Annotated in this window: 48 protein-coding genes and 3 tRNA genes; 21 read left to right on the top strand and 30 right to left on the bottom strand. The window is 59.3% G+C overall.

The window, feature by feature from the left end:
- Positions 1-170: 170 nt before the first annotated feature.
- Complete coding sequence (locus ACQR35_RS08945) at positions 171-818, bottom strand: TrmH family RNA methyltransferase (RefSeq protein ID WP_430267540.1); 648 nt, start codon at positions 816-818, stop codon at positions 171-173.
- A gap of 51 nt (positions 819-869) precedes the next feature.
- Positions 870-1916 (bottom strand): hypothetical protein, encoded by a 1047-nt coding sequence (locus ACQR35_RS08940; protein ID WP_430269824.1) that lies wholly within the window; start codon positions 1914-1916, stop codon positions 870-872.
- Between the two features lie 139 nt (positions 1917-2055).
- Between ACQR35_RS08940 and ACQR35_RS08935 the strand changes: the two genes are divergently transcribed.
- Positions 2056-2895, top strand: a complete 840-nt coding sequence (locus ACQR35_RS08935) for an HAD-IIA family hydrolase (protein WP_430267369.1) — start codon at positions 2056-2058, stop codon at positions 2893-2895.
- Positions 2896-2902: 7 nt separating this feature from the next.
- On the opposite strand, the gene ACQR35_RS08930 is transcribed toward ACQR35_RS08935, so the two are convergent.
- The 4 genes from ACQR35_RS08930 to ACQR35_RS08915 form a co-directional block, all read right to left on the bottom strand.
- Positions 2903-3946, bottom strand: coding sequence for an alpha/beta fold hydrolase (locus ACQR35_RS08930; RefSeq protein WP_430269823.1), 1044 nt, complete (start codon positions 3944-3946; stop codon positions 2903-2905).
- Positions 3947-3979: 33 nt separating this feature from the next.
- On the bottom strand, positions 3980-4552 hold the full coding sequence (gene pyrE / locus ACQR35_RS08925) for an orotate phosphoribosyltransferase (RefSeq protein WP_430267367.1): 573 nt from the start codon (positions 4550-4552) through the stop codon (positions 3980-3982).
- A 63-nt stretch (positions 4553-4615) separates the two neighbouring features.
- Positions 4616-5869, bottom strand: coding sequence for an FAD-dependent oxidoreductase (locus tag ACQR35_RS08920; protein ID WP_430269822.1), 1254 nt, complete (start codon positions 5867-5869; stop codon positions 4616-4618).
- Positions 5862-7199 carry an MFS transporter gene (locus ACQR35_RS08915; RefSeq protein WP_430267365.1) on the bottom strand — a complete coding sequence of 446 codons (1338 nt, stop codon included), beginning with the start codon at positions 7197-7199 and terminating at the stop codon, positions 5862-5864. The genes ACQR35_RS08920 and ACQR35_RS08915 overlap by 8 nt, the downstream gene beginning before the upstream one ends.
- Positions 7200-7301: 102 nt before the next feature.
- Here ACQR35_RS08915 and ACQR35_RS08910 point away from each other — a divergent pair, with 102 nt between their 5' ends.
- The 7 genes from ACQR35_RS08910 to ACQR35_RS08880 all read left to right on the top strand — a co-directional run bounded on the left by ACQR35_RS08910 (position 7302) and on the right by ACQR35_RS08880 (position 13534).
- Positions 7302-8084, top strand: coding sequence for an IclR family transcriptional regulator (locus ACQR35_RS08910; RefSeq protein WP_430267539.1), 783 nt, complete (start codon positions 7302-7304; stop codon positions 8082-8084).
- A gap of 123 nt (positions 8085-8207) precedes the next feature.
- The gene (locus tag ACQR35_RS08905; protein ID WP_430269821.1) at positions 8208-9341 is read left to right on the top strand and encodes a cupin domain-containing protein; all 1134 of its coding nucleotides are present in this window, start codon (positions 8208-8210) and stop codon (positions 9339-9341) included.
- On the top strand, positions 9338-10168 hold the full coding sequence (locus tag ACQR35_RS08900; RefSeq protein ID WP_430269820.1) for a fumarylacetoacetate hydrolase family protein: 831 nt from the start codon (positions 9338-9340) through the stop codon (positions 10166-10168). The genes ACQR35_RS08905 and ACQR35_RS08900 overlap by 4 nt, the downstream gene beginning before the upstream one ends.
- Complete coding sequence (locus tag ACQR35_RS08895) at positions 10168-10929, top strand: maleylpyruvate isomerase family mycothiol-dependent enzyme (protein WP_430267362.1); 762 nt, start codon at positions 10168-10170, stop codon at positions 10927-10929. Before ACQR35_RS08900 ends, ACQR35_RS08895 begins: the two co-directional genes overlap by 1 nt.
- A 128-nt stretch (positions 10930-11057) precedes the next feature.
- Positions 11058-11879 carry an ammonia-dependent NAD(+) synthetase gene (nadE, locus tag ACQR35_RS08890; RefSeq protein WP_430269819.1) on the top strand — a complete coding sequence of 274 codons (822 nt, stop codon included), beginning with the start codon at positions 11058-11060 and terminating at the stop codon, positions 11877-11879.
- Positions 11880-12470, top strand: a complete 591-nt coding sequence (locus ACQR35_RS08885; RefSeq protein ID WP_430267355.1) for a DinB family protein — start codon at positions 11880-11882, stop codon at positions 12468-12470.
- Positions 12471-12478: 8 nt separating this feature from the next.
- Positions 12479-13534 (top strand): zinc-dependent alcohol dehydrogenase family protein, encoded by a 1056-nt coding sequence (locus ACQR35_RS08880; protein ID WP_430269818.1) that lies wholly within the window; start codon positions 12479-12481, stop codon positions 13532-13534.
- Here the strand turns inward: ACQR35_RS08880 and ACQR35_RS08875 are convergent.
- Positions 13512-14915: an alpha-L-fucosidase gene (locus ACQR35_RS08875; protein ID WP_430269817.1), complete on the bottom strand. Its 1404-nt coding sequence runs from the start codon at positions 14913-14915 to the stop codon at positions 13512-13514. The two genes, ACQR35_RS08880 and ACQR35_RS08875, sit on opposite strands and share 23 nt — an antisense overlap.
- Before the next feature lie 61 nt (positions 14916-14976).
- The gene (locus ACQR35_RS08870) at positions 14977-16152 is read right to left on the bottom strand and encodes an acyl-CoA dehydrogenase family protein (RefSeq protein ID WP_430267352.1); all 1176 of its coding nucleotides are present in this window, start codon (positions 16150-16152) and stop codon (positions 14977-14979) included.
- 90 nt (positions 16153-16242) lie between these two features.
- On the opposite strand from ACQR35_RS08870, the gene ACQR35_RS08865 reads away from it, so the two are divergent.
- Together ACQR35_RS08865 and ACQR35_RS08860 are read left to right on the top strand one after the other, a co-directional pair.
- Positions 16243-18000 carry an AMP-binding protein gene (locus ACQR35_RS08865; protein WP_430269816.1) on the top strand — a complete coding sequence of 586 codons (1758 nt, stop codon included), beginning with the start codon at positions 16243-16245 and terminating at the stop codon, positions 17998-18000.
- A 2-nt stretch (positions 18001-18002) separates the two neighbouring features.
- Positions 18003-18509 carry a MarR family winged helix-turn-helix transcriptional regulator gene (locus ACQR35_RS08860; RefSeq protein ID WP_430269815.1) on the top strand — a complete coding sequence of 169 codons (507 nt, stop codon included), beginning with the start codon at positions 18003-18005 and terminating at the stop codon, positions 18507-18509.
- Positions 18510-18647: 138 nt separating this feature from the next.
- Here ACQR35_RS08860 and ACQR35_RS08855 read toward each other — a convergent pair whose 3' ends face one another.
- The 5 genes from ACQR35_RS08855 to ACQR35_RS08835 all read right to left on the bottom strand — a co-directional run bounded on the left by ACQR35_RS08855 (position 18648) and on the right by ACQR35_RS08835 (position 24305).
- Positions 18648-19427, bottom strand: a complete 780-nt coding sequence (locus ACQR35_RS08855; protein ID WP_430269814.1) for an enoyl-CoA hydratase — start codon at positions 19425-19427, stop codon at positions 18648-18650.
- A gap of 58 nt (positions 19428-19485) precedes the next feature.
- A complete protein-coding gene (mmsB, locus tag ACQR35_RS08850) occupies positions 19486-20409 on the bottom strand; it encodes a 3-hydroxyisobutyrate dehydrogenase (RefSeq protein WP_430269813.1) in 924 nt (307 codons plus the stop codon).
- On the bottom strand, positions 20402-21511 hold the full coding sequence (locus ACQR35_RS08845) for an enoyl-CoA hydratase/isomerase family protein (protein WP_430267347.1): 1110 nt from the start codon (positions 21509-21511) through the stop codon (positions 20402-20404). Before ACQR35_RS08845 ends, mmsB begins: the two co-directional genes overlap by 8 nt.
- The gene (locus tag ACQR35_RS08840; protein ID WP_430269812.1) at positions 21511-23022 is read right to left on the bottom strand and encodes a CoA-acylating methylmalonate-semialdehyde dehydrogenase; all 1512 of its coding nucleotides are present in this window, start codon (positions 23020-23022) and stop codon (positions 21511-21513) included. The genes ACQR35_RS08845 and ACQR35_RS08840 overlap by 1 nt, the downstream gene beginning before the upstream one ends.
- Positions 23023-23168: 146 nt before the next feature.
- Positions 23169-24305 carry an NADH:flavin oxidoreductase/NADH oxidase gene (locus tag ACQR35_RS08835; protein WP_430269811.1) on the bottom strand — a complete coding sequence of 379 codons (1137 nt, stop codon included), beginning with the start codon at positions 24303-24305 and terminating at the stop codon, positions 23169-23171.
- 120 nt (positions 24306-24425) lie between these two features.
- Here ACQR35_RS08835 and ACQR35_RS08830 point away from each other — a divergent pair, with 120 nt between their 5' ends.
- Together ACQR35_RS08830 and ACQR35_RS08825 are read left to right on the top strand one after the other, a co-directional pair.
- A complete protein-coding gene (locus ACQR35_RS08830) occupies positions 24426-25232 on the top strand; it encodes an exodeoxyribonuclease III (RefSeq protein WP_430267344.1) in 807 nt (268 codons plus the stop codon).
- Between the two features lie 29 nt (positions 25233-25261).
- Positions 25262-26122 carry a hypothetical protein gene (locus ACQR35_RS08825; RefSeq protein WP_430269810.1) on the top strand — a complete coding sequence of 287 codons (861 nt, stop codon included), beginning with the start codon at positions 25262-25264 and terminating at the stop codon, positions 26120-26122.
- Between the two features lie 40 nt (positions 26123-26162).
- Here the strand turns inward: ACQR35_RS08825 and ACQR35_RS08820 are convergent, their stop codons facing one another.
- The 4 genes from ACQR35_RS08820 to ACQR35_RS08805 form a co-directional block, all read right to left on the bottom strand.
- The gene (locus ACQR35_RS08820) at positions 26163-27173 is read right to left on the bottom strand and encodes a LacI family DNA-binding transcriptional regulator (protein ID WP_430267342.1); all 1011 of its coding nucleotides are present in this window, start codon (positions 27171-27173) and stop codon (positions 26163-26165) included.
- A gap of 6 nt (positions 27174-27179) precedes the next feature.
- On the bottom strand, positions 27180-28085 hold the full coding sequence (locus tag ACQR35_RS08815) for a carbohydrate ABC transporter permease (RefSeq protein ID WP_430267341.1): 906 nt from the start codon (positions 28083-28085) through the stop codon (positions 27180-27182).
- A complete protein-coding gene (locus ACQR35_RS08810) occupies positions 28082-29047 on the bottom strand; it encodes a carbohydrate ABC transporter permease (RefSeq protein WP_430267340.1) in 966 nt (321 codons plus the stop codon). The genes ACQR35_RS08815 and ACQR35_RS08810 overlap by 4 nt, the downstream gene beginning before the upstream one ends.
- A gap of 71 nt (positions 29048-29118) precedes the next feature.
- Positions 29119-30471, bottom strand: coding sequence for an ABC transporter substrate-binding protein (locus ACQR35_RS08805; RefSeq protein ID WP_430269809.1), 1353 nt, complete (start codon positions 30469-30471; stop codon positions 29119-29121).
- 254 nt (positions 30472-30725) lie between these two features.
- On the opposite strand from ACQR35_RS08805, the gene ACQR35_RS08800 reads away from it, so the two are divergent.
- The 3 genes from ACQR35_RS08800 (at position 30726) to ACQR35_RS08790 (ending at position 35188) form a co-directional block, all read left to right on the top strand.
- On the top strand, positions 30726-31049 hold the full coding sequence (locus ACQR35_RS08800) for a hypothetical protein (protein ID WP_430269808.1): 324 nt from the start codon (positions 30726-30728) through the stop codon (positions 31047-31049).
- Positions 31049-33301 (top strand): hypothetical protein, encoded by a 2253-nt coding sequence (locus tag ACQR35_RS08795; RefSeq protein ID WP_430269807.1) that lies wholly within the window; start codon positions 31049-31051, stop codon positions 33299-33301. The genes ACQR35_RS08800 and ACQR35_RS08795 overlap by 1 nt, the downstream gene beginning before the upstream one ends.
- A gap of 105 nt (positions 33302-33406) precedes the next feature.
- Positions 33407-35188, top strand: a complete 1782-nt coding sequence (locus ACQR35_RS08790; protein ID WP_430269806.1) for a glycoside hydrolase family 13 protein — start codon at positions 33407-33409, stop codon at positions 35186-35188.
- 94 nt (positions 35189-35282) lie between these two features.
- Here the strand turns inward: ACQR35_RS08790 and ACQR35_RS08785 are convergent, their stop codons facing one another.
- The 11 genes from ACQR35_RS08785 to ACQR35_RS08735 form a co-directional block, all read right to left on the bottom strand.
- Positions 35283-35522: a CsbD family protein gene (locus tag ACQR35_RS08785; RefSeq protein ID WP_430267335.1), complete on the bottom strand. Its 240-nt coding sequence runs from the start codon at positions 35520-35522 to the stop codon at positions 35283-35285.
- A gap of 193 nt (positions 35523-35715) precedes the next feature.
- On the bottom strand, positions 35716-36327 hold the full coding sequence (locus tag ACQR35_RS08780; protein WP_430267334.1) for a hypothetical protein: 612 nt from the start codon (positions 36325-36327) through the stop codon (positions 35716-35718).
- Positions 36324-36911: a DUF6286 domain-containing protein gene (locus ACQR35_RS08775; protein ID WP_430267333.1), complete on the bottom strand. Its 588-nt coding sequence runs from the start codon at positions 36909-36911 to the stop codon at positions 36324-36326. Before ACQR35_RS08775 ends, ACQR35_RS08780 begins: the two co-directional genes overlap by 4 nt.
- Positions 36908-37303 carry a hypothetical protein gene (locus tag ACQR35_RS08770; RefSeq protein WP_430267332.1) on the bottom strand — a complete coding sequence of 132 codons (396 nt, stop codon included), beginning with the start codon at positions 37301-37303 and terminating at the stop codon, positions 36908-36910. The genes ACQR35_RS08775 and ACQR35_RS08770 overlap by 4 nt, the downstream gene beginning before the upstream one ends.
- Entirely contained in the window at positions 37300-37491 is a 192-nt protein-coding gene (locus tag ACQR35_RS08765; protein ID WP_430267331.1) for a hypothetical protein, read from the bottom strand. The genes ACQR35_RS08770 and ACQR35_RS08765 overlap by 4 nt, the downstream gene beginning before the upstream one ends.
- A complete protein-coding gene (locus ACQR35_RS08760; RefSeq protein WP_430269805.1) occupies positions 37488-37961 on the bottom strand; it encodes an Asp23/Gls24 family envelope stress response protein in 474 nt (157 codons plus the stop codon). The genes ACQR35_RS08765 and ACQR35_RS08760 overlap by 4 nt, the downstream gene beginning before the upstream one ends.
- A 76-nt stretch (positions 37962-38037) precedes the next feature.
- Positions 38038-38892 carry an NAD-dependent epimerase/dehydratase family protein gene (locus ACQR35_RS08755; protein ID WP_430267329.1) on the bottom strand — a complete coding sequence of 285 codons (855 nt, stop codon included), beginning with the start codon at positions 38890-38892 and terminating at the stop codon, positions 38038-38040.
- A gap of 18 nt (positions 38893-38910) precedes the next feature.
- Positions 38911-39894 carry an aldo/keto reductase gene (locus tag ACQR35_RS08750; RefSeq protein WP_430267328.1) on the bottom strand — a complete coding sequence of 328 codons (984 nt, stop codon included), beginning with the start codon at positions 39892-39894 and terminating at the stop codon, positions 38911-38913.
- A gap of 98 nt (positions 39895-39992) precedes the next feature.
- A tRNA-Phe gene (locus ACQR35_RS08745) sits at positions 39993-40068 on the bottom strand.
- A gap of 48 nt (positions 40069-40116) precedes the next feature.
- A tRNA-Asp gene (locus ACQR35_RS08740) sits at positions 40117-40190 on the bottom strand.
- A gap of 92 nt (positions 40191-40282) precedes the next feature.
- A tRNA-Glu gene (locus ACQR35_RS08735) sits at positions 40283-40355 on the bottom strand.
- A gap of 66 nt (positions 40356-40421) precedes the next feature.
- Here ACQR35_RS08735 and ACQR35_RS08730 point away from each other — a divergent pair.
- The 3 genes from ACQR35_RS08730 (at position 40422) to ACQR35_RS08720 (ending at position 43699) form a co-directional block, all read left to right on the top strand.
- Positions 40422-40973 carry a DMT family transporter gene (locus ACQR35_RS08730; RefSeq protein WP_430267327.1) on the top strand — a complete coding sequence of 184 codons (552 nt, stop codon included), beginning with the start codon at positions 40422-40424 and terminating at the stop codon, positions 40971-40973.
- Between the two features lie 9 nt (positions 40974-40982).
- A complete protein-coding gene (locus tag ACQR35_RS08725) occupies positions 40983-41903 on the top strand; it encodes a cation diffusion facilitator family transporter (RefSeq protein ID WP_430267326.1) in 921 nt (306 codons plus the stop codon).
- A gap of 266 nt (positions 41904-42169) precedes the next feature.
- Complete coding sequence (locus ACQR35_RS08720; RefSeq protein WP_430267325.1) at positions 42170-43699, top strand: C40 family peptidase; 1530 nt, start codon at positions 42170-42172, stop codon at positions 43697-43699.
- Between the two features lie 127 nt (positions 43700-43826).
- On the opposite strand, the gene ACQR35_RS08715 is transcribed toward ACQR35_RS08720, so the two are convergent.
- Complete coding sequence (locus tag ACQR35_RS08715) at positions 43827-44795, bottom strand: universal stress protein (protein ID WP_430269856.1); 969 nt, start codon at positions 44793-44795, stop codon at positions 43827-43829.
- 314 nt (positions 44796-45109) lie between these two features.
- On the opposite strand from ACQR35_RS08715, the gene ACQR35_RS08710 reads away from it, so the two are divergent.
- Together ACQR35_RS08710 and ACQR35_RS08705 are read left to right on the top strand one after the other, a co-directional pair.
- Positions 45110-46483, top strand: a complete 1374-nt coding sequence (locus ACQR35_RS08710; RefSeq protein WP_430267324.1) for a D-arabinono-1,4-lactone oxidase — start codon at positions 45110-45112, stop codon at positions 46481-46483.
- Between the two features lie 60 nt (positions 46484-46543).
- Complete coding sequence (locus tag ACQR35_RS08705; RefSeq protein WP_430267323.1) at positions 46544-47254, top strand: FAD-binding protein; 711 nt, start codon at positions 46544-46546, stop codon at positions 47252-47254.
- Positions 47255-47326: 72 nt separating this feature from the next.
- On the opposite strand, the gene ACQR35_RS08700 is transcribed toward ACQR35_RS08705, so the two are convergent.
- Positions 47327-48049, bottom strand: a complete 723-nt coding sequence (locus ACQR35_RS08700; protein ID WP_430267322.1) for a copper resistance CopC family protein — start codon at positions 48047-48049, stop codon at positions 47327-47329.
- Positions 48050-48172: 123 nt separating this feature from the next.
- On the opposite strand from ACQR35_RS08700, the gene ACQR35_RS08695 reads away from it, so the two are divergent.
- Positions 48173-49615 (top strand): NCS2 family permease, encoded by a 1443-nt coding sequence (locus tag ACQR35_RS08695; protein WP_430269804.1) that lies wholly within the window; start codon positions 48173-48175, stop codon positions 49613-49615.
- The last annotated feature ends 78 nt before the right edge of the window (positions 49616-49693 follow it).

The following is a 49693-nucleotide window of genomic DNA, read 5'->3' as shown; positions in this document are numbered from 1 at the left end:
CCCGTTGTATTCTCCCCCCCCCCGCTGGTTTGCCGCTCCACTCCCCTTCCCCCGCGAAACACCCGCGCGAAGTGCCAACTCGGCGGGAGAAAACAGGCACGCTCGAGAACGGGAGCGGGAGAAGGTGCGAGGGCGGGAGGAAACAGGGCGGGAGGAAACAGGTCGGGGGGTTAGATACTCTGACCGAAGTGGTGTTGGCGGATCCAGGCGTGCATCGCAATGGCCGCGGCCGAGGCTGCATTGATGGAGCGGGTAGAACCAAACTGCTCAATGGAGAGCGTTGCCTCCGCGGCTGCGTGAACTTCCGGGCTCAGACCAGGGCCCTCTTGGCCAAAGACCAGTACACAATCCCGAGGCAAAGTGTACGTTTCCAACGGCACCGAGTCCGGAAAAATGTCGATGCCAATCACGGCCAAGCCTTCGCCGTGTGCCCACTCAACAAACTCTTCAACCGTGGCGTGATGACGAACATGCTGGTAGCGGTCGGTGACCATGGCGCCGCGGCGGTTCCACCGGCGTCGTCCAATAATGTGTACTTCTTTGGCCAAAAAAGCGTTAGCAGTGCGCACCACCGTGCCAATGTTCAGATCGTGCTGCCAGTTTTCAATGGCCACATGAAAATTGTGACGGTGCTGGTCCAAGTCAGCAACGATCGACTCGTGCAACCAGTAACGGTACTTGTCCACCACATTCCGGCGGTCCCCATTGGCCAGCAGCTCGTGATCCCAGTGATCACCTTCCGGCCATTCACCCTCCCACGGGCCAAGACCAACCTGATGAGCGGGGATTTGGTGCTCTGAAGTTGAATCCGCTGTTATTGGTTCGACAGCGGGGGCCGGGGATTCTGGGTACTCAGTCACCCCTCAACATTAGCCTTGCTTCCACTTGTTGATGCGGTAGCTGTTGCCCAATTGCTGCATCAGGCCCGGGTGGGCATCCCAATAGTCTTTATGCCCTGAAACGCCCACACGTTGTGGAGTCCCCCAGGGTGTGATGGCAAAAATGTTCACACCCTGGATCTGGTCCCCAGCACCCGTTTTGCATTCGAACATCACCACAACTCCGATGCCCCGGCGGAACTCGCGCAGTTGAGGCTTGGATGAACGGAAGTCGCTGGCACATTTGTGGCCCACCAAGGTCTTGGGCAGATCAGCGGCTGGGAGCGCAACAAGTTTGGCTTCCAACTGCTTCAGAGCCGCCTGAACTTTGGGTACCTCGGCGGTGTGCTTGCCTTCCTGGGACTCAGCGAAGAACGCGAAAGCCGTGGAAATGCCGTCAGCGTCCTTAGTTTCCGTACCGTAGGCCTGCTGCTGCATGGCGGTTCCTGTCAGAGGATCCCGGCTCACACCAAAGGTTGAATCGTTGCTCCACTCTTTCAAATACTGGAAGGAGGATTCCCCGGTGACAAACTTTCCAAACTTGGGGTCGCCGTCGGCAGGAACGTTGCTAGGGCCAGCCAAAGCGGCCCAAACCGCCGGAAGTGGTGTTGCCCCGGCCGGGATTGAGGAGGGCTGCGCTTCCGGGGTGGCGCTGGTGGTTGCGGCAGTGGTGGTTGGCGCAGGAGACTCGGCAACCGGCACTGTTTTGGCCGGTGCTGGCGTGTACAGAGCGTTCATCGCCGGCACTACCCACACAAAAATGGCCACGATGACTAGTGCCAGCACGGCCGTGGCGCTTCCAAGAATGATCGCGAGGTTTTTGCCGCTCCTAGTTCGCGGCGAGACCGCTTCCGGAACACCTTGGTTCACCGGTTCGGGTTGGTAACGCAGCACTGTCTGATCTGCTGCGTCATCCGGGTGAGCGCTAAAAGGCGGCGCTGCTCCATAAGGCGGCATTACCGGCTGAGGCGGTGTCCCGCCGTCGTACGGCACGGGCTGTTGGTTTGGCGGTGGTGGCGGGCCAAAATTGTTGCTCACGTGGATTCCCCCTGGATTGTGACGCTCGGCGCGGATTCGCAGCCAAGTTGCCTCCCCCAGCCTAAAACAGGGGCTCGCAGCTTGAGTCAAAATTCGATGGGTAGCTGTATCCATCGCCGAAGAATGAAAGACTGTAAGCATGACTGAGAACAGCTCCGACTCGAACCCCACTTTCCAGACCAGCAAGTACCGTAGTGGCCAAGAAATCGAATGCTGGCTTACGGATATGGACGGTGTGCTGGTTCACGAAAACCACGCCATCCCTGGAGCAGCGGAACTCATTCAGCGCTGGGTTGATACGTCGAAGCGCTTTTTGGTGCTGACTAACAACTCCATTTACACCCCGCGTGATCTTGCCGCTCGTTTGCGCTCTTCCGGCTTGGAAGTGCCAGAAGAGAACATCTGGACCTCCGCGCTGGCCACTGCCCAGTTTTTGAAGGAGCAGGTGAGCGGTTCAGGCAGCGGAAACCGCGCCTACACCATTGGTGAGGCAGGACTTACGACGGCGCTCCACGAGGCCGGTTTTATCCTCACCGACCAGAACCCAGACTTTGTGGTGCTCGGCGAAACTCGCACTTACTCTTTTGAAGCGATCACTACCGCGATCCGGTTGATTCTGGACGGCGCCCGGTTTATCTCCACCAATCCCGACGCCACGGGCCCGTCCAAGGACGGCCCCATGCCGGCAACTGGCGCGATTGCCGCAATGATCACCAAGGCCACCGAGCGCGAACCTTACGTGGTGGGCAAACCGAACCCCATGATGTTTCGCTCAGCCATGAACCAGATCGATGCACACTCGGAGACCACGGCCATGATCGGTGACCGCATGGACACGGACATCATCGCTGGCATGGAAGCTGGACTGCACACCGTATTGGTTCTCAGCGGCATCACCCAGCCTGAGGACATCGCAGCCTACCCGTTCCGGCCCAACCAGGTCCTGAACTCCGTGGCCGATCTGATGAAGCAGATTTAGCTACTGGTTAACGCTGGGTAGGCCAATCGCGAGGGTCAATATTCCGCTCCATCGAGGGCAGCGGGTCATATTTGTCCAGCAGCTCTGTGATGAGCGGGCGGTACACGAGTGCACTCCACTGCGGGCTCGCGTGTGCCGGGGCTGCGCCCTTAGTCTGCTGATCCGCCGAGACCATATTGGACCTGTAGTTGTTGCGCCAACGCTCCCGTGCTGAAAAATAGTCAACCGTTCGGTCGGCCGGACTCCCGATGTAGATCATCTTGGTGTCGCTGATCAGCCCGTGATAGTCGGCGACTTCAAAGTGATAGATGTACGCCGATTCGGTTTGAACCAAAAGACTCGACGGCGCCAACGGTGAAAGCTCAGCCATGGACTGCTCAAAGACTTGCTTCCAACTACGCTCGTTCTTGTTGGCCACCCGCTCACCAAGTTCATAGCCTCCACGCAGCAGGCTCGGAATCCGCACACCGCGTTCATACAGGAACACCACATCGTCAAACCAACTACCGTCCAAGACGTCTTGACGGCTCGCAGGGCTCGAATCCAAAAGAATCAGCCGCACCCGAATGTTGTAGAGCCTGCGCAAGATTGCCGCCACTTGGGTGGCTAACATCCCACCAAAACTGTGGCCATAAAAGTACAGGGTTTTCAGCCGGCGACTCTGCACAAAATCTAGGACGGCGGCCACCACGTCTTCAACGCGCAAACCCAAATTTGAGTATCCGACGGCGGCCAGCTGGCCTCGCTGGTTCAAAGCATCACGCAGGGCCAAGAGGATGACCTGAGATTCCTCCCAACCCGTTTTGAACCCGGGAAAAAGAATCCACGCAGCATCCGGGAAATACGCTTCCGCGTAGCTGTCCTTCACGGTCAAAATTTGGGTCCGTCGTCGCTGCTCCGCCACGGCACGAGTGAAGGCCATGTCCGCGGCCAATATGGACGCTGAACCGGCGCCAATCACAAAGGCACGCCGAGAAAACCGGTGCATCCCGGTGGCGGTTTTAAGCGCGCTGGCCCACTCCGCCGTCGTAGTGTTCTGACCCCGGTTCATCTCCTCCCCCGCGGAGGTTTCAGGCAAGGGGACCTAGTTCAGACCCAGCTCGTCCTTGCCAAAAGCGAAGAGGTACGGGACACCGGTTTCGGCCTCAATTTTTTCCTTGGCGCCAGTGTCGCGGTCCACAATCACTGCCACTGCAACCACGTTTCCGCCGGCCTTACGCACACCCTCAACAGCAGTCAGCGCGGAGCCGCCTGTGGTGGATGTGTCCTCAAGAACCACCACATTGCGGCCCTCAACCGAGGGGCCTTCAACCTGACGGCCCATACCGTAAGACTTCTGCGCCTTGCGCACCACAAACGCATCTACGGGCCGGCCCGCATCCACAGCAGCATGCATGACGGCGGTGCCCACAGGATCGGCACCCATGGTCAGACCGCCGGCGCACTCATATTCGATTCCCGCAGCATCAATGAGCTCCAGCATCACCTGGCCCACCAACTTGGATGCCTCGTGGTGCAAGGTGATGCGGCGCAGATCAATGTAGTAATCAGCCTCGGCACCACTGGACAGGATCACCTTGCCACGCACCACCGCCAATTCCTTGATGAGCTCAAGCAGGCGAGCGCGGGCAGTTGCAGTGTCAACCGTGGAAGTCATGGTTCCTATTCTACGTAAGACTTCCACGCCACTGCGTTACCCGCGCCCTGAAACAGCTGACCCTTAGACAACCTGCGCGGACGCGAGCGACCGCGCAGTGGAGCGGGCCGGCACGCCGTCGTTATCTTGGCCGTACAACCAATCGTTGTGCTGGAAATTGCCGTCGGCGCGGCTCTTGAACAACAAGTTGCGGAGCGTACGTGCCAGTCCGGACACGTGCCAAGACTCACCCCAGACGCGAGCCGTACGTTGAACCCGAGCAGTCCGCTCGGCGCGGAGCGAGTTGAATTCCCGCATCGCCGCGTCCCAAGCCTCAGGGTTGGCGCCGTCGTCAGTAAAAACCGTTCCTTCACAGACATCTTGCAGAACTGCGGCATCTTCCAGCGCTTGGCAGGCTCCTTGCGCAAGGTACTGCAACATGGGGTGGGCGGCGTCGCCCATCAACACCATCCGGCCAGCAACCCAGTTTTGGATCGGGTCACGGTCATACATCGGCCAGCGCATCGCGGTACCCAGGTTTTTCAAGGCCTCTTGCACAGCGGGAACACAATCCTTGTAGGCCGCCTCCAGCTCATCTACACCGCCGTACTGTTCTTCACCACGTTCAAACGAGGGAGATTTGAATACTGCAACAGTATTCAGCAGCTCGCCCTTCCGAAGCGGGTACTGCACCAAGTGGCAGTTCGGCCCAAGATAGACGATGACGTCTTCAAGATCTGCTTGAGGTGTTTCCTCCGTGATCGGAACCGTGCCACGGTAAGCCACATAAGCCGAAGAGACGGGCTCATCGTTAGCGACTAGAGGCCGCAAGGTGGACTTCAAACCATCCGCACCAATGACAACGTCCGCCTCATAATCCACGCCCGCAACAGTGTGCGCAATCCCGCGCCCATTGATCGTCTCAACGCTCTGGACTGTTACATCGTTGACGAGCGTGACGCCTGCGGCTTGGCAACCCTCCAACAAGACTCGGTGGAGGTCGCTACGGTGAATCACCACATAGGGCGCACCATAACGCTCTTCGAACTCACCGCCGAGGGTCTGCCGAGTTAGCTCCTCGCCCGTGATGGCGTCGCGGAAGACCAGATGCTTAGGCTGAACACCAATCTCAAGCGCCTTCTCCAGCAAGCCCCAACGCTTGAGTACCCGTGAAGCGTTGGGCGCCATCTGCAGACCCGCTCCTACTTCGCCAAACTCCGGTGCACGTTCAACCAAGGTGACATTCGCACCGCTCTCACGCAGAGCGAGCGCGCCAGCCAAACCGGCCATTCCTCCGCCAATTACTAGAACATCAGTAGTGGATTTCACATCAGACATGGCTGACTCCTTGAGAGACTTTGAGTGTGGATTTGTTCTTGAGGGAAATGGCCCCCAGGAGCACTGCAGCAACGGCCGCCGCGCCTGCAAAAGCCAAGAAGTTTGAGTTGACGCCCAGCCCGGCAGCCAGCAATAGGCCACCTACCTGGGGAGCGACTACGGCGCCAATGCGCCCGACGCCGAGTGCCCAACCAAGAGCTGTCCCGCGCAAATGCGCCGGGTAGTGGTTAGCAACTGCCGCAATAATCAGGCACTGTGTGCCATGCGTTCCGACGCCTGCCAACACGAGCATCAGATAAACGACGCCGACCGAAGGCCCGGACACAAGCACTACGAGAGCCACTGCTGCGACGCCCGCGGCCGCGATAGCCGTCGGGATGGGTCCAAAGCGGGTCCCTGCCCATGCCGTAATTACCGAGCCAGCTACTGCACCCAAGTTCAGCGCAAGCGCAAAGGTAAGAGCCGAACCGAGGTTATAGCCAGCAAGCTGCATCAGGTTAGGCAGCCACGTTCCAAGCCCGTACCACGCAAAGAGAGTGGCTAACGTAGCAACGGCGTAAAGCACACTGAGCCCCAGAAACGGTGCCCTGAGCAAGGCGCCAAAGCCGGGACGCTGACGCGGTTCGCCGCCTAAAGAAACAGCATCGCCTTGGTGCACACCGTTCCCGCGCTGCCCCAACGTTTCAGGCAAATAGCGCAAGCCCAACGGGATAACAATCATCAAGGCAAGAACTGCCACCAAGAACATGGCTTGCCAGCCAAAAGCTGGAATCAGCGGAATACCCACCACCGCCGCCAAGGAACCACCAATCGGAACACCCGACATCATGAGCGTTGCAATAGTGGACCGCCACTTCGCCGGCACCAGCTCAGCCACGAGTGCGTTGGCCGAGGGAACCAGCCCGCCAAGGCCAATACCAGCAAGCAGACGCAGCCCACCAAACACGATCGCATTAGGTGAGAGTGCGCACAGAATAGTGAAGACGGAAAAGACTATGGCACAACCGATGATGGTGCGCCGGCGGCCCCAGGTATCTGACATACGGCCAGCGAATACTGCACCGATCATCATGCCAAGGAACGCCATCGATCCAACGGTTCCAGCGGTCGCCTTGGTCAGGCCCCATCCTGTTCCGTTGATAAGGGACGACTGGACTGTCCCGTAGACAATGAGGTCGTATCCATCAAAAACCACCAAAAGCCAACAAACTAGGACGGCCATGGCGGACGCTTTGGAGAAACTTTGTGCGGCGGGTTCGTCACCGGCGGCACGGCTGCGCTTTGGCAGTGGAGACTGCTGCGACGCTGCAGCAGGTTGCATGTGATTCATGCCACTACTGTCGTGGTGGAGCAACGTGATCTGCAATACAATTCTGATGTGCAGAATAAATTCGACTCGATCTCGCCGCCACCAACCTCTCTGCGGAAGCCGATGCAGAAGCGGCCCACTTACTCCATCGACGCCGTGGACAACGCTTTGCAGTTGCTGCAGTTACTGCGCGACGGTGGCGCGCTGCGTCTCAAGGATGCCGCCACGGAGCTCGGCGTCGCACCCTCTACGGCCCACCGGCTATTAGCGATGCTTATCTACCGGGGATTTGCCGTACAAGACGAACATCGGCGCTACGTTCCAGGTCCAGCCATGGGCATAGGGCCGGCCGGCCTCGCGTGGACTCGACTGCTCCGCAGTGTCGCCCAGCCACACATGGAGCTCTTGTCAGCGCGACTCAACGAAACGGTGAATCTGATGGTCCGCGTTGGTACCAAAGTGCGGTTCCTGTCGACCGTCGAAGGCGGTAACGTGCTGCGGATTGGCGACCGTCAAGGCGTTGTGCTGCCAGCCAATAAAACGTCAGGCGGCAAGGCGTTGCTCGCCGAGTTGGAGCCCGCCATGCTCGAGCAACTCTTTCGAAGCAACAACGCCGAGATTGGTGGAGACAACATTTCCGACGCCGAATATCCAGCATTTTTGCGTGAACTGGAAACCATTCGAGACAACGGCTTCGCTGCGAACTTCGAGGGCACTGAGGAAGGCGTCAGCGCCATGGGCGCAGTCTTACACAATAGGCATGGGAACGCCGTTGGGGCGCTCAGTGTGGCCACGCCCGCAACAAGGTTCCGGCGCTTGTTCGACGACGGACTGGTCACCGCCCTCCGGGAAACGTGCCGCCAGCTGGAGATCGACATCGCCGCCAACCCGGCAGGGCCGGAATAGGTTCCGAAATCAGTGAAATAACTCGAGAAAATTCTGCTTGACAGAATATGGTGGAGATCACATATGGTCCTCCGTAGGGTCGAACTACACAACAAGAGTTCTTCACCCCTCTAGGAGGTTTCCGTGTCCATCAGCGCCGAGAACACGACCCACGAATCAGTAGCGGCGGAACACGCTGCGCCTGAGCCAACGCCTGAAGAGGCCGCTGCGTTGGAGGAGCTTTACCGGGATTTTGAGAAAGAAAATCTGATCCCACTGTGGACCGAGATTGCCGACTTGATGCCGATGGTTCCATCCCCTAAGGCCGAGGCTCACGTATGGCGGTGGAGCGACCTCTATCCGCTTGCCGCCCGTGCCGGCGATTTGGTTCCCGTTGGCCGCGGCGGTGAGCGCCGCGCTATTGCCCTAGCCAACCCCGGCCTGGGCGGCACACCCTACGCAACCCCTACCCTCTGGGCCGCAATCCAGTACCTCGGTGGCCGTGAGACCGCCCCCGAACACCGCCATTCACAGAACGCTTTCCGTTTTGTCGTTGAGGGTGAAGGCGTGTGGACAGTGGTTAATGGCGATCCGGTTCGTATGTCTCGTGGTGACTTTTTACTGACGCCGGGCTGGAATTTTCACGGCCACCACAATGACACTGACGAACCCATGGCATGGATCGACGGCCTAGACATTCCGTTCGTTCACTACGCGGATGCAGGGTTCTTCGAATTTGGCACTGAACGTGTCACTGACGAGGCCACGCCCGACATCTCCCGCTCCGAACGCCTCTGGGCACACCCTGGACTTCGTCCGCTCTCCGGGCTCGAGGACACCACCAGCTCTCCTATCGCGGCCTACCGCTGGGAATACACGGACCGCGCACTAAGAGAACAACTACTCCTTGAAGATGAGGGTCACCCGGCCACTGTTTCCCAAGGCCATGCTGCCGTCCGCTACACCAACCCCACCACCGGCGGGGACGTTATGCCTACCATCCGCGCCGAGTTCCACCGTTTGCGCGCTGGCGCCCAGACGGAGCCGCTCCACGAAGTCGGTTCGAGCGTGTGGCAAGTTTTTGAGGGTTCCGGCTCTGTCATTCTGAACGGCGAAACCCGCACCCTGGCTAAGGGCGATCTCTTTGTGGTTCCTTCTTGGGCTTCTTGGTCGCTCCACGCCGACACCGAGTTTGATTTGTTCCGCTTCAGCGACGCCCCCATTTTTGAACGCCTGCACTTCAACCGCAGCTACTCCGAAGGACGCAAAAACGCATGAGACTACTCACCCTCCGCCTCGAAAACGGTACCGGCACGACGGCGGTACGCCAGGATGGCGACACCCTCACCCAGATCGACGGGTTCCCCGACGTCGGCGCCCTTCTGAAGGATGCCCATTGGGCGACCATCGCCCAGGCGGCTAGCGGCGCAACGTACCCTGCAGAGGGCGCCGATCTTGCCGCCGTCGTACCTTCACCGGGCAAAATCATTTGCGTTGGCCACAACTACCGCAACCACATCAAAGAAATGGGCCGGGAAGTCCCCAGCCATCCCACACTGTTTGCCAAATATCAGGAGTCTTTGATCGGCCCCAACGATGATTTGGCGCTGCCGCAAGAATCCGACACCGTGGACTGGGAAGCCGAATTGGCTGTTGTTATTGGGAAAACCGGGCGCCGTATCCCTGAAGGGCAAGCGGCAGAGCACATTGCAGGCTATGCGGTGCTGAATGACGTTTCTATGCGTGACTACCAGTTCCGCACCATCCAATGGCTTCAGGGCAAGACCTGGGAAAAGTCCACACCGTTCGGTCCTGCGCTGGTTACTCAGGATGAATTCACGCCCGGCCCGCTGATGACTTCAGCAGTGGACGGCGAGGTTCAACAGTCCACGCCCACCTCAGACCTCGTGTTCACGCCGGAATTCCTGGTCTCCTATATTTCGACCATCATCACGCTGAACCCGGGTGACGTGATCGCTACCGGAACCCCCGGCGGTGTGGGCCATGCCCAGGACCCCAAGCGTTACCTCCAAGAAGGACAGGTCTTGGTCACCACCATTGAGGGACTGGGGCAACTGACCAACCGCGTGGTCAAGGAAGCTTGATGGTTGCCCGTCACGATCAGACGACGGATGCGGCGCTGCTGGACGGGCTTCTCCAAGCCCGTCGCGGCACGGCATTCTTCGCACGAAAACTCAACGAACTCACCGATTCAGACCTCGACGGCGACTCGCTATTGCCGGGGTGGACGCGACGCCACGTTGTGGCCCATGTGGGCTACAACGCGCGGGCTATTGCGCGGCTTATAGAGTGGGCAGCCACCGGGGTCGAAACAGCTATGTACTCCTCCCCCGGGGCGAGGAATCATGAGATTGACTTCGGCGCCACCTTGCCTCCGATCGCTCTAAGGCACCTATTCGACCACTCGGCCGTCCACCTAAACGTCGAGTGGCGGGATCTTCGTGAGGACGCATGGCGCCATGAGGTCAAAACAGCACAAGGCCGGACGGTGCCGGCCTCGGAAACTGTTTGGATGCGTACCCGCGAAGTGTGGATCCATGCCATTGACCTAGACAACGGCGCAACGTTTGGGGACGTCCCCCAGCCGGTCCTGGCGAGGCTCCTTGCGGATATTACTGGGGCTTGGCACGCCCGCGGGACTGACGCTGGACTCGTGGTGAAAGTGGACGGTGGCTTGACCGTGGGCGACACAACTGCCAGCCACCCAACCGTGCTCTCCGGCCCCCTAGCCGCCGTCACCCAATGGGCGGCCGGCCGGGGTAGCGCTGGCGTAACTATAGAGCAGAAAGGGGCGACTTTCGGGGTGACAGAGGGCGAATTACCCGCTGCACCGAAGTGGATCTAAGCCCAAAAAGTGTCATGCCGATTACATCGCCGCGGGGGTCCATTGTCAACGGACTTCTTCGCTCCGAATCACGCCACTCGAGCTTGAAGGAAAGGTCACGGAGGAACAGCAACTAGTACTCTGGGAACATGCGAGAACTTCAGGCCACAATTATTGAAGAAATGGGCGTTAAGCCCTCCATCGATCCAGCCGCTGAGGTACGAGCGCGCGTGGACTTCTTGTGCGAATACCTCAAGGCAACACGCACCAAGGGATTTGTTCTGGGCATCTCTGGTGGCCTTGATTCCTCCTTGGCTGGGCGCCTAGCGCAGCTGGCTGTAGAGCAGCTCGCTACCGAGGGCATCGACGCCAACTTTGTGGCTGTTCGTCTGCCGTTCAACGTCCAAAAGGATGAAGAAGACGCACAGGCTGCTTTGGACTTCATCAAGGCCAAAACCGAGTGGACCTTCAATATCGCCCCCGCGGTCAACGGTTTTGAAGAAGAGTTCAAAGCCACCACTGGCGCACCGATCTCAGACTTCAACAGGGGCAACGTCAAAGCGCGCGCCCGAATGGTGGCCCAGTACGCTCTGGCTGGCGAACACAACTACCTGGTGATTGGCACCGACCACGGCGCCGAGTCAGTCACCGGGTTCTTCACCAAGTTCGGCGACGGCGGCGCAGATATCCTCCCACTCTTTGGCCTGAACAAGGGTCAGAACCGGGCGTTGTTGGCTGAACTTGGCGCCCCCGAGCGTGTGTGGAAGAAGGTCCCCACCGCGGATCTGTTGGACGGCAAGCCTGGCCGCACGGATGAAGACGAACTCGGCCTGAGCTACGACCAGATTGACGCCTACCTTGAGGGCCACGAGGTTCCGGACGAGGTAGCCGAATCCATCGAACAGAAGTACCTCCGCACCCGCCACAAGCGCACCGTCCCGGTCACCATTTTTGATACGTGGTGGAAATAGATGGACACGAAGGTAGCCCTCCACAGCTACTTCCAAAAACGCCGGGCAGAGTTACTCGGCAAACTGGACGGCCTTGACGAGTACCACATGCGCCGGCCCATGACCGGCACGGGGACTAACCTTTTGGGCCTGGTTAAACACGTCGCCAGCGTTGAGCTGGGCTATTTTGGCGAGACCTTCAACCGCCCCAGTGGCCGCGAACTGCCTTGGTATAACGAGGACGCCGCCCCGGACGCGGACATGTGGGTGCCGGCTGAGCAATCCTCACAAGAGATCATCGAGCTGCACCACTTTGCAGCTGAGTACGCTGACCAAACCATCAACGCACTCGAGTTGGACGCACCCGGCGAAGTGCCGTGGTGGGGGCCGGAAAAGCGGAACGTGACTCTCGGCCAGATTCTGGTCCACATGCTCTCCGAGGTTGCCCAGCACCTTGGTCACGCGGACATTATTCGTGAAAACATGGATGGGGTTGTGGGGCAAGGCCCTGGAGATCCCAACGTGTCCTTCTACAACCAAGAGCAGTTCAGTGAGCTCGCGGCCCGGATTGAATCCGCCGCCCGCGAAGCCCAGCAGTCACCAAAAATTTAGGAGCCACTATGCGCGCCACCATCATCCATGCGCCCGGCGATATTCGGGTTGAAGACCGCGACTACCCCACGGTCCAGCACCCCACCGATGTGGTGGTCAAGGTAACTGCCGCGTGTGTGTGCGGCTCGGATTTGTGGCCGTACCGCGGTGTAAAACCCGTGCACAAGCCATCCGCGATTGGCCACGAATTTATTGGTGTGGTGGAGAGTGTTGGCACCGAAGTCACTACCCTGACGGCTGGCGATTTTGTGATTGCACCCTTTGTGATCAGCTGCGGCAAGTGCCCGCCGTGCCTTGATGGTGTGACGGTGGCCTGTGAGCTTTTGGCCGGTTGGGGCGGCAAGGACAGCACCGGCTTGCCAGTGGACGGCGGCCAGGGCCAGGCTGTTCGTGTGCCTTTGGCGGACTCCACACTGGTCAAGGTTCCCGGCGTCACAGAGCCGGATTCCGCGCTCCGCAAATCACTGCTGACCCTCTCGGATGTGATGGCCACGGGCCACCACGCCGCCTTGAGCGCCGGCGTCACCGCTGGGAAAACCGTGGTGGTAGTGGGCGACGGCGCTGTGGGCCTTTGCGGTGTTTTGGCAGCTAAGCGTTTGGGCGCCGGCCGAATCATTGCCATGTCTCGACACGAGGACCGCCAAAAGGTTGCCACCGAATTCGGCGCCACGGACATTGTGTCCGAACGCGGCGAAGAAGGTGTGGCCAAGGTTCGTGAACTTTTGGGCGGAGTTCTGGCCGACTCGGTGCTGGAATGCGTGGGAACCAAAGAATCCATGGAACAGGCACTGCACTCGGTCCGGCCCGGCGGCTCACTCGGGTTTGTTGGTGTTCCCACCGGCGGCGCCGAGATCCCTTTGCGCTACCTCTTCGACTCCAACATTCACGTAGCTGGCGGAATGGCACCGGCCCGCACGTACATCCCCGAACTACTCGAGGACGTCCTCTCCGGCGCCATCAACCCGGGATTGGTCTTTGACGTGGAGATGCCGCTTGAGGAAGCTGCCGAGGCTTACAAAGCCATGGACGAACGCCGCGCCATCAAGGTGTTACTGGTTCCGTAGCCAGTTCCAAGGCGAGCACTAGTGCCAGGTGGGCGGTAGTGCGCGGAACCGCAACCGTGATCTCGCCGTCGTTGTTTTCCACGGGAATCACGACGTCGGTGCCCAGCACGCGCGCGCTGCGGACCGGCGTTGTGCTGCTGACAGTGAGGTCAAAGCCGGCGGTGCCGTCGGCGTCGCCAATTAAGGCGAGCGCAAAAATGGTGGAATCCGTCCGGGTGAAGTGCCACTCGTAGCCGGACCCGCCGTCGTCGAGCAGGTCTGCGTCTTTGCCGCCGGGAACGGTGCCGTAGATCGCCTCGCCGTTAACGTCCATCCACCCACCCACCTGCTCCAAGGTGGTCACGATGTTGCGGGAGATGGCGCCCGTTGCGTCCGGGCCGATGCCCAGCAGGTAGTTGCCGCCGCGGCTGACGATCCTGGCTAGCGTGGCGATCACCTCATGGGCTGGGCGCGTGGCATCGTCCGGGCGCATGCTGCACCACCCCGGGGTGAGGGTGATGCACGATTCCCAGGGGTAGTCCAGGGTCTCCGAGGGGATTTCCTGTTCGGGGGTGCGGTAGTTTTCGTTGGGCCCGTGGACCTCACGGTCCACCACCAGAATGTTCGGCTGAAGCTCCCGTGCCCGCTGGGCAATGTGGTCAATGCCAATTGGCTCATCCGGTTCGTTCACCCAGCCGGCGTCTAGCCACAGGACGCTGATGTCGCCGTAATTGGTGAGGAGTTCCTCGATCTGGCGCTGGGTGAACTGAACAAAACCGTCCCACGCTTGCGGGTCCTCGTCGATGTTGTAGTTGTGCAGACGGTTCACTGTGTTCCCGCCAGGCTTCCAATACCCCGTGTGGGCCCAGTCCGCCTTGGAGAAATACACCCCGGTTTCAAGCCCCTCGGCACGGAACGCGTCAAAAGTTTCGCGCAGGATGTCCCGGCCCAATGGAACGTCTGCGGCCGTGACCTTGTAGTCCGATTCCGCGGTATTATACATGGCGAATCCGTCATGGTGCTTGCTGGTAAAAACCAGGTACTTCATCCCGGCCTTGGCACACATGGCCGCCCACTCTTCCGGCCGGTAATCCTCACCCGTGAAGTTCTTGCGCAGCTCCTTGTAGAAGGCCTCGTATTCTTCCTCAGTTCCGGACCAACTGGCGGGCGGTTCCATAAAGGCGCCAATGTTCTCCCGGCACAAGGACCAACTGCCGTCCTGTCCAATGGTCGCGTACAAACCCCAGTGCATAATCACGCCGAACTTCAGCGAACGCCAGTGCTCCAGAGCCGTGAGGGTGCGCGGGTCCGTGGGCCACTCGTACCCTCGATCCTCCGCATACCCCAAACGACCAGCAGCTGCGAGGTTGTCAGGTGTGAAGTCCGGCTGGAAGTCAGTCATGTGTGCGGGTACCTCGCGTCCTAGCCGGGAGTATGTCCCTCGATTATCTGCGCAGGGTGCCTTAGACGAACGCGGACACTCCGGTGACGGCGCGGGCCACAATCAACGAATTGATCTCGTAGCTGCCCTCATAGGTGTACAGGATCTCGGCGTCGCAAAAAAGCTTGGCCATCTCAAAGTCCGTGGTGACTCCATTGCCGCCCAAGAGAGCCCGCCCCATTGCTACGGATTGCCTAGCGAGCCTGGTGGTGGTGGACTTCGCCAGAGCGGCTTGGACCATCTCCAGTTTTCCGGCCTCCTGGACGCGGGCTAGCTCAACCATCAGCGCAAGGGAGCAGTGCGCATTTCCCAACATTTCTGCGAGCTGCTGCTGTACCAGCTGGAACTTGGCCAGCGGCTTGCCGAATTGTTGCCGCTCCAGCGAGTATGCCCGGGCAATATCAAAGGCCCCCAACTGGATTCCTGCCGCTTGCCAGCCCACCCAGGCGCGGGAATCGCGCAGAAGCGAGTTGGCTTGGGAAAAGTCAGTCGCCCCGGGGAGTAGATTGCCTGCCGGGATGCGCACCTCATCAAGGGTGATGTCCGCATTTTGCATAATGCGTAAGCCGATTTTGTGCTCGATCTTAGTGGCCTTATAGCCGGGCCTATCGGACTCAACAATGAACCCTTTGACCTCGCCATCGGCCTCGTCCCTGGCCCAGACCAGTGCGAAGTCCGCGAGCGTTGCCGCCCCAATCCAGCGTTTAGCGCCGTTGATCACCCAGCTATCGCCGTCGCGCCTTGCTGTGGTGGCGAGCCCGCCAGCAATGTCCGAACCGTGCTCCGGTTCGGTCAGCGCAAAAGCGCCAATCGCATCAAATGTGCGCAAGGCAGGGAGCCAGCGTTCCTGCTGTTCAGCGGATCCAAGCTCGTGGATCATGCCCACAATCAGCTCATTGTGAATGCCCGCAAGTGCGGAAAGCGAGACGTCTGCACGGGCAATTTCTACGTACATCAGACCCTTAAACAGCTTCGATGAGCCGTCTAGCTGCAGTTCGCCGAGCCCAAATTTGGCCATTTCGGCCAGCAGCCCAAAGGCAAATTCGTCACGGTTCCAGTACTCGATGCTCTGTTCCCGAATGCGTTCTTGTAAGAACTCGCGAGTGCGTTGGTAACGCTCTTTTTCGTGTACCGGCAGCATGTCCACAACGTGGAAAAGGTCGGCATCAGGATAGGGAGGCAATGCTGCTTGTGGCATGCGGAGCTCCTTTGCTCTTTCAAACCATTGGATGTCCTAGTATATTGCCAAGTGATGCAGATCACTAGTTTCGATAGCTGAGAGGCCCCCATGACAGTCACCGACGACTTCCGTGCGGCACGCGACCACCTCCTTTCCCTGCGCGAGAATTACCAAGCGGCCAGGGACGGTTTCCAATGGCCCCGCTTCGAAGAGTTCAATTTCGCGTTGGACTGGTTTGATCACCTTGGCGCCGATCCTGCCACCGCCGATCAGCAGGCCCTGGTCATTGTTGAGCAAGACGGCAGCTCCACCCGCCGCAGCTTCGCACAACTGAGCCGCCGTTCCGCCCAAGTGGCCAACTGGCTTCGTGGGGAAGGTGTGCAACGCGGGGACCACATGATCATCATGTTGGGGAACCAGCTGGAGCTCTGGGAACTTATGCTCGCTGGCATCAAGCTCGGCATCGTGATGATCCCCACCACCACGCTTATGGGGCCAGCGGATCTGCGGGATCGCGTGGAGCGCGGCGGGGCATCGTGGGTTGCCGTAGGCAGTTCAAACATTGGCAAGTTTGCCGACGTGCCAGGCACCTACCGCCTGATCGAAATCAACGACGGCGGCAGCACCGGCGTCGGGCCCGTCATCAGCGGTAACTCTGCACTTAGTTACGCAGACTCTGCTGCGGCGTCCGAGTCTTTTGCACCCGACTCACCAACAAAGGCTGACGAGACATTGCTGCTGTATTTCACCTCGGGCACCACGTCCAAGGCGAAACTCGTGGAACACACTCACACCTCCTATCCCGTGGGGCACCTGTCCACAATGTTTTGGATTGGGCTGGAACCGGGCGACGTGCACCTGAATGTGGCCTCGCCGGGTTGGGCCAAGCACGCGTGGTCGAATGTGTTTACCCCGTGGATTGCCGGGGCCACCGTGTTTATTTACAACTACAACCGCTTCGACGCTTCGACCCTGATGGCCCAGATGGATGCCGAAGGTGTTACGAGCTTCTGCGCACCACCCACCGTGTGGCGCATGCTCATTCAGGCCGACCTGACACAGCTGAAGAACCCGCCCACCAAGGTTGTTTCAGCAGGTGAGCCGCTCAATGCCGAGGTTATTGACCAAGTTAATAGGGCTTGGGGCCAGACGATTCGGGACGGTTTTGGCCAGACCGAGACCACGGTTCAAGTGGCTAACACGCCCGGTCAGCGCATGACGATCGGCGCCATGGGCTTGCCACTTCCCGGTTATGACGTGGTGTTGGTAGACCCCGCCACGGGTGAAGAAGCGGACGACGGCGAAATTTGCTTGCGCTTAGATCCCCGGCCCGTGGGGCTTATGAAGTCCTACTACCAAGATCCGCAGAAAACAGCCGAAGCCTTCCGTGGCGGTTATTACCACACGGGCGATATGGCGAGCCGGGATTCGCGTGGTGTGATCACCTATGTGGGGCGCGGGGACGACGTGTTTAAGTCCTCCGACTACCGCCTTTCCCCCTTTGAACTGGAGAGTGTGTTGATCGAGCACCCCGCCGTGGCCGAGGCCGCCGTGGTCCCGTCGCCGGACGCCATCAAACTCTCCGTGCCCAAGGCCTATGTAGTCTTGGCGGGCGGGCGGGAACCTGGGCCCGAGTTGGCCGAGGACATCTTGCGGTACTGCCGGGAACACTTGGCGCCGTTTAAGCGGATTCGTCGGCTGGAGTTCTCCGAATTGCCTAAGACTGTTTCAGGCAAGATCCGGCGGGTCGAGCTGCGGGCGCAAGAACAGGCTCGGCATCCACTTGACGGTTCCGCTGGTGCTGCTGATTCTGCCGGGTTTGGCGTGGAGTATTCGGAAGACGACTTCCCCGGTCTGCGAGGGTAGCCGTGGCTGCACCCCTGCCCCGGGACCCCATTGCGGATGCCCAAGAGAACTGGGCCAAGCACGGCTGGGGTAACGTGGCCGAACCCATGGCCGCGATCACCGCGATCATGCGGACCCAGCAGATCCTGATGGCGCGGGCCGAATCGGCACTGAAGCCCTTTGGGTTGACCTTTGCGCGGTACGAGTTGCTGGCCTTGCTCAACTTTTCGCGCAAACACGAGCTGCCCATGAATAAGGCGAGCGCCCTGTTGCAGGTGCATCCCACTTCGGTGACGAACGCCGTCGACCGCTTGGAACAAGCTGGCCTAGTAACGCGCGAACCGCACCCAACAGATGGACGGACCACACTGGTTCGGCTGACGTCTGCGGGGAGTTCGCTGGTCCGCAGGGCGACGGAGACGCTAAATACCGAGGTGTTCGCAGACTCGGGATTCCCGCAAAAGGACCTAGGCCCGTTGATCAGAATCTTGGCTGACTTCCGCCAACAGGCCGGAGACTTCGAAGGTTAACTCCCCTCCCGCATTCTCCCTTCACCTCTCCCCGCTGTCCTTCTTCGATGCCCTTCTTCGCCGAACGGGTAGATAACGTCGTTTAGAACCCTCTCAAAGGGACGTTATCTACCCATTCGGCGGGAGGGGCATGGAGGGTTAGCGGTGTTTGAAGTCGGGGTCGCGCTTTTCGGTGAACGCTGCCATTCCTTCTTTTTGATCCTCGGTGGCGAAGAGCGAGTGGAAGAGGCGCCGTTCGAACACCACGCCCTGGCCCAGCCCGGTTTCAAATGCCGCGTTTACTGCTTCCTTCGCCAGCATTGCCGCCGGCTTGGACTTACTCGCGATCACTTCGGCCGCCTTGAGTGCCTCCGCCACAACGTCCGACGCCGGGACCACCCGTGCCACAAGACCGGCACGTTCGGCCTCTTCCGCGCCAATAAAACGCCCGGTCAGGATCATGTCCATCGCTTTGGCCTTGCCCACGGCACGGGTCAGCCGCTGAGAGCCACCCATACCCGGGATCACGCCGAGGTTGATCTCCGGCTGCCCGAACTTGGCGTTGTTGCCAGCAATGATGAAGTCGCACATCATGGCTAGTTCGCAGCCACCGCCCAGGGCGAACCCGGACACAGCCGCGACCACCGGGATCCTCAAACGCGTGAGATCCTCCCAATGACGGAACCAGTCCGACGCGTACATCTCGGCGTAGCCCTTAGACGCCATTTCCTTGATGTCAGCTCCAGCCGCGAAAGCCTTCTCCGAGCCGGTCAGCACCACGGCGCCCACACTAGGGTCAAGGTCCGCAGCGGAAACTGCCGCCACCACTTCGCCCATGGTGGCATGGTTGAGCGCGTTGAGCGCCTTAGGCCGGTTGAGCGTCACCAAAAGCACACGTCCGTGCCGCTCAACCAGGATGTTCTCAAATTGCTGCGTCAAAACATGCCCCTTACCGAAGGTTCAAAGTCGGTTGAAAAAAGTACTGCCACGCATCACGTTACTGGCCTGATTTGTCCCGAATCTCCGTGATGATGCCAGAGAAGTCCCGGCCCGCTCCCTCACCCGCCGCGAAGTCAGCATAGATTTGTGCAGCCAACGACCCCATTTGAGCCGCGACGCCGGTGCTCGTCAATGCGTTGAGCGCAAGACCTAGGTCCTTGGCCATCAAAGCCCCGGCGAACCCGGGCTGATAGTCGCGGTTGGCCGGGCTGCCCGGAACCGGCCCGGGGACGGGGCAATTGGTGGTCAATGCCCAGCACTGGCCAGACGCCGTGGACGCCACATCAAAGAGCGCCTGGTTGCTGAGCCCGAGCTTTTCACCCAGTACAAACGCCTCACTCACGGCGATCATCGATACACCCAGGATCATGTTGTTACAGACCTTCGCGGCCTGCCCCAGCCCGGATCCACCGCAGTGAACCACGCGTTTGCCCATAACCTCCAATAGCGGGCGTACCGTCTCAAAGTCGGCATCCGTGGCACCCACCATAAAGGTCAGAGTGCCAGCCTCGGCACCCACCACACCGCCGGAAACGGGCGCGTCCAAGGCATGGTGCCCCGCCGCTGTGGCGAGCTCGGCGGCCAGACGGGCCTCGTCCACATTGATAGTGGAACAGTCCAAAAAGAACGATCCCGCCGGCGCCACTTCGAGCAAACCGGCATCATCGCCGTCGCCCCGGTACGCCGCAAGAACGTGCTGACCACTGGGGAACATCGTGAGGATAATGTCCGCTCCAGTGGCGGCCTCAACCCCACTATTCGCGAGGCTGACGCCGTTGCCAGCCGCGGCTTCACGCGCCGCCGGGACCGGATCAAAGCCGGTCACTTGATACCCGGCCGCCACCAGATTCGCAGCCATGGGACCGCCCATGTGCCCGAGCCCCAAAAACGCCACACGCGGCAAAGCTGAAGTGCTATTCATGGCCTGACTCCTTGATTTCTACGCGTTCCAACACCAGTTCACGCTGACCCAACGGGGCAAAATATCCCTCAACTGTTGCCGCATCAACCTCGGCGAGGGTGGCCGGGTTCCACTGAGGGTTACGGTCCTTATCCACCACCTGCGCCCGGATTCCTTCACGAAAATCGGGACCCTCAACACACCGCAAACCCACCCGGAATTCCTGTGCAAGCGCATCCGCCAAAGACTTTCCCGTCACCCGCCGCAACGACTCCAGCGTCACCTTCACGGCCGTGGGCGACTTCGCCGCAATGGTCTCCGCTGCCCCAGCCGCGTCAGCATTTCCGGCCGCACCGGCCGCCCGCAGCGCGGCCAGAATTTCTTCGATGCTGCCAGCGGAATAACAGGCATCCAACCACTCACGCTGCCGTTCCAACGCAGATTCCGGGGCGGTAGAACTAAAACGCCCGACGGCGGCATCCGCGTCTTCGCTTTCCAGCGCGGCAGTGAGCGCGGCAAGATCCTTGGACTCAACAAAGTGATCTGCAAGCCCCAGGTAGATGGCGTCGGCACCGTTGAGGTGCGCTGCGGTGAGTGCCGCGTGGGTGCCCGTCTGCCCGGGTGAGCTGGAAAGCAAAAGGGTCCCTCCGACGTCGGGCACAAACCCGATGGTGGTTTCCGGCATTCCGGTGCGGGTCCGCTCGGTGACTACACGGTGCGAGCCGTGCGCCGAAATGCCCACACCGCCGCCCAAAACGAGCCCATCCATTAGCGCCACGTACGGCTTGGGGTACTCGCTAATCAGCAGATTGAGCCGGTACTCCTCCTGCCAAAACGCGGCGGTAGCGTTCCCGGCTTCGCTGCCCAACATGTCCTGGTAGATCGCCACAATGTCACCGCCGGCGCACAGCCCGCGCTCCCCCGCGCCGCGCACAAGCACGGTTTTGACGGAATCGTCAGTGGCCCACGCCTCAAGCTGGGCCAGCATGGCATCAACCATGGTGGAGTTGAGTGCGTTGACGGCCTTGGGGCGGTTGAGCGTCAGAATGCCCAGCTGGCCGCGCTGCTCCGAAATAACCGCGGGCTCAACGATGACCCCGGGTTCGTTAGTCACAGCGGTCATCAGCTTCCTTCCGGCATGACAAAGCTGGCACCTTCACGCACCCCGGCTGTCCAGCGGGTGGTGACCGTTTTGGTCTTGGTGTAGAAACGGAAGGCGTCAGCGCCGTGTTGGTTGAGGTCTCCAAATCCGGAGGCCTTCCAGCCGCCGAAGGTGTAGTACGCGATCGGCACGGGGATGGGGACGTTGACGCCCACCATGCCCACGTTGACGCGGGTAGAGAAGTCGCGGGCGGAGTCACCGTCGCGGGTGAAAATTGCGACGCCGTTGCCGAACTCGTGCTCGGAGCAGAGCCGTAGCGCTTCCTCATAGTCAGCCGCGCGCAGCACGCTCAAGACCGGGCCGAAGATCTCCTCACGGTAGATCTTCATGTCCTTGGTGACGTTGTCGAAGAGCGTGGGGCCCACCCAGAAACCGTCGGGATGCCCGTCAACTTTTAGGCCTCGGCCGTCGGCGATCAGCGTTGCGCCTTCGTCTACGCCGGCCTGAATGTAGCCTTCGATCCTTTCCTTGGCGCTGGCCGCAACCACCGGCCCGAAGTCCGAGGAGGCCTCGAGGCTGGGGCCCACTTTGAGATTCTTGACCCGTTCGGCCAGGGCTGCCACGAGGCGGTCCGCGGTTTCTTCGCCTACGGGGACGGCGACCGAGATGGCCATACAACGCTCCCCGGCAGACCCGTAGCCGGCACCGATCAGGGCGTCGACTGCCAAGTCCATATCGGCGTCGGGCATAATCACCATGTGGTTCTTGGCGCCACCAAAGCACTGTGCGCGCTTACCGTGAGCGGCGGCCGTGGCGTAAATGTACTGAGCAATCGGAGTGGAGCCCACAAAGCCGATTGCCTTGACGTCGGGATGTTCAAGCAGTGCGTCCACGGCGTCCTTGTCACCGTTGACCACATTGAACACACCATCCGGCAGGCCAGCTTCGGTGAGCAATTCGGCCAGACGCAGCGGCACGGATGGGTCACGCTCCGATGGTTTGAGGATAAAGGCGTTACCGGCGGCGAGCGCTGGCCCTGCTTTCCAGAGCGGGATCATGGCCGGGAAGTTGAACGGAGTAATTCCCGCGACCACACCGAGCGGTTGGCGCAGGGAGTGGACGTCAATTCCAGTGCCTGCCTCGGTACTGAATTCGCCCTTGAGCAAATGCGGGGCGCCGGCGGCGAACTCCACCACTTCAATACCGCGCTGAATATCACCCTTGGCGTCCGGGAAAGTTTTGCCGTGTTCGTTGGAGAGGAGCGTGGCGAGCTCGTCCATATTCTGGTTGACCAGGTCCACGAACTTGAGCAGGATCCGGCCGCGTCGTTGTGGGTTCATGGCCGCCCACACCTTTTGAGCCTTGGCCGCACTGGCCACCGCGGCATCCACCTCTTCGCGGGAAGCCAGCGGAACCTGAGCCTGAACCTGCCCCGTACACGGGTTATAGACGTCACCGAAACGGCCGAACGTGCCACCCTGAGGCTTCCCGTCAAGGTAATGCGAAAGCTGGCGCGGGGTTCCTGCGGTCATGTGAATGCTCCCTTGCATACAACCGAACGGCGTGCGACCCAGTGTGATCCAGGTCTCTCTGGTCCCGAATATACTCGGACTTCCTACTATTTTCCAGAGGTGATGGGCAGGATGTACGACGGCGGCTGGAACCTACCGGGACCCCGTCACCAGTGCGCGCGCCAGTACTGGGGCGCAAACGGGGTAACCTCCACGGATTCGCCGAGTTCGCGGGCTGCGAGCGCCGCCCAGTTCGGTTCCTTCAGGGCGGCCCGGGCTATGGACACTCCATCGGCCTGCCCATCAACCAGGACCTGTTCGGCCTGCTCAGCCGTAGTGATCATGCCCACGGCCGACACGAACGAAGTATTTTCTACGCCCCGCTCGGCAGCATCAGCAGCCAGCGCACTCTTCACTGCGTGGGCCAACTCCACTTGATACCCCGGTCCGGTGGGGCCGTGATATGCGCCAATTCCACCACTGGAAAGGTCAAACACACTCACGCCGAGCAAGCTCAGTTCAACAGTCAAACGCGAGGTTTCCTCAATGGTCCAGCCAGCCTCAACCCAATCAGAACCAGAGAAGCGCACACCCAGCGGCTTGGAGTCCGGCCACACGGCACGGACAGCGGCGACCACTTCGCGAAGGTACCGCGTCCGTCCTTCGAAGGAGCCGCCGTAACCGTCCGTGCGGGTGTTGCTTAGCGGTGACAGGAACTGGTGAATCAGGTATCCGTGGGCGGCGTGAATCTGGATGAAGTCAAAACCAGCCTCATCGGCACGCCGTGCGGCATCGGCCCACGCCAGTACAGACTCGGCGATCTCCGCCTCAGTAAGTTCGTGGGACTCTGCCAGCCCGTGCACCGTGGTGACGGACGGAGCCACGGTGACCCATCCGCCGTCGGACACTGGGATTGAACCCTTCAAGTCGCGGGCGGTGAACCGCGGAACGTTCCCGTACGTGGAGGCCTTACCGCCAGCGTGTGCCAGTTGGACACCGGCCGCAGCGCCTTGGTTCTTGATGAACTCAACAATCGGCTTAAAAGCTGCCACCTGTTCGTCATTCCATAGACCCAAATCCTCTGGCGAGATCCGCCCGTCCGGCACCACAGCGGTGGCCTCGGCGATCACCATGCCAAAACCGCCAGCGGCACGGGCCCCAAGATGAACCAGATGCCACGGGGTGGGGACGCCGTCGTGCGCTTCCACCGAGTACATACACATCGGCGCCAACATGGTCCGGTTTCGCAGTTCAAGTTGGCCAGCGGGGGCGGACAGTACGACGGGAGAAAATAGTGTGCTCACATTCGTGGGCAACCGGCGAGCCCGGCCGAGTATTCCAGAAGGCCCGGCATTGCGGATCGGCCCGCATTCCTTCAGCCACCAAAGGGACACACCCAAGCCAAGTTCGGTAGGTTAGTGACTGTGAAGATTGCAACTTGGAACGTGAACTCCCTCCGTGCCCGCGCCGACCGTGTTGAGGCTTGGCTTCAGCGCAGTGACTGTGACGTCCTGGCCATCCAAGAAACCAAGTGCAAGGACGAGAATTTCCCGTGGGAGCTCTTCGAACGGATGGGCTACGAGGTGGCCCACTTCGGCCTGAGCCAGTGGAACGGCGTGGCGATCGCCTCCCGTGTGGGGCTCGACGACGTTGAGCGTACCTTCCCCGGTCAGCCCGAGTTCGGCAAGGGCGGCAAGGACCCTGTTCAGGAGGCCCGCGCTATCGCTGCGACATGCAATGGCGTCCGCGTTTGGAGCCTTTACGTCCCCAACGGCCGTGCCCTCAATGATGAGCACATGCCGTACAAACTCAACTGGCTGGATGTCCTGAAGAACCAGGCCAGTGGCTGGATCACGGAGAACCCCGAGGCCCAAGTGGCGCTGATGGGCGACTGGAACATCGCCCCCACCGACGAGGACGTCTGGGACATCGACTACTTCGTCTCCGAAGGCCTCACTCACGTGAGCGAACCCGAGCGTGCAGCCTTCCGCGCCTTTGAAGAAGCCGGATTCAGCGACGTGGTGCGCCCTCACACTCCCGGCCCGGGCGTCTACACGTATTGGGATTACACCCAGCTGCGCTTCCCCAAAAAGGAAGGTATGCGTATTGACTTTGTGATGGCCTCCCCCGCGCTTGCTGCCCGCGTCACGGGTGCAGCAATTGACCGCGAAGAACGCAAAGGTAAAGGTGCATCCGACCACGCACCCGTGATCGTGGAGCTGGCGTCCTGATGCTTTTGCCCACAGCACGGCGCGCATAAATGGGAATCTACCGGGGTCAATCCGGCCTACCGTTTACCTCAATGCTGCGCGTCTACGAGCCACTCTCGGCGTTTAGCCCCGCACAGCAGCGCCTTATTATCGCCGCTCAGGAACGCGGCGAGACCCGGGACGACGTTGAAGAACGCGAAATCACTGAAGCGCTCCAACGCATCACCCGGCCAGCTGCCAATCCGTACCCGCTTGTGCGCACCGAAACGTTCCGGATCATGGCCGCGGCCAAAACTTCAACGCCCGACGACGCCACGAACCTTTACTGCCCCAGCCAACTGATGATTCGGGCCGGTTTAGCCGCTGACGCATTGGCGGTTGGGCCAAACTCGGGTCTGGCTGAACTGCTGCTGATTGAGGAACAGCGCGAAACGCACCGCGAACGCACCCAAGAAGCGTTTGTGGTGGAAGACTCCAGCGGCCGGGTACACACCCGCTCCTCCACGTGGGGCATCCCGTTTAGCTGGTTCGCACTGTTCCAAGAATCCGACCCCACCGAAGTTGTTGAGGTGGACGGAAAAATTGCCACAGTCCGGGTCCAGGCAGAACTACGCGAGACCCTAGAACGCGCACGGTACACGGTGGCCAACCTAGCCCTCGCCGCACCAGACTTGGACATGCTCGAAGAAGTCGCAGACATCATTCTGTGGCTCGAAGAGTTTGACCCAAACGCCCGGGTGGAACTTGATTACGGTTCTGTGGCAGACCGGGTCTTCCCCGATGAGTCCCCCATGGACGTGCGGTTGGGCATCGAATGCCTCGCCGAAGGGGACGTCACCGGGGCCGCTGCCGCATACCGTCGCTTGGCCTCCCGGTGGATCCCCATCCGGCAGCTGGCCCGCGCGAGCTAACCGCACCCGCCCGCGCGAAGCCGAACCGTAACGCTGCGAACTAAAGTCCGGGAGGCGCCGTCGTACTTCTTGCTAGAAGCCGGTGCGGGGCTATCACTGTTTTGATGCTCCCAGTGTGGCCAGCCAGCTCTGCAAGGACCATTTTCGTGGCCATCTCGCCTTGTACTTCCGGGCGTTGCTCCACAGTGCTCAGGCCCAGAGCTTCAGCGAATTCGTGATTGTCCATACCGATCACCGACAACTGGCCAGGTACCAAAATCCCGGCCCGGGCTGCAGCGAACATCACTCCCATGGCCATCTCGTCCGAGGTACAAAAAATGGCGGTGGGTTTTTCGCCGGGTCTGGCCCACAACCGCTCGAAAGCTTTCCAGCCGCTTTGCATGGTGTAGTCGCCGGTTTCGTCCCACTCAGGCCTGATCTCCAAATCGTGACGAACCATCACGTCTTCAAAGGCCTGACCGCGTGCCCTGGCCACAGTGAAGTTGAACTCTCGCTCATCTTGACCGTGCAGGAAGGCGATTCGCTGGTGGCCCAAATCCACCAAGTGATTCACAGCAACCGAGGCCGCCGCGTAATCGTCGATACCTATGTAAGGGCAGTGCTCGGCAAAACCACCCACCACCACCATGGGCAGGTCAATGTCGCGCATATGCTCTAGCTCTTCTGGGTTTAGCGCCATACACAGCACCAAAAGGGCGTCGATCTGCTTCTGAACCATGGCTTTGTTGAATAGCCGAGACCTGTCGCTGCCCTGACCGCCCAAGTTGAAGAGCATCAGGTTGTAGCCGTGGGCTTGGAGCTGTTTGTCAGCGCCTTCAATCGCCTTGGCAAAAAACCAGCGGTTTACAAAAGGTTCCAGCACACCGATGGTGCGGGTCCGCCCCGTCGCCAGCCCTGAAGCGGACGACGACGGGACGTAACCAAGCTCGTCGACGGTCGCCATAACGCGCCGTCGCGTTTTTTCAGAAACCCCAGGTAAGCCGCGAATGGAACGGGATACCGTGGCCGTGGAAACCCCTAAGGCACGCGCCACGTCCTCAATTCCGGACATGGCACATCACCCCTTGAGGCCACCTGCCAGTAGCCCACGAACAAAGTAACGCTGCAAGCCGAAGAAGACCAACAGCGGAACAATGATTGAGGTGAACGCCGCCGCTGGCAGCAGGTAATCCTTGTTGCCTCGGGTACCGGAAAGCTCAGCCAAACGCTGCGTTATGGGCGCAACGTCTGAGGTTCCTCCGGAGAACACCAAGGCCACAAGCAGGTCATTCCAGACCCATAGGAACTGGAAAATACCAAAGGATGCAAGTGCCGGAACGGAGAGCGGAAGGATCACACGGAAGAAGATCGTGGCGTGACCGGCACCATCAACACGTGCAGCTTCAATAACTTCGCCGGGAATCTCTGAGATGAAGTTGTGAAGTAGGAAGGTAGCCAGTGGAAGGGCAAAGATGGTGTGCGCAATCCACAACTGCAGGTATGACCCACCCGGCAACTTCAACACTTGTGTGAAGAGCTGAAGCAACGGAATCAAAGCCATCTGCAAGGGCACAATTTGCAAGGCGAAGACCAAAATGAACAGTGTGTCCTTGCCCTTGAACTTGCCCCAGCAGAACATGTACGCGGCCATTGCAGCGAGCACCAGCGGGAAAATCGTTGCCGGAATAACAATGGCTAGAGAGTTCAAGAAGTACTGACCCAGGTTAGGCGACTGCGAGCTGGCAGAGGACAAAACGTCAGCGTAGTTCTTGAACGTGAACTGCCAATCGGTGAAGGCATTCCACCAACCATTAGAGCGCGGGCCTTGTTGCATGGCCGCGGGCCTAAAGGATGAAACGAACAACCCGAAGGTTGGAATGGTCCATACAGCGGCGATCAGTACTGCAGCAACGGTGGCCCAACGGGAGGTAAGCCGGTTGCGCACACGGCGCATCACCTGCGGTTCTTCAGTGACGGTGCTCATCGGATCTCCCTCTGCTTGCGCAGAACTCGCGCGTTGTAAATGACCACTGGCAAGACCAAGAGGAACAGCACTAGGGCTAGCGCCGCACCGCGTCCTGGTTCACCGGCACGGAACGCCTGGGTGTACATCTCGTTGGCCACCACAGAGGTTTCGTAGTTACCGGCCGTCATGGTGCGGACAATGTCGAACACTTTCAGCGTGCCAATAGTGATGGTGGTGACCACCACCACCAAGGACCCACGAATGCCGGGAATGGTGATGTTGCGGAACTGCTGCAGGGCGTTGGCGCCGTCCAAGCGTGAAGCTTCCACGAGGTCCGCGGGGATGCCCTTAATGGCGGCGGAAAGTACCACCATGGCGAATCCTGTCTGGATCCACACCATCACTGCAATGAGGAAAAAGGTGTTGCCTGGCGCGTCCAGCAGGAACTGCAATGGCTTGGCACCAACTAGGCTGCGCAACTGGTTCAAAAGACCAGTCTGAGCAATGCCCTCGCCGCGGTAGTCGTAAACGAGCTTCCAAATGATACCGGCGCCCACGAAGGAGATGGCCATCGGCATAAAGACGAGTGCTTTGAGGATTTTTTCGCCGCGAGCCTTGTCAATAAAGACTGCGTAGGCGAGGCCAATTCCGGTGGAGAAAAGGGGGACAATAACTGTCCAGATGAGGGTGTTGCGTAGAGTGACCAGCGCTTCAGGCTGGGTGAAAATCCATACGAAGTTGTCTAAACCAACTACTTTTCCGCTGGAGTTGGTCAAAGAGAGGTACGCAGTTTGGATGGCTGGCCAGATCAGGCCTACGGCCAACAGCAGAAGTGCTGGGCCCAAAAACGCTACGATAAATCCCTTTTCGCGGATGCGCTTGGGAAGCACACCAACGGCTAAAACGATCACAACGATTACTGCCGCGAAGATCACCAGCGCCAGAAGGACTTGGAAAAGTTTGTCAAAAACGATGCCCATAACTACAGCTCCTGAGGTAGGGGCGAGGCCCGGGGTACTAGACCCCGGGCCTCAAAGAATTGACCGAACAGCTACTTCTTAGGCCAGCTGGACTCAATCTGGTCAACGACCTTGCTGGTGGGGGTGCCATTGACCCAGGAGACAATGCCCTTCCAGAACGAGTTGGAACCAACTGCACCGGGCATCAGGTCAGATGCGTCGAAGCGGAAGACCGTCTTAGGGTCCTGGAGCAGCTTGATAGATGCCTTGTCCAATGCGGTCTGAGCGTTGTTGGCGTCCAAGCCCTTGTTTGCGCTGATCACGCCGCCGAGCTTAACGCGGTTATTAGCGAAGTCTGCGCTGGCCATGTAAGCCAAGAAGGACTTAACTTCTTCAGTGTCTTTGTACGCGCCAACCATTTCGCCACCACCGGTGATGGCTTGGCCCTTGGACTCGTCCATTGGCGGTGCCATGAATGCCCAGACGTCGCCGTCTTCAGCAACCTTGGTGCCTTCCGGCCAGTTGGATGCCTGGAAGTTTGCTTGGTGGTGCATGGCGCAAGTGCCATCCAGAACCGGCTGGCCCGCCTGAGCGAAGCCTGTGGTCAAGATTGAACGGACGTCACCAAAGCCACCGTTAACGTTCTTCGGGTCCAGGATGATGGAACCAACCTTGTCAAAGGCTGAAACAATCTTGGGGTCGTTGAACGGGATCTCGTGAGATACCCACTGGTCGTAAACCTCGGGGCCGGATTCGCGCAGAACAGCGTCCTCAACCCAGTCGGTGCCCGGCCAGCCGGTTGCTTCACCGGACTCGAAGCCAACGCACCAAGGCTTCATTTTGCCTTCGTCAGCAATCTTTTTGGTCAAGGAGACCATGTCATCCCAGGTCTTGGGGATTTCCCAGCCGTTGTCCTTGAAAGTCTTGGGTGAGTACCAGACGTAGCCCTTGACGTTAGCAAGCATGGGTGCGGTGTAGAAGGTTCCGTCAACAGTGCCGTACTTCTTCCAGTCTGCGGACCAGTTCTTGTCTACCAAGTCAGAGACTGCCTGAGGTGCGGGCTTGAGGTAGCCGGCCTTGGCTTGATCTGCCATCAACCCGGGCTGCGGGAAGATTGCAACGTCCGGAGCAGTGCCAGCTTTGGCACGAACACCGATCTGGGTTTCAAATTCTTTGGAACCTTCATACTTGATGGTGATTCCGGTGCACTTCTCAAACTGTGACCAAGACTCTTCAAGGTTGGTGGCTTCTACGTCCACGATGGTGGAGTAAACGGAAACGGTTTTTCCGTCGTGCTTGCCGTAGCTGCTGTATGCCGAGCAATCATCACTACCGGCGCTGGAACCGCTGCTTGTGGTATCACCACTACATCCACTGACTGCCAAAGCAAGCGCTCCGACGGCGGCCAGGGGAAGCATCATGGTGGGTTTGGTTCTGAATTTCATCGGGGCTGACTCCTTTGTCATTAGTGCTGGCTAGCGGATCCCTTGCACTACTTCCTGAGTGCTGACTGCAAGACCGCTGAACCGAGCCTTAGTATTGGCCAGCGTAAGCGCTTACGTAGCTGCAACGCAAGAGGTTCCTGCATCAAGTTAACAACTAGTTACCAAAGTGAAACCTTGGGCTAATAGCAGCGAGTTATCCACAGGCGACGATTTTCGACTTCACCACAGGCTCGGCGGCTGGCACCATAACTTTTATGGGGACATCATTCACGGTTGATTACCGCTCTCTCAGCGCCAAGGCAGGGCAGATCGAGTCCATTGCCATGTTGTTGGGCTGCTTCCTGCCTTTCACGCTTGACGAGTCAAGGTCGCTCTCAATCGCCAATTCCGTCCGCACTTCCGGAGAGCTCACGGACACAACCCTGAAGAACTTCGGCGACGAGTTTATGTCGATCGCGCGCGATGTCCGGGAAGCGGCGGTCAGCTACGCGTCCACTGAAGGCCCTGCGTCTGGGGATGCTTCCTACTCATTGCCTGCAGCGAGAAGCGGGCTGGGCCAAGTTCAGGCAATGTCCTAATGGCGCCGGTTCTTGTTTCCGCTGAGAATCCGGGAGACCACAACCCGGCCGAGATTGAAAGTTCACTGGTTTCGCTCCACGCCCGGGTTGGAGCGCTTGAGCAGGCGCAACGCAATTGCAGGGCACTCCCTGTGGAGGTGCAAGCAATCTGGGAGGGGCGCTCTGCCACGGCATGGTCCATAGTAATGGAACGCATGGCTGGGTTGTTGGGTGCCGCTGCCGAGGCCGTGAGCCAGCAGCAAAGTGCTTTGCGCAGCTATGGCGAGGAATTGAAGAAGATCCAAGTGGAATCCCGCACCTTGTTGGACCGCAGACAAGGGGCCAATAATTGGCTGCTGGCAAACCCGGCCACCCCTCCAATTGCCTTTTTGGACTCCATTTCGCTACCAAAATCTGCAGATTTGGCACTGCACGAAGAAAAACAAACCGAGCTGTGGGAATGCGAGCGCTCCCTCGACGTCATGCGCCAACGCCGGTTCGAAGCTGACGAACGCTTGGAGCAGGCACTGGTGCAACACGCCATCCACCCTTATGTGGGCCGCCGTCAGGCTTTCCTTAACGCTGGGATCGCCGACCCGGAAGGCTTGAGCCCACAAGCCAGAGGAACCACCTTAGCCACTGCTGCACAGGCCTTCCTGAAACACCCTGGGGACTTCGAATCCTATGGTGAACAGTTGGTTGGCATGCTCTTGCCGTATGCGGATGATCCTGAAACCATGTCCGCGTTTTATGAGTCACTTGGGGCCAAAAAGACCTTGGACCTAAAAACGCTTTTGGCTCAGTACTCCCAAGCCGGGACGGAATTTGGTTCGGCTTTGGTGCCCGTACTGTTGAACGGCCTGGCAGTGGGAACTCAGAGCTGGGATAGTACAACAGCACGCAAGTACTTCTCCTCAATCACCGGTGAATCCAAGGGCCGTCTGAGCCTAACTGCCAGCCCGGCAGAGCTCGGTGCGCTGTTTACTGGCACCATGCCAATGGGCGCTTCGGCCGTCATGGTGGCTTCGGAAATCTTGGACAAATTTGCCCGGCAACGGAGCGGAACGGATGGCGCGGCACTCCACACCCAAATCCTTAAAGGTATGGCACCGTTGTTGACCCGGGTTGCCACAATCAAGGACCTCGCGCTGGAGTTTCTATCCGGTGACATCGGTGCAGAGCGAATCAAATATTGGTTTGCCCAAGACTTCAGCAACATAGATGAGTTCGTCTCGGTCGCGCTCCTGTGGCAGTCGATCGAACAGGCCGTTTCTGCGAATAACTATAAAGGCCAGATACGTGAAAATACGGCCGTTATGTCCTTCCACATCATCCAGACGCTTTTGGCCAATCCATCGGTCATCGATGGGCATTCCCCCGAGGCAGGGGAAATTATGGCCACCGCCGTAGCCATTGAAGTGCCCGGCCTTGCAGCAACCACACTCAGCGCCCTGAACAAGTCCGCCAACGGAACAACAGTGAGCGGACAAATGTTCGATGCCACCCAACGAACCACCCCACGAGTGGAACGTGAGGAGCTCACCCGGTTAGTGAAAATCGTTATGCACCATGATCGCGGCGAACGTCTGATGCGAAGCCTTGCTGACGAATATGCGTCTTCTACAGCAGACGCGTCATCAACAATGAACATTAGCGACAAAATCGAAGCAGCCAAGCGAAGCGTTCAGCTGTGGACCATCGTTGATGCCGCCAGCCAGGACAAACCCATCAACCAGGCCGAGGTTGAGGACCAACAAATTACCGCCACTGGTGTAGTGGTCAAAACTGCCGTGGGTTACATCCCGATGGGCAAGCTGCTGAGCTTTGTTGTGGCCCGGACACCAGAACAGCAAGTGAGCTGGTTGGGCCTGAACTCGGCAGGCGTTCACGGTAAGCCCAATTGGATCAGCGCCTTGTTGGCCCACCATGCTGACGATGCTAAAGCCGCCTCGAACGCAAATCTTCAGAGTCAAGAGCTTCATCTCCGAATGGTCATTACAGCCTCGCTGGGGCACTCCTTAGGTGTTGATGTTGTAACACCGGCCGGGGGCGTGAACAGCGATTCCAAGCTCAGCGACCAACAAGCCAAAGAATGGCTAGCTAAGTACCAGCCGCCGGTTGATGCGGCAATCGTCAATGCCGAAAATGACGCTGTGACTCAGGGGCCCAAACCCGTCACACACTCCTCCGTCAATGAGATCTTCAATGTTTACGCGGAACTCGCCAAGGACCAACGTGATGCCCCGGACTTCAGCAAGCCTGCCCAGAACTAAGTGCAACAGCTCAGCGCTTTTGTGACGCGCCCACTGCAAACTCCAAGGGCCGTTTAAGGCTGGCGGGATAGGCTGGGCGCGAGGTCAGCGACAGAAAGGTCAGCCATGCCAATAGCATCCGCGTCCGCAAAGCCCTGGTGGTACGACGCCGTCATTTATCAGGTCTACCCGCGCTCATATTCTGACGCCAACGGGGACGGTATGGGTGACCTTCCCGGCATCACTGCGCGCCTAGACCACCTCGCTGAGCTAGGTGTTGACGCCGTGTGGTTGAGCCCGTTCTACCGCTCCCCTCAGGCCGACGCCGGCTATGACGTTGCAGACTACCGCCAGGTGGACCCGCTCTTCGGGACGATCGACGACTTCGACGCTTTGCGCACCCGCGCCCGCGAACTGGGTCTGCGCGTGATCGTGGATCTGGTCCCGAACCACACCTCTGACCAGCACGTATGGTTCCAGGAGGCACTCGCTGCCGCGCCCGGTTCCCCCGCGCGCGAACGCTACATGTTCCGCCCTGGCCTGGATGGGAAGGTAAAGGGCGACGGCGCCCTGCCGCCGAACGATTGGCAGTCCATCTTCGGTGGGCCTGCTTGGACGCGTGTGGTGGAGCCCGACGGTACCCCCGGTGAGTGGTACCTCCACATTTTTGCCTCCCAACAGCCCGATCTCAATTGGCACAACCCCGAGGTTCGCACCGAATTCGAAGCCATTTTGCGCTTCTGGCTGGACAAGGGTGTGGACGGATTCCGCGTAGACGTCGCTCACGGGCTCATCAAGGCAGACGGGTTACCCAATTGGTCTGCCAAGGTGGCCATGGTGGAAGGCAGCAAAACTGAAACAGCCCCGGCAGAAGAAGCACCGGAATCCCCAGAAGCGCCGCCGTACTTTGATCAGGACGGTGTCCACGAGATCTACCGCGAGTGGCACAAGGTTTTGGCCGAATACGACGGCGACCGCCTGCTTGTTGCCGAAGCATGGGTAGAGCCTGTGGCCCGTCTGATGCGCTACGTGCGTCATAACGAAATGCAACAGGCCTTCAACTTCGGCTATCTCACTGCCGGCTGGGACGCCCTGCGCCTGAGCAAAAGCATCGATGAATCTTTGGCCGCCAGCGCCACGGTTGAACGACCCACCACGTGGGTGCTTTCCAACCACGATTCGGTGCGCCATACATCCCGCTTTGGCCTGAAGGACCCCACCACGTATCCGCGCGGTATTTCCGCCCAAGAGGAACAACCGGATGAAGCGCTGGGCCTGCACCGCGGCCGCGCAGCAAGCTTGTTGATGTTCGCCTTGCCCGGCTCGGCATATATCTACCAGGGCGAAGAACTCGGCCTGCCCGAGCACACCACGCTCCCGGCAGAGTTCCGTCAGGACCCCTCGTTTTTCCGGACCAAGGGAAAAGAAACAGGCCGGGACGGTTGCCGCGTCCCGCTGCCCTGGTCGCCGGACGAACCCGGCTACGGTTTCAGCCTTCCAACACCGGGCACCGATGGTGCTGCAACCGCTACAACTACGACGGCGGCACCCGCCCAGTCCGCTGCACCTGCCACGCCATGGCTACCCCAGCCAGAGACCTTCCGCAAGTACGCCGCGCAGCTGCAGTCCGGCGTCGTAGGTTCCACGCTGGAGATGTACCGTGCGGCGCTCAAGGCGCGCCAGGAATGGGCTTTGGGTAAGGGCATTTTGGTGTGGTCGCCTTTGCATGCGCCTACGGCTGGGGTGGTTTCTTTTACCAACGGGAAGCTCTTGGTGCTCGCGAATCTGGGCTCAACCGCGGTTGAGCTACCGGCCGAATTTACGGTGTTTTTGCCCAGCGACAGCGCGGCAGTAAGCGGGACAGTGCTCAATCCCAACGCCGCTGTCTGGCTGCTCCCCAAGAGCTAAGGCAGAATGCTAGAACACAACAGCTGAGGGCCGGTCACCCAACAAAAGTTGGTGACCGGCCCTCAGCTGTTTAATCCCTAGATAGAACTACGTTCTACTTGTCGCCCTTAAACATACCGGCGATCTTGGAGCCCAAGCCCTTGGCGTTCTCGAGAGCGTCAGCAGCGAATTCCTTGACGTTTTCAGCAGCGTCTTCGGCGAATTCTTTAACGTTCTCTGCAGCGTCAGCAGCGAACTCTTTGGTGTTCTCTACAGCGTCTGCTGCAAACTCCTTGACGTTCTCTGCAGCGTCAGCGGCGCCAGCCTTGACATCTTCAGGCAAGTTATCGCTCATGGTGTATCTCCTTGTATCCGGTGATTCCACTGGCGTCCCGCTTGCCACAATCGACGGCCCGGACGCGCAGAAGTACAGGGGAAAATCCCCTCTGATCACCAAGCTAAGTGCACAGGGAGCCCGTATGCAAGACTCACGGGCGCGAATCGCCAAAGAGTGGACGATTTCTGGGCAGCTGGCGGGGTGTTACGGACTAGCGAACACGTTCAGCCCGGGTGAAGCGGGCTCGTGTGCCCGAACCAATGTGGATCAAAACCGGGGTCTTATGCCCCACCACCGCATCTAGGGCCGTAGCCAGCTGGGACACTTCTGCCGCCAGACGCTGGGGCGCAACGCCTTGGCGCGGACTCAACCGTACTTTGAGCGCCGGGGTGCCCTTGATCCGGTACGTTGTGACACTCGCACCCACCAAGTCGGTGCGTTCGGCGAGCGCAGCTCGCATGGCCTGCTCGGCCACACCGCCTCCAATACGGACGTCGCCGGGAGTTTCTCCGCCATCCTCGTCTAGGAGCAGTTCGTCCCCCCGGCCCTTGCCCTGCTGGGCCAGCCAGCTGCCAGCAAGAATAATAACCACCACCAGGATCACCGCCACAACAGCCCAAATCCAGCTTCCGGAGCTGCCGGGAATGAGCGTACGTTCCACGCCGTCATCCAGCGATTGCTTCCAGCTACCCGCCGTGGCGGTCCACCAATTAACAAACTGTGGGGATACGGCTAGTGCGATACCAGTGGCTCCCACCGCAAGGAGGAGCAGTCCGATGATGGCTAGCAGGACGCGGTTGGTCACGCGGGGTGTTTCATTCATGCGCCAATCACTCCCGTCGAAGCGAGGTTCACACGGACTGTAGGCATTGGTTGTGGGGCCATGTTGTTCAGCTCTTCTTGAACGGCGGCAGCAATGGTCTCTTCACGAACCGGGACACCAGAAGTGGGCCGAACATTGACTAGGACCTGAGCGCGGGAGACGGTAACCAGAACTTGGGCCTGAGAGACTCCCGCAGCCAAACGCGCGCGGCGAGCCAAAGCCGAGGCGATGACTTCGTCGTCGATCACCACACCGGTGCGGTCATTGGCGATCACGTGGCGGGCCCGGCGTCCAGGGAAAACTGACTGCCCCAAAAACAGCAAACCGAGGAAGGCAATCACGGCTCCACCAGCTCCCAGCAAAGTCGGGGAAACGCCTTGAGGTAAGGCCGCAAGATGGGTCAGAATCTTTTGGGGATCAGCCAACCAAGCGGGCTGACCAATAGCTTTGAGGGTTGTTTCCAAGAGTGCGTAGAGGCAGACCACAATGACCAGCACCGCCGCAATGCTTGCTGCACCGGCCCGGGAGGAGAAGCTCTCGCGGGTGACGATGTTGCGCATCAAGGAATCATTTTCGGTACTCATCTAACCCTCCCTGCATCCTTAATTCGTGCACCAGAGAGGCGAATATCAACCCGGCTCACGTGCGAGCCACTCATCCGAGTCACGTCCTTAATGATGTCCTCTTTGGCGCGTCTGGCACGTTCCAGCACTGAACCGCCGCCAGTCTGCACTCGGGACGGATCACGAAGCACGGCTGAGAGCGGAGGGACGTTGATGGGTGCGCTGATCGCCAAAGCCAGCAGGCCGTCGTCGTCGTTTAATGTCACCCGCACCTCCGTTGCCGGCACGCCCAAGGCCGAGGCTGCCGCGGCACGCGCTAAACTGCTCAGCGCTTGGCTGCTGATGCGAGTGTGGCCAGCCAAGGCGCTAGCGGACTGAGTCCTAGCGTCGGCGCTTATTGCGTCTGCCCTCATGAGGACGAGCGGCGGCCTGTGACGGCGTCCAAAACGCTACGAAGGTCCAGTTTGCCCTCAGCTGCACGGCCCAAAAGTGCGCCGACGGCCATAAATACGATGGCGATCAGGAAACCCCAGAGGCCAAATTGGAGCGCCATAAACGCTACAAAAGCGCCAACACCAATGCCAACGACCGTCAGATTCATCGCAGAACCTCGCGGCCAATTGGTTCACCGGCTGCTTGGACTGACGCGGCTCCCGCACCGCTTCCAGCAGGAGTGGCGGGTTTGGCGGGCTGGCCGAGGTAAACGTCGTTAATTTCGATGTTCACTTCAATAACCTGCAAACCCACCAGCTGCTCAACCGCGTTGTACACGGCGGCGCGGACCTCGTTGGCTACTTGGCGGAGAGGGTGGCCGTAGATCGCTACAAGATTAATGTCCACGGCCACCTGGGTTTCGCCCACCTCGGCGCGAACCCCAGCCGAGTGATCGGAGCTGCCCACGGCGTCACGGATTGCGCCGAGCGCTCGCGAGGAGCCGCTGCCTAGAGAATGCACTCCTGGCACGGCACGTGCAGCAATGCCTGCCACCTTGGCAACCGCCGATTCGGAGATGATGGTTCGTCCGTTCGCACCGGTCTCAGCGTGCAGCGCAGTCTGGTCCTGATAGTCCATGATGTGCTCCCCTTCCGTTATTTCCACCCTAACGCCTGTGCGCCCGGGGTTAGCTAAAAAGTTGGGTGGCATGTGACTAACCTCTTGAGCTTTGGGACCGCCACGAGTGCTCAGGCGCGAACCCCAGGAGCCGCTTGGCTTTGTCGATGGAGAGCATGGTTTCGTGCTCGCCGAGTTCTTTGACCACCTTGACGTTGGGGAAAACTTCAGCGGCCAGACTCGCACTGGAACGGCTCATCACGGTGTCTTCATTGGCGACGATAAAAGCTTCAAAGCCGGGCGTTTTGTAGTCCAACGCCCGCGCCACAGCCTGTGCTCCGTCGCGTCCGTCAATGTAGCCCCAGAGGTTCCATTTCCGCAGCGTTGCGTCCTGGTCGAAGGCCGGGAAGTGCGCGTAATCCTCCGGGTCCATCACGTTGGAGAATCGCAACGCACTGATGCTCAGTTCCGGATCCCAGCGCGTCAGCTGGATGGCCATCTGCTCTTCGAGGTGCTTGACCAGAGAGTAGGTGCTTTCCGGGCGGGCAGGGTATTCCTCGTCTACCGGAATATAGGGAGGGTCGACGTCGAACGGCAGCCCCAGTACCGTCTCGCTGGAGGCGTAAACAATCTTCTTAATGCCAGCCCTGCGGGCAGCCTGAAAGACGTTATAGGTGGACTGCATGTTGTTCTCGAAAGTGGCAGCGTCCGGGGCCAAACCGGGCGCCGGGATGGCGCCGAGGTGCACGATTGCGTCGAAGCCTTGGTGCCGGTCATCCAAGCCAAGGATGACGTCAACTACTTGCCCGTAATTGCGTAGATCCACCTGTGTGAATCCCGCGGCACGCTCGCCCGCACGGTCCAGGTTGGTCACGTTGTGGCCGTCCTCAGTCAAGCGTTTGACCACGCTGCGACCTAGCTTGCCGCTTCCGCCTGTTACAGCAACTTTCATCAAAACTCCTTGGTGGTTCTACCAGCGTGAATGGATGGACTCGCGGAAATAGGTGCTGTAGATCTTCTTAACGTTGGCCTCGAAGTCCGCCCCCAGTTGCTCCAAGACTTCCGGGGCTGCTGCGTTGGAGCGGGCTTGTTCCGGGTTCCTAGCCCCTGGGATTACCGAGCTGACCCCGTCTTGGGTGGTAATCCATGCAATGGCAGCTTGGGCGGTTGTTGCGCCGGCTGGAACAAGGTTTTTGAAGGCTTCTACGGCTTTGAGTCCCTGTTCAAAGTCCACACCAGAGAACGTCTCGCCCACATCAAAAGCTTCACCATTGCGGTTGTAGTTCCGGTGGTCGTTCTCCGCGAAGACAGTTTCCGCCGTGTACTTGCCTGACAGCAGACCGGATGCCAATGGAACCCGGGCAATGATGCCAACGTCAGCTTTTTTGGCTGCAGGGAGGACCTCATCCAAGGGCTTAAGCCGGAACGCATTAAGAATAATCTGCACTGTGGCTACACCGTGTTTGATGGCTTCTAGCGCTTCATCAGTCCGCTCAACACTGACGCCATAGTTTTTGATTGCACCTTCGCTAACCAATGTTTCTAGAGCATCGTAAACTTCCGGGCGGCTGTAGACGGCGGTTGGTGGGCAGTGCAACTGGACTAGGTCCAGACTGTCCGTCCCGAGGTTTTTGCGCGAACGGTCTACCCATTGCCGGAAGTTTTCCAAGGAGTAGTTCTCAGGAATTTGTTCTAGGCGGCGGCCCATTTTGGTGGCCACTGTGATGTCTAGCTCTGGGTTGGCAGCCAAGAACGCGCCAATGGTTTTTTCGCTCTGCCCGTCCCCATAGACATCAGCTGTATCAAAAAACGTCACACCGGATTCAACAGCGGCGTCCAGCACCTTCGCTGCTTCCTTGGGATCTACCTCGCCCCAATCGGCACCAAGTTGCCATGTGCCGAGTCCAACCACAGAAACGGAGCGGCCTGTTGTACCTAATACGCGTTGTTCCATGGCACGACTATAGCCACTGCATCACGGCCAAAGAGGACAGCGGAAAAGAAAAAACCCCGCCGCTCCCGTGTAAACACTGGGAACTGCGGGGTTCTAGCTGGTGGCTCCGACCGGCGTCGATCCGGTGACCTTTCGATTTTCAGTCGAACGCTCTACCAACTGAGCTACAGAGCCTAGGTGACATGTCACCATGACCGCCGGGAAACTTCCTAGCAATCAGAGCGACCCTGACGGGACTCGAACCCGCGACCTCCGCCGTGACAGGGCGGCGCGCTAACCAACTGCGCTACAGGGCCATACTTTTTACAACAGTGTTTTTTGCGGCTCCCCGCATTTCACAAGCAATAATCCTACCAGTATTTCTACTGGTTTCTGACCATTCCCTGAGTACCCCCAACGGGATTCGAACCCGTGCCGCCGCCGTGAAAGGGCGGTGTCCTAGGCCGCTAGACGATGGGGGCCAGAACGCACTTTTCGCGATTTTCGGGCATACCCGATCCCCGCTGAAGTGGACTATAAAACTATATGTGCTGATCGCCGAAAAGCCAAAACGAGGTTCAGAAGGCTTTCCGCGCTGGCTGATCATCGGCTCGATTGTTGCGTTCGGCGGGGTGGCAATGATCGCACTAGGTTCGGGAACACGGACGACGGCGGATGTTGCCGGAGTCCTGTTGTGCCTCCTTTCCGCTGTACTCGCCTCAGTTAGCGTCATCATTCAGAAGCCAGTCCTGCGAAGTTTTACCGCCCCTCAAGCCACCTGGTTCGGGATTATGGTGGGCGCCATTTGCTGCTTGCCATTCTCTGGGCAGCTGATCAGCGAGCTGAGCACTGCACCCTTGCCGTCAACACTCGGGCTGATATACCTCGGCGTTTTCCCCACCGCCATCGCGTTCACAACATGGGGCTACGCACTCTCGCAGATCAGCGCGGGCGGCCTCGCCGCAACCACTTATCTGGTCCCCGGGGCAACGATTCTGATTTCCTGGTTCCTGCTCAGTGAGGTTCCAGGCCCGTGGGGCTGGGTTGGTGGTGTGGTCTGTTTGATTGGCGTGGCACTGACAAGCCGCAAGCAGCATTAGCCTTGACGTATGGGCCACGACCACGGGCATTCGCACGCACTCACCGCAACCGGTAAACACCGGAAGCGCCTCCTTGCTGTACTAGTCATCACCCTGGCGGTGGTGGGGATCCAAGTAGTGGGCGCCATCATTTCTGGCTCACTCGCGCTATTTGCAGACGCCGGGCACATGCTTTCGGATGCGGCCGGAGTTTTTATTGCACTCACCGCGGCATGGATTGCTACTCGTCCGGCTAGCGACCAGCGCACGTACGGCTTCGCGCGGGCCGAAGTCTTGGCTGCTCTGGCTAACGCGTTGATCCTGCTGGTGATTTCAGTGGTGATCCTGATCGAAGCGATCCGTCGCTTTGGCACTACCCCTGAAGTTCATACCGACGTCATGCTGTTCGCGGCCATCCTCGGCGCCGTGGCCAACCTAGTGTCGCTACTGATTCTGCGTGGCGGGCAACAGGAAAGCCTCAACGTTCGCGGCGCCTACCTTGAAGTGCTGGGCGATCTCCTGGGATCCATCGCCGTGATTGTGGCAGCGATCGTCATTATGACCACCGGCTTCGCCGCGGCGGACACCATAGCCTCCGTGGTGATCGCGCTGATGATCCTGCCCCGAGCCTGGAGCCTGCTGCGTGACGTAGTAGACGTCCTCTTAGAGGCAACCCCCAAAGGTGTGGACGTGCAAATGATCCGCGAACACATCCTTGCCGTGGAAGGTGTGGTGGACGTTCACGACATTCACATCTGGACCATCACCTCAGGTGTGCCGGTATTCTCGGCGCACGTTGTGGTGGCTGACGAACTCCTCACAGCCCGTGGCGCCGACGGAATTCTGGATCAACTTAGCGGCTGTTTAGGCACACATTTTGATACCGAGCACTGCACTTTTCAGCTGGAACCGGCTGACCATTCCGCCCACGAAGATCACCAGCACGCATAAGGCGAGAGCCGTCGTCGTGCGTGTCCTTTGCATCTCCACTGCGTCTCCTTTACGGCTTCACACTGTCCCGACACGCCGCAACAAATGCCCCTAAATGACACCATTGTTGTTTATGTTGATAATGAGACGAATGTTGCCAAAGTGACAATTGATCACATAACCTCGTAAAGCTGGACGATCCGCAGAGGGGCACTCCCCGCGCGCCAATGGCGCCAACCACCCCAACCCTCACTCGTTCAAGCCCTGAGACCTACGAGGTTTTTTTGATGAGTTTGAACCGAAGTGGACGCTACGTAGCAGCGTTGAGCACAGCAGCACTGTTGATGACCGGTTTTGTTGGCACCGCATCTGCCCAGCCACAAACTGTTTCCGCACCTCTCGCTCCGCACGTTGGCACCAGTCGGGACATCCCTACCCCGCAAGAAATTGCCGACGCCAAAGCCCACGCGAGCTCCGCCGCGGAGGCCGTGAGCCGGGTAGAGAAGCTGATTGAACAGACCAGCGATGACCAGCAAGCCAGCTTTGTGGAAAGCATGAAGGCCAATGACGCCTACACCACCGCCCTGCTAGCCCTCAAAGACCGTCAAGACGCAGCAGCTCTAGCCCAAAGCAAAGCAAAAGCCGCCAAAACTGCAGCGCAAAAGAGCCATAAAGATCTGGGAAACTTGGCCGCTAACATTTACAAAAACGGCGGACTGACTCCCAGCCTGAGCACTCTGATGCAGGACACCTCCGGCACTGACTTGCTCAATCGAGCCGCTACCCTCGACGCGATCACCGCCTCGCAAGCACGCACCGTCACCACCGCCGAGACCGCCAAGTCCGTGGCCGATTCGCTCCAAGCGACGGCAGATGAAACCTCCCGCGCAGCAGCAGAAGCAGCCAAAACTGCTGAGTCCACGAAAGCCACGGCTGAGGAAACCAACCAGGCTCGCGTTGAAGCAGTAGCCAGCGCAACTGCTGACAAAACTCTCTTGATCAGCCAGCTCGCCACACTCCGCAACACCACCGTTGCGCTAGAAACCAAGCGCGTGCAGGGCCTGGAACAACAGCGTGAAGCCGAGCGCCTGGCAGCTATTGCCGCTGCAGCAGCACGTCAGCCGGCACCCGCAGCGCCTTCTACAAATTCTGCCTCGGGCTCTTCTAGCGGCGGGTCCTCGAACACCGGCACCTCAATTCCCGTTGTGGCAGCACCAGCAGTCGCGGCACCCGTGACAAAGGCTCCAACGACGTCGGCACCAGCCTTGGTGCCAGCCGCGCCAGCTGCTCCCACGCCCATCACTCCGGCACCCGCACCCGTTGTTGCAGCACCGGCTCCTGCGCCTGTTGTTGCCGCTCCGGCTCCCGCACCCGTTGTTGCGGCTCCGGCACCTGCGCCTGTTGTTGCAGCACCGGCTCCCGCCCCAGCACCTGCGCCCGCCCCGGCAAGTTCCGCTGCACAAACGGCCATCAACTTTGCGATGTCAAAGGTTGGCGGTCCCTATGTGTGGGGCGGTAATGGTCCGGTTGGTTACGACTGCTCAGGCTTGGTTCATGCAGCGTTCGCAGCAGCAGGTGTGAACACTCCGCGCACCGCGACTGACCAGTACTGGGCTGCACCGAACCACATCCCGATTAGCCAAATTCAGCCCGGCGACCTGCTCCTCTTCGGCTCAGGACCAAGTTTCTACCATGTGGCCATCTACATCGGTGGCGGCAAAGTTGTGCAGGCACTGAACTACCAAGACGGAATCGCCGTCACCCAGTTGTCCTGGATGTCCGGGATGCAGCTCTACGGTTACGCTGCCCGGTACTAAACGTGCCACCCAACGCTCCGCTCAACACGGCGCTAACCACAAAGGTCCCCGCTTAGACCTGCGATCTTCCCAAGGCATGGCAGAGAAGCACGTGCTCTAAATCCGCGTGTTCTAGACGCCGCGCTATTTAGACGGTGCCAAGCATGGGACCAAAGTTGGACCTGTCAGCCAAGCGCGGATCTTCGCGGTCCGGAACAACCATGACCGGCCCCTTGGAGTGGTGCAATACGCCGTCCGAGGTGGAGCCCAGCATCATTCCGGCGAATCCGCCGCGGCCACGTGTGCCCAGCACTACGAGTTCAGCCTCGCGACTGGCCTCGACCATGACTTCAACCGGCGAACCATCTTTCAAGAGTGTGCTTGCTATGAGATTGGGGAAATGGCTCTTCAACCAGGCGATCCCTGCATCAAGTTGCGTCTGAATGTCCTTGAAAATTGCTTCGCGGTCCAGTGCTGCCGGGACCCATGCAAGCGTCCCACTGTACTGCGGCACGGCACAGACGATTTGCAGCTCGGCACCCATCCGCTCCGCTTGCGCCGCAGCCTCCAGAACGGCCACACGGGCCTGCTCGGAACCGTCAACGCCCACCACTACGCGGTTGGCAACAGCAATGTCCTGATCCTTGCGGATCTCTGCCTGAACATGGCGATCCTCTGTGGTCTCACCCAAGCGCGGAGCGCAACGAAGTGGAACAGTCACAGTGATGCACTTGGCGTGTGCCGGCAGGGCGGAACTCACGGAGCCCAGCAAGCGGCCCACAAATCCGCCCCGGCCGCGCGTACCAACCACCAAGAGCTCAGCCTCTTCGCTCAGCTCAAGCAGCACACCGGAGGCGTCGCCATTTTCAACGGTGGCGTCAACGTCAATGTTGTACTCGGCAACCTTGGCCAGTGCCTGCTTCAAGATTGCTTCAGCGCCATCCCGGATGACCCCGTCGTCAATGGTGGCGTAGCCGCCGTCGAGCCCTGAAGCCGCAAAAATTGGAATGGAGTATGCGGTCACAATGTGCAGCGGCTTGTTCCGACGCTGCGCTTCTTTCGCGGCCCAAATCAGCGCGCACTGGCCGTGTTCAGAGCCATCCACGCCCACCACAATGCCGCCAGAGGCGCCTGGCTCGGGGACCCTTGCTGCGGCCCGGCTTTCTTGGCCCGTTACTTCTGTACCGTTGACCCCTGTACCGTCCTGAACCAACCGGACCGCCTCCTTACGGTTGTGCCTGCACTATCAAGAACTCTTGCCCCAACTATTGCCCTTTGGCATCCGGTATTCAAGCCTGTGGAGGACGAGTTGGAGCTATCTTGCAAGAGTTGTCCACTTATGACTACCCAGTGCTGGAACAGTGCTAACGACGTGAAAGAGTGTCACTTGTAATAGCCGCAGCAGATTGCATCGAGGGGCAGAATTTTTTGATGAGCGGGTTCAAAATGTTCAATGCACACAAGCTAGGCGTTGAGTGGAGTAACTGGGCAGGAACCCAGCGGTGCCAACCTAGCGATTGGCACACCCCCACCACTGCTGAAGAAGTGGCCTCGATAGTCACCCAGGCTGTCCAAGACGGCACCCCCATCAAAGCCGTTGGCTCCGGACACAGCTTCAGCTCAATTGCCTTGAGCGCAGGCGTTCAACTCCGCACTCATGGGCTCTCCGGTCTGCTGCACGTAGACCGCGAGCGCAAAGAAGCCACGTTCCTTGGCGGCACTACCCTGCACCGTGCGTCAGCACTTTTGGAGCCGTATGGGCTGGCCTTAGAAAATCTGGGCGACATTGATCAACAAACCATCGCCGGAGCCATCTCCACAGGCACCCACGGGACCGGATTGAAGTTTGGTGTGCTGCCCACCCAGGTCAAGGCGTTGAAGATCGTCACGGGCACGGGAGCTCTCATCAGCTGCTCTGAAGAGAACAACCCGGAAGTGTTCTCTGCTGCACGGCTGGGTTTGGGCGCCATCGGCATCATCGTCGAGGTCACCATTCAGTGTGTGGACGCTTTTATCCTCCACGCTCAGGAACGGCGGGAACCTCTGGCTGGTGTGCTGGAATCGTTCACCGAGCGAGCAGCAAGTGTTGATCACTTTGAATTCTTTTGGTTTCCGCATACCAACACCGCGCTGAGCAAAAGCAACACTAGGTTGCCCGCTGGCACTGGACCGGAATACCACCAGAACACCTCGGTCCCAGGACGGCTTAATCCCATCGGCAAATTTGTGGACGAGACAGTTGTGTCCAATATTTTGTTCGATGGTCTCAACAGGGTTTTGCATCGCTTCCCGGCTGCCGTGCCACGCACCAACCGCGTGGTTACCCATTTGACGGGAAACCGCGAGTACTCGGACCGGTCTCATCTGGTGTTCGCCACCCCTAGAACCATCAAGTTCCGTGAGATGGAATATGCCTTGCCTTTGGAACAGGTTCCGGAGGTTGTGCGGGAACTCGAAGCAATGATCGCCCGGAAAAAGTTGAACGTGCCATTCCCCGTTGAGGTTCGCTGTGCCGCCGCTGATTCCATTCCACTTTCCACTGCCAATGGCCGCCTGACCGGCTACGTGGCCGTTCATGCCTATGTTCAGACCGAATTTACTGAGTACTTCCGGGCCGCGGAGGAGATCTTCCTAGCGCATGGAGGAAGGCCGCATTGGGGCAAGGTCCATTTCTTGGACTACCAGGTCCTCGGCGGGCTCTATCCAAGCATGGAAAAGTTCTGTAGTGTTCGAGACGTTGTTGATCCGGGACACGTTTTTAATAACGAATATCTTGCCCGAGTGTTACCACCATTCGGGGGATAATCCGCACCGTCGGACCGTATTTTTATGCGGTCCGCTACCTTTCCGAGGAGACCTGCTGGTATGAAGCGCACACCACATTTCCCCGAAGGCGCGGCCGAGGAAACTACCACCGTGGTCATTGGCTCGGGCCTTCCCGGTCTAGCGGTGGCCAGTGAACTGAGCCGCCAAGGCATTGCAGCGATTATTGTGGATGGCCTTGATATCCCTCTCCCCAGCCATACTTTGCGCGCGGATCCACCTGTAACCACCGGACAGCTCCCCCGCATTCACGACGCTGATGCCGCTTCGCATAGGGAACGCACCGAAATCATGCGTCACCTACGGAATTATGCCAATAGCCACGGCTTAGATATTCGCAAGGGCACCCACGCCATCCACCTGAGACCAATTGATAACGCACCTGCCAAGAGCAACACCAACGGCGCCGAGGCCATTGTCCCTGCTCCCAAGCAGCGATGGGCCATCCATACCGAAGACGGCGTGCTGTTGGCAGACAGCATTGTTCTAACCTACTGCGCACAAAACCAGCTGCGTCGCATGCTTGCCGAGCTGGGCATGTCACTGACCCGGGACGTTATTGCTGCCATGCGAAAACTTGGCATCTATCTGGTGGGCATCGGCGAACTTGTCACCCCGGGCCACAAAGAAGTTCTACGCAAAGCCAAGCTCGTAGGTCAGGTCATCTCTGGGGCAACCGCCGGGGCGGCAACTATTTCCCGGCCATCAGCCGGGCAGCGCGCCATCGGCTACGCCGGCGTCCGGCTGGCCTAGCAATCTCTGGCCGAGCTACCACTTACCTAGCTACCTCTTACCTAGCTAGCTGATGGACATCAACGAACTGACCTAAACGATCCGGTCCTGAGTGACGCCGTCTTCCTGATCGAAATCGTCATCGTCGTCATCATCTAATTCGTCATCAGATGCGTTTGCAGCCGATCCTGTGGAGTCAGCACCAATACGGCGGCGAGCCATCAGGGCCAACGCAACCAGCAAACCCACAGCCACTAGCGCAAACGCCACAATGCTCCAAGGGAACGGTTCGGAGGCGTCATCCGTGGCTGTCTCAGGTCCTGGAGAACCCGGTGCAGCAGTCCCAGCAACGGCGCCGTCGCCACTAGGTGCGGTAGCCGCCGTCGTACCTGAACCATCTGCCGCTGGTGAGCCGGCCTTTGCCGTGAACGTGAAATTTTCCTGAGTCCGGTGAGCGTCTGAGCTGACAATGTCCGCAAGGACCGTGTACTTACCGGCGGGGGCACCGGCCTTGAGTTTCTGTGTGACCACGTTGTCCACGATTGTGGGAGCACCGTCAGACCAGTTGGTTCCGCTCGCATCTTTCACCTGAACGATGGGATTGATGCCTTGGGGATTTTCGCTATAGGTGACGGTGACCTGGGAAGGAACCACGGCAACGGTGGAATCTTTACTGGGAGATGTTCCCACCACCGAGTCGTGGGCCGAGGCAGCAGCAACACCCAAGGATCCCAAACCGGCCACTAGCAACAAGGCCCCAAGCCAGCGCATCACCACCCTGCTCGAAGGTAAAAATGGCAGCCGTCGGGCACTCATCACGCTAGATCTCCTTGTATTTACGGGTGTTGCCTTAGTTACACACTAAGCTCTTTTGGACTCAGCCCAGCGCCGAAGCGAATATGATTTGACTCATCACCCCTAGTTCCCGGAGGCACAAGCATGCTCAAGCAGGGATCGGCACTGGACCGGTACTTCAAGATTTCGGAGCGCGGCTCCAATTTTTCACGCGAAATCCGTGGTGGTTTCGCAACGTTCTTCGCCATGAGCTACATCGTGGTGCTGAACCCCCTGATCCTCGCGGGCAAAGACTCGAGCGGTCAGGTTTTGGGCTTCACCGCCGTAGCGGCTGTCACCGCACTGGTGGCTGGTGTTTTGACCATTCTGATGGGCGCATGGGCCAAACACCCCTTCGCTTTGGCTACCGGCTTGGGCGTGAACGCCTTTGTAGCGGTCACTGTATCAACCCACCCCGGCCTGACCTGGCCGGACATGATGGGCCTCGTTGTCCTCTCCGGTGTGACCATGCTGATTCTGGTTCTGACCGGTTTCCGCACCGCCGTTTTCAAAGCCGTACCTGAGGGACTCAAGACCGCAATTGTTGTGGGCATTGGTCTGTTTATCGCTTTGATCGGCTTGGTGAACGCTGGCTTTGTTCGGCGTATCCCTGACGTTGCTGGCACCACCGTTCCGGTTGGTTTGGGTTTTGACGGCAAGCTGATGGGCTGGCCCACGTTGGTCTTCGTCTCTGGCCTAATCCTGACCATCGCTTTGGTGGTTCGCAAGGTTAAGGGCGCAATCCTGATCGGTATCATCGCCTCCACTGTTCTGTCCGTGATCCTCGAATTCACCCTGCACATTGGTCCCAGCTTCGACGGCAAGACCACCAACCCTCAGGGCTGGTCCCTAGTGGCCCCCAAGTTCACAGCTTGGACCGCACCGGACTTGAGTCTGATTGGTAAGGCCAACCCCTTCGGCGCCTTTGAGCACCTCGGTTTTGTTGCAGCAGCACTGCTGGCGTTTGTGATCCTGTTGTCGATTTTCTTTGACGCCATGGGAACCATGGTTGGCCTGGCTACCGAGGCTGGCACCATTGATAAGGATGGCAACATCCCCAACGTTGATCGGGTTCTCCAGATTGACGCTTTGGGCGCAATCGTTGGTGGTGGCGCTTCGGTGTCCTCCAACCAGATCTATGTCGAATCCGGCGCCGGCATTGGCGAAGGTGCACGTACCGGTTTGGCCTCTGTGGTCACCGGCCTGTTGTTCCTTGTGGCTATGTTCTTTACCCCGCTGATCAACTTGGTGCCGTTCGAGGCTGTGGCGCCGGCGCTCGTCGTCGTTGGTTTTATGATGGTTTCCCAGGTGGGACGCATCGACTGGAGCGACTGGGGCGTAGCCATTCCGGCGTTCCTGACCTTCACCCTGATGCCGTTCACCTACTCGATCGCTAACGGTCTGGGTGCCGGTTTCATCGCCTTTGTGCTGATCCGCACGTTCCAGGGCCGCGCACGCGAAATTCACCCATTGATGTGGACCGTGGCTGCCGCGTTCTTGATCTTCTTTGGAATTGGCCCGATCGAGCAAATGCTGGGCATCAACTAATTTCCCTCCGTCGAGTTGGCACTTCGCGTGGGTGTTTTCCCCAAAAACCCCCACGAAGTGCCCAACCTACACGTTTCA

The sequence above is a fragment of the Pseudarthrobacter sp. J1738 genome (assembly GCF_050490315.1).
Classification (GTDB): Bacteria; Actinomycetota; Actinomycetes; order Actinomycetales; family Micrococcaceae; genus JBNPEO01.
This window is presented reverse-complemented; position numbering and strand designations above follow the sequence as displayed.

Bases quoted from the DNA above. Each gene is read 5' to 3' on its own strand.
- ACQR35_RS08935 (WP_430267369.1), top strand. From the start codon at position 2,056: ATGACTGAGAACAGCTCCGACTCGAACCCCACTTTCCAGACCAGCAAG.
- ACQR35_RS08930 (WP_430269823.1), bottom strand. From the start codon at position 3,946: ATGAACCGGGGTCAGAACACTACGACGGCGGAGTGGGCCAGCGCGCTT.
- pyrE (WP_430267367.1), bottom strand. From the start codon at position 4,552: ATGACTTCCACGGTTGACACTGCAACTGCCCGCGCTCGCCTGCTTGAG.
- ACQR35_RS08920 (WP_430269822.1), bottom strand. From the start codon at position 5,869: ATGTCTGATGTGAAATCCACTACTGATGTTCTAGTAATTGGCGGAGGA.
- ACQR35_RS08915 (WP_430267365.1), bottom strand. From the start codon at position 7,199: ATGAATCACATGCAACCTGCTGCAGCGTCGCAGCAGTCTCCACTGCCA.
- ACQR35_RS08910 (WP_430267539.1), top strand. From the start codon at position 7,302: ATGCAGAAGCGGCCCACTTACTCCATCGACGCCGTGGACAACGCTTTG.
- ACQR35_RS08900 (WP_430269820.1), top strand. From the start codon at position 9,338: ATGAGACTACTCACCCTCCGCCTCGAAAACGGTACCGGCACGACGGCG.
- ACQR35_RS08895 (WP_430267362.1), top strand. From the start codon at position 10,168: ATGGTTGCCCGTCACGATCAGACGACGGATGCGGCGCTGCTGGACGGG.
- nadE (WP_430269819.1), top strand. From the start codon at position 11,058: ATGCGAGAACTTCAGGCCACAATTATTGAAGAAATGGGCGTTAAGCCC.
- ACQR35_RS08885 (WP_430267355.1), top strand. From the start codon at position 11,880: ATGGACACGAAGGTAGCCCTCCACAGCTACTTCCAAAAACGCCGGGCA.
- ACQR35_RS08880 (WP_430269818.1), top strand. From the start codon at position 12,479: ATGCGCGCCACCATCATCCATGCGCCCGGCGATATTCGGGTTGAAGAC.
- ACQR35_RS08875 (WP_430269817.1), bottom strand. From the start codon at position 14,915: ATGACTGACTTCCAGCCGGACTTCACACCTGACAACCTCGCAGCTGCT.
- ACQR35_RS08870 (WP_430267352.1), bottom strand. From the start codon at position 16,152: ATGCCACAAGCAGCATTGCCTCCCTATCCTGATGCCGACCTTTTCCAC.
- ACQR35_RS08865 (WP_430269816.1), top strand. From the start codon at position 16,243: ATGACAGTCACCGACGACTTCCGTGCGGCACGCGACCACCTCCTTTCC.
- mmsB (WP_430269813.1), bottom strand. From the start codon at position 20,409: ATGAATAGCACTTCAGCTTTGCCGCGTGTGGCGTTTTTGGGGCTCGGG.
- ACQR35_RS08845 (WP_430267347.1), bottom strand. From the start codon at position 21,511: ATGACCGCTGTGACTAACGAACCCGGGGTCATCGTTGAGCCCGCGGTT.
- ACQR35_RS08840 (WP_430269812.1), bottom strand. From the start codon at position 23,022: ATGACCGCAGGAACCCCGCGCCAGCTTTCGCATTACCTTGACGGGAAG.
- ACQR35_RS08825 (WP_430269810.1), top strand. From the start codon at position 25,262: ATGGGAATCTACCGGGGTCAATCCGGCCTACCGTTTACCTCAATGCTG.
- ACQR35_RS08820 (WP_430267342.1), bottom strand. From the start codon at position 27,173: ATGTCCGGAATTGAGGACGTGGCGCGTGCCTTAGGGGTTTCCACGGCC.
- ACQR35_RS08815 (WP_430267341.1), bottom strand. From the start codon at position 28,085: ATGAGCACCGTCACTGAAGAACCGCAGGTGATGCGCCGTGTGCGCAAC.
- ACQR35_RS08810 (WP_430267340.1), bottom strand. From the start codon at position 29,047: ATGGGCATCGTTTTTGACAAACTTTTCCAAGTCCTTCTGGCGCTGGTG.
- ACQR35_RS08805 (WP_430269809.1), bottom strand. From the start codon at position 30,471: ATGAAATTCAGAACCAAACCCACCATGATGCTTCCCCTGGCCGCCGTC.
- ACQR35_RS08800 (WP_430269808.1), top strand. From the start codon at position 30,726: ATGGGGACATCATTCACGGTTGATTACCGCTCTCTCAGCGCCAAGGCA.
- ACQR35_RS08795 (WP_430269807.1), top strand. From the start codon at position 31,049: ATGGCGCCGGTTCTTGTTTCCGCTGAGAATCCGGGAGACCACAACCCG.
- ACQR35_RS08790 (WP_430269806.1), top strand. From the start codon at position 33,407: ATGCCAATAGCATCCGCGTCCGCAAAGCCCTGGTGGTACGACGCCGTC.
- ACQR35_RS08785 (WP_430267335.1), bottom strand. From the start codon at position 35,522: ATGAGCGATAACTTGCCTGAAGATGTCAAGGCTGGCGCCGCTGACGCT.
- ACQR35_RS08780 (WP_430267334.1), bottom strand. From the start codon at position 36,327: ATGAATGAAACACCCCGCGTGACCAACCGCGTCCTGCTAGCCATCATC.
- ACQR35_RS08775 (WP_430267333.1), bottom strand. From the start codon at position 36,911: ATGAGTACCGAAAATGATTCCTTGATGCGCAACATCGTCACCCGCGAG.
- ACQR35_RS08770 (WP_430267332.1), bottom strand. From the start codon at position 37,303: ATGAGGGCAGACGCAATAAGCGCCGACGCTAGGACTCAGTCCGCTAGC.
- ACQR35_RS08765 (WP_430267331.1), bottom strand. From the start codon at position 37,491: ATGAATCTGACGGTCGTTGGCATTGGTGTTGGCGCTTTTGTAGCGTTT.
- ACQR35_RS08760 (WP_430269805.1), bottom strand. From the start codon at position 37,961: ATGGACTATCAGGACCAGACTGCGCTGCACGCTGAGACCGGTGCGAAC.
- ACQR35_RS08755 (WP_430267329.1), bottom strand. From the start codon at position 38,892: ATGAAAGTTGCTGTAACAGGCGGAAGCGGCAAGCTAGGTCGCAGCGTG.
- ACQR35_RS08750 (WP_430267328.1), bottom strand. From the start codon at position 39,894: ATGGAACAACGCGTATTAGGTACAACAGGCCGCTCCGTTTCTGTGGTT.
- ACQR35_RS08725 (WP_430267326.1), top strand. From the start codon at position 40,983: ATGGGCCACGACCACGGGCATTCGCACGCACTCACCGCAACCGGTAAA.
- ACQR35_RS08720 (WP_430267325.1), top strand. From the start codon at position 42,170: ATGAGTTTGAACCGAAGTGGACGCTACGTAGCAGCGTTGAGCACAGCA.
- ACQR35_RS08710 (WP_430267324.1), top strand. From the start codon at position 45,110: ATGAGCGGGTTCAAAATGTTCAATGCACACAAGCTAGGCGTTGAGTGG.
- ACQR35_RS08705 (WP_430267323.1), top strand. From the start codon at position 46,544: ATGAAGCGCACACCACATTTCCCCGAAGGCGCGGCCGAGGAAACTACC.
- ACQR35_RS08700 (WP_430267322.1), bottom strand. From the start codon at position 48,049: ATGAGTGCCCGACGGCTGCCATTTTTACCTTCGAGCAGGGTGGTGATG.
- ACQR35_RS08695 (WP_430269804.1), top strand. From the start codon at position 48,173: ATGCTCAAGCAGGGATCGGCACTGGACCGGTACTTCAAGATTTCGGAG.